This window comes from Streptomyces ruber, from assembly GCF_014648075.1.
Lineage (GTDB): Bacteria > Actinomycetota > Actinomycetes > Streptomycetales > Streptomycetaceae > Streptomyces > Streptomyces ruber.
In genome coordinates, this window is sequence record NZ_BMQK01000021.1 from 57,363 (window position 1) to 109,053 (window position 51,691).

Annotated in this window: 46 protein-coding genes and 8 pseudogenes (1 of these 54 running past the window's edge); 34 read left to right on the forward strand and 20 right to left on the reverse strand. The window is 69.8% G+C overall.

Translation table 11 applies throughout. The features are described 5' to 3' along the window. A protein-coding gene (locus IEZ04_RS30320) for an MFS transporter (protein WP_189220189.1) crosses the window boundary here: on the forward strand, positions 1-65 show its 3' portion. 1,168 nt of this gene lie to the left of the window's left edge; 65 of the gene's 1,233 nt are visible here — the last part of the coding sequence; the start codon falls outside the window, past its left edge; it ends in the stop codon at positions 63-65. Between the two features lie 444 nt (positions 66-509). Here the strand turns inward: IEZ04_RS30320 and IEZ04_RS30325 are convergent, their stop codons facing one another. Next, on the reverse strand, positions 510-2,393 hold the full coding sequence (locus tag IEZ04_RS30325; protein ID WP_373296381.1) for an aminotransferase class I/II-fold pyridoxal phosphate-dependent enzyme: 1,884 nt from the start codon (positions 2,391-2,393) through the stop codon (positions 510-512). A gap of 66 nt (positions 2,394-2,459) precedes the next feature. Here IEZ04_RS30325 and IEZ04_RS30335 point away from each other — a divergent pair, with 66 nt between their 5' ends. Genes IEZ04_RS30335 through IEZ04_RS30350 form a run of 4 tightly spaced genes read left to right on the forward strand, consistent with a single transcriptional unit; the run spans position 2,460 to position 6,479 of the window. Beyond that, on the forward strand, positions 2,460-3,773 hold the full coding sequence (locus IEZ04_RS30335) for a DegT/DnrJ/EryC1/StrS family aminotransferase (RefSeq protein WP_189220192.1): 1,314 nt from the start codon (positions 2,460-2,462) through the stop codon (positions 3,771-3,773). A gap of 53 nt (positions 3,774-3,826) precedes the next feature. Continuing rightward, on the forward strand, positions 3,827-4,843 hold the full coding sequence (locus tag IEZ04_RS30340) for an Ldh family oxidoreductase (RefSeq protein WP_189220193.1): 1,017 nt from the start codon (positions 3,827-3,829) through the stop codon (positions 4,841-4,843). Beyond that, a complete protein-coding gene (locus IEZ04_RS30345) occupies positions 4,840-6,060 on the forward strand; it encodes a Gfo/Idh/MocA family protein (protein ID WP_189220194.1) in 1,221 nt (406 codons plus the stop codon). Before IEZ04_RS30340 ends, IEZ04_RS30345 begins: the two co-directional genes overlap by 4 nt. Next, entirely contained in the window at positions 6,057-6,479 is a 423-nt protein-coding gene (locus IEZ04_RS30350) for a nucleotidyltransferase domain-containing protein (protein WP_189220195.1), read from the forward strand. The genes IEZ04_RS30345 and IEZ04_RS30350 overlap by 4 nt, the downstream gene beginning before the upstream one ends. Here IEZ04_RS30350 and IEZ04_RS35875 read toward each other — a convergent pair. After that, positions 6,476-6,658 (reverse strand): annotated as a pseudogene (locus IEZ04_RS35875) (IS630 family transposase); the annotation flags it as partial. The gene IEZ04_RS30350 and the pseudogene IEZ04_RS35875 overlap by 4 nt on opposite strands. A 105-nt stretch (positions 6,659-6,763) precedes the next feature. Between IEZ04_RS35875 and IEZ04_RS36090 the strand changes: the two are divergent. Next, positions 6,764-7,237 carry a transposase gene (locus IEZ04_RS36090; protein WP_373296383.1) on the forward strand — a complete coding sequence of 158 codons (474 nt, stop codon included), beginning with the start codon at positions 6,764-6,766 and terminating at the stop codon, positions 7,235-7,237. Here IEZ04_RS36090 and IEZ04_RS30355 read toward each other — a convergent pair. Beyond that, positions 7,191-8,633: an amidase gene (locus IEZ04_RS30355; RefSeq protein ID WP_189220228.1), complete on the reverse strand. Its 1,443-nt coding sequence runs from the start codon at positions 8,631-8,633 to the stop codon at positions 7,191-7,193. The genes IEZ04_RS36090 and IEZ04_RS30355 overlap by 47 nt on opposite strands. A 90-nt stretch (positions 8,634-8,723) precedes the next feature. Here IEZ04_RS30355 and IEZ04_RS30360 point away from each other — a divergent pair, with 90 nt between their 5' ends. Further along, entirely contained in the window at positions 8,724-9,359 is a 636-nt protein-coding gene (locus IEZ04_RS30360; protein ID WP_189220196.1) for a TetR/AcrR family transcriptional regulator, read from the forward strand. A 333-nt stretch (positions 9,360-9,692) separates the two neighbouring features. On the opposite strand, the gene IEZ04_RS30365 is transcribed toward IEZ04_RS30360, so the two are convergent. Next, positions 9,693-10,874, reverse strand: coding sequence for an MFS transporter (locus tag IEZ04_RS30365; protein ID WP_189220197.1), 1,182 nt, complete (start codon positions 10,872-10,874; stop codon positions 9,693-9,695). 88 nt (positions 10,875-10,962) lie between these two features. On the opposite strand from IEZ04_RS30365, the gene IEZ04_RS30370 reads away from it, so the two are divergent. Both IEZ04_RS30370 and IEZ04_RS36095 read left to right on the forward strand, forming a co-directional pair. After that, on the forward strand, positions 10,963-11,724 hold the full coding sequence (locus IEZ04_RS30370) for a DeoR/GlpR family DNA-binding transcription regulator (protein WP_189220198.1): 762 nt from the start codon (positions 10,963-10,965) through the stop codon (positions 11,722-11,724). Further along, positions 11,725-12,063 (forward strand): carboxymuconolactone decarboxylase family protein, encoded by a 339-nt coding sequence (locus IEZ04_RS36095; protein WP_373296384.1) that lies wholly within the window; start codon positions 11,725-11,727, stop codon positions 12,061-12,063. 90 nt (positions 12,064-12,153) lie between these two features. Here IEZ04_RS36095 and IEZ04_RS30380 read toward each other — a convergent pair. Then, a pseudogene (locus IEZ04_RS30380) lies at positions 12,154-12,864 on the reverse strand (transposase family protein); the annotation flags it as partial. A 149-nt stretch (positions 12,865-13,013) separates the two neighbouring features. On the opposite strand from IEZ04_RS30380, the gene IEZ04_RS30385 reads away from it, so the two are divergent. Next, on the forward strand, positions 13,014-15,452 hold the full coding sequence (locus IEZ04_RS30385) for a Tn3 family transposase (RefSeq protein ID WP_229821386.1): 2,439 nt from the start codon (positions 13,014-13,016) through the stop codon (positions 15,450-15,452). A gap of 441 nt (positions 15,453-15,893) precedes the next feature. Here IEZ04_RS30385 and IEZ04_RS30390 read toward each other — a convergent pair whose 3' ends face one another. After that, positions 15,894-16,820 (reverse strand): alpha/beta hydrolase, encoded by a 927-nt coding sequence (locus tag IEZ04_RS30390; protein ID WP_189220199.1) that lies wholly within the window; start codon positions 16,818-16,820, stop codon positions 15,894-15,896. 130 nt (positions 16,821-16,950) lie between these two features. On the opposite strand from IEZ04_RS30390, the gene IEZ04_RS30395 reads away from it, so the two are divergent. The 3 genes from IEZ04_RS30395 to IEZ04_RS35705 all read left to right on the forward strand — a co-directional run bounded on the left by IEZ04_RS30395 (position 16,951) and on the right by IEZ04_RS35705 (position 19,006). Then, positions 16,951-17,829: a helix-turn-helix domain-containing protein gene (locus IEZ04_RS30395; RefSeq protein ID WP_189220200.1), complete on the forward strand. Its 879-nt coding sequence runs from the start codon at positions 16,951-16,953 to the stop codon at positions 17,827-17,829. A 207-nt stretch (positions 17,830-18,036) separates the two neighbouring features. Further along, positions 18,037-18,567 (forward strand): zinc finger domain-containing protein, encoded by a 531-nt coding sequence (locus tag IEZ04_RS35700; RefSeq protein ID WP_268245707.1) that lies wholly within the window; start codon positions 18,037-18,039, stop codon positions 18,565-18,567. Continuing rightward, positions 18,500-19,006: a recombinase family protein gene (locus tag IEZ04_RS35705; RefSeq protein ID WP_268245704.1), complete on the forward strand. Its 507-nt coding sequence runs from the start codon at positions 18,500-18,502 to the stop codon at positions 19,004-19,006. The genes IEZ04_RS35700 and IEZ04_RS35705 overlap by 68 nt, the downstream gene beginning before the upstream one ends. An 884-nt stretch (positions 19,007-19,890) precedes the next feature. On the opposite strand, the gene IEZ04_RS30410 is transcribed toward IEZ04_RS35705, so the two are convergent. After that, the gene (locus IEZ04_RS30410; protein ID WP_189220201.1) at positions 19,891-20,301 is read right to left on the reverse strand and encodes an Imm10 family immunity protein; all 411 of its coding nucleotides are present in this window, start codon (positions 20,299-20,301) and stop codon (positions 19,891-19,893) included. A 357-nt stretch (positions 20,302-20,658) separates the two neighbouring features. On the opposite strand from IEZ04_RS30410, the pseudogene IEZ04_RS30420 reads away from it, so the two are divergent. Beyond that, positions 20,659-21,353 (forward strand): annotated as a pseudogene (locus IEZ04_RS30420) (transposase); the annotation flags it as partial. A 512-nt stretch (positions 21,354-21,865) separates the two neighbouring features. On the opposite strand, the pseudogene IEZ04_RS35365 reads toward IEZ04_RS30420, so the two are convergent. Both IEZ04_RS35365 and IEZ04_RS30430 read right to left on the reverse strand, forming a co-directional pair. After that, positions 21,866-22,180: pseudogene (locus IEZ04_RS35365) on the reverse strand (RHS repeat-associated core domain-containing protein); the annotation flags it as partial. Next, entirely contained in the window at positions 22,072-23,385 is a 1,314-nt protein-coding gene (locus IEZ04_RS30430; RefSeq protein ID WP_229821387.1) for a HEAT repeat domain-containing protein, read from the reverse strand. The pseudogene IEZ04_RS35365 and the gene IEZ04_RS30430, both read right to left, overlap by 109 nt. Positions 23,386-23,995: 610 nt before the next feature. Between IEZ04_RS30430 and IEZ04_RS30435 the strand changes: the two genes are divergently transcribed. The 3 genes from IEZ04_RS30435 (at position 23,996) to IEZ04_RS30445 (ending at position 27,107) form a co-directional block, all read left to right on the forward strand. Further along, positions 23,996-24,568, forward strand: a complete 573-nt coding sequence (locus tag IEZ04_RS30435; protein WP_189220202.1) for a TetR/AcrR family transcriptional regulator — start codon at positions 23,996-23,998, stop codon at positions 24,566-24,568. Between the two features lie 155 nt (positions 24,569-24,723). Further along, a complete protein-coding gene (locus tag IEZ04_RS30440) occupies positions 24,724-25,620 on the forward strand; it encodes an SDR family NAD(P)-dependent oxidoreductase (RefSeq protein ID WP_189220203.1) in 897 nt (298 codons plus the stop codon). 561 nt (positions 25,621-26,181) lie between these two features. After that, a protein-coding gene (locus tag IEZ04_RS30445) for an IS5 family transposase (RefSeq protein ID WP_428838059.1) occupies positions 26,182-27,107 on the forward strand; the annotation gives its coding sequence in 2 pieces (ribosomal slippage) (positions 26,182-26,575 and positions 26,575-27,107; 927 coding nt in all). A 14-nt stretch (positions 27,108-27,121) separates the two neighbouring features. Here the strand turns inward: IEZ04_RS30445 and IEZ04_RS30450 are convergent. Then, positions 27,122-27,322 carry a hypothetical protein gene (locus IEZ04_RS30450; RefSeq protein ID WP_229821388.1) on the reverse strand — a complete coding sequence of 67 codons (201 nt, stop codon included), beginning with the start codon at positions 27,320-27,322 and terminating at the stop codon, positions 27,122-27,124. A gap of 297 nt (positions 27,323-27,619) precedes the next feature. Here IEZ04_RS30450 and IEZ04_RS30455 point away from each other — a divergent pair. Further along, positions 27,620-28,844 (forward strand): annotated as a pseudogene (locus IEZ04_RS30455) (IS110 family RNA-guided transposase). A gap of 35 nt (positions 28,845-28,879) precedes the next feature. Here IEZ04_RS30455 and IEZ04_RS30460 read toward each other — a convergent pair. From IEZ04_RS30460 to IEZ04_RS30475, 4 genes are all read right to left on the reverse strand, one after another. Further along, on the reverse strand, positions 28,880-29,494 hold the full coding sequence (locus IEZ04_RS30460; RefSeq protein ID WP_229821389.1) for a GrpB family protein: 615 nt from the start codon (positions 29,492-29,494) through the stop codon (positions 28,880-28,882). A 659-nt stretch (positions 29,495-30,153) separates the two neighbouring features. After that, positions 30,154-30,876: a hypothetical protein gene (locus tag IEZ04_RS30465; protein WP_189220205.1), complete on the reverse strand. Its 723-nt coding sequence runs from the start codon at positions 30,874-30,876 to the stop codon at positions 30,154-30,156. A gap of 78 nt (positions 30,877-30,954) precedes the next feature. Beyond that, entirely contained in the window at positions 30,955-31,143 is a 189-nt protein-coding gene (locus IEZ04_RS35375; RefSeq protein ID WP_229821390.1) for a helix-turn-helix domain-containing protein, read from the reverse strand. Positions 31,144-31,580: 437 nt separating this feature from the next. Continuing rightward, positions 31,581-32,594 (reverse strand): AraC family transcriptional regulator, encoded by a 1,014-nt coding sequence (locus IEZ04_RS30475; RefSeq protein WP_189220206.1) that lies wholly within the window; start codon positions 32,592-32,594, stop codon positions 31,581-31,583. Between the two features lie 90 nt (positions 32,595-32,684). Between IEZ04_RS30475 and IEZ04_RS30480 the strand changes: the two genes are divergently transcribed. The 5 genes and pseudogenes from IEZ04_RS30480 to IEZ04_RS30500 all read left to right on the forward strand — a co-directional run bounded on the left by IEZ04_RS30480 (position 32,685) and on the right by IEZ04_RS30500 (position 37,554). Continuing rightward, positions 32,685-33,521: an NAD(P)H-binding protein gene (locus IEZ04_RS30480; RefSeq protein ID WP_189220207.1), complete on the forward strand. Its 837-nt coding sequence runs from the start codon at positions 32,685-32,687 to the stop codon at positions 33,519-33,521. A gap of 123 nt (positions 33,522-33,644) precedes the next feature. Continuing rightward, positions 33,645-34,244 carry an NAD(P)H-dependent oxidoreductase gene (locus IEZ04_RS30485; RefSeq protein ID WP_189220208.1) on the forward strand — a complete coding sequence of 200 codons (600 nt, stop codon included), beginning with the start codon at positions 33,645-33,647 and terminating at the stop codon, positions 34,242-34,244. Between the two features lie 608 nt (positions 34,245-34,852). Then, positions 34,853-36,054, forward strand: a pseudogene (locus tag IEZ04_RS36100) (DUF4158 domain-containing protein); the annotation flags it as partial. Continuing rightward, positions 36,000-36,593, forward strand: coding sequence for a Tn3 family transposase (locus IEZ04_RS36105; RefSeq protein ID WP_189220209.1), 594 nt, complete (start codon positions 36,000-36,002; stop codon positions 36,591-36,593). The pseudogene IEZ04_RS36100 and the gene IEZ04_RS36105, both read left to right, overlap by 55 nt. Positions 36,594-37,212: 619 nt before the next feature. After that, complete coding sequence (locus IEZ04_RS30500) at positions 37,213-37,554, forward strand: hypothetical protein (protein ID WP_189220210.1); 342 nt, start codon at positions 37,213-37,215, stop codon at positions 37,552-37,554. Positions 37,555-38,183: 629 nt separating this feature from the next. Here IEZ04_RS30500 and IEZ04_RS30505 read toward each other — a convergent pair. Together IEZ04_RS30505 and IEZ04_RS30510 are read right to left on the reverse strand one after the other, a co-directional pair. Further along, positions 38,184-39,184: pseudogene (locus IEZ04_RS30505) on the reverse strand (IS5 family transposase). Positions 39,185-39,288: 104 nt separating this feature from the next. Beyond that, complete coding sequence (locus tag IEZ04_RS30510; protein ID WP_159027877.1) at positions 39,289-40,323, reverse strand: helix-turn-helix transcriptional regulator; 1,035 nt, start codon at positions 40,321-40,323, stop codon at positions 39,289-39,291. A 108-nt stretch (positions 40,324-40,431) separates the two neighbouring features. Between IEZ04_RS30510 and IEZ04_RS30515 the strand changes: the two genes are divergently transcribed. The 6 genes and pseudogenes from IEZ04_RS30515 (at position 40,432) to IEZ04_RS30540 (ending at position 43,626) form a co-directional block, all read left to right on the forward strand. Continuing rightward, the gene (locus IEZ04_RS30515) at positions 40,432-40,824 is read left to right on the forward strand and encodes a hypothetical protein (protein WP_153182573.1); all 393 of its coding nucleotides are present in this window, start codon (positions 40,432-40,434) and stop codon (positions 40,822-40,824) included. Between the two features lie 53 nt (positions 40,825-40,877). Then, positions 40,878-41,651 (forward strand): glucose 1-dehydrogenase, encoded by a 774-nt coding sequence (locus IEZ04_RS30520; RefSeq protein WP_055512680.1) that lies wholly within the window; start codon positions 40,878-40,880, stop codon positions 41,649-41,651. Positions 41,652-41,657: 6 nt separating this feature from the next. Further along, positions 41,658-41,813, forward strand: a pseudogene (locus IEZ04_RS30525) (IS5/IS1182 family transposase); the annotation flags it as partial. Positions 41,814-42,144: 331 nt separating this feature from the next. Next, on the forward strand, positions 42,145-42,501 hold the full coding sequence (locus tag IEZ04_RS30530) for an STAS domain-containing protein (RefSeq protein ID WP_189220211.1): 357 nt from the start codon (positions 42,145-42,147) through the stop codon (positions 42,499-42,501). Continuing rightward, the gene (locus IEZ04_RS30535; protein WP_189220212.1) at positions 42,498-43,430 is read left to right on the forward strand and encodes an anti-sigma factor RsbA family regulatory protein; all 933 of its coding nucleotides are present in this window, start codon (positions 42,498-42,500) and stop codon (positions 43,428-43,430) included. Before IEZ04_RS30530 ends, IEZ04_RS30535 begins: the two co-directional genes overlap by 4 nt. 10 nt (positions 43,431-43,440) lie before the next feature. Next, positions 43,441-43,626 carry a hypothetical protein gene (locus IEZ04_RS30540; RefSeq protein WP_189220213.1) on the forward strand — a complete coding sequence of 62 codons (186 nt, stop codon included), beginning with the start codon at positions 43,441-43,443 and terminating at the stop codon, positions 43,624-43,626. A 768-nt stretch (positions 43,627-44,394) separates the two neighbouring features. Here the strand turns inward: IEZ04_RS30540 and IEZ04_RS30545 are convergent. Continuing rightward, positions 44,395-44,616: a hypothetical protein gene (locus IEZ04_RS30545; protein ID WP_189220214.1), complete on the reverse strand. Its 222-nt coding sequence runs from the start codon at positions 44,614-44,616 to the stop codon at positions 44,395-44,397. 25 nt (positions 44,617-44,641) lie between these two features. On the opposite strand from IEZ04_RS30545, the gene IEZ04_RS30550 reads away from it, so the two are divergent. Next, positions 44,642-45,220, forward strand: coding sequence for a hypothetical protein (locus IEZ04_RS30550; protein WP_189220215.1), 579 nt, complete (start codon positions 44,642-44,644; stop codon positions 45,218-45,220). Between the two features lie 306 nt (positions 45,221-45,526). Here the strand turns inward: IEZ04_RS30550 and IEZ04_RS30555 are convergent, their stop codons facing one another. Beyond that, positions 45,527-45,892, reverse strand: a complete 366-nt coding sequence (locus IEZ04_RS30555) for a SemiSWEET family sugar transporter (protein ID WP_189220216.1) — start codon at positions 45,890-45,892, stop codon at positions 45,527-45,529. 280 nt (positions 45,893-46,172) lie between these two features. Between IEZ04_RS30555 and IEZ04_RS30560 the strand changes: the two genes are divergently transcribed. Continuing rightward, complete coding sequence (locus IEZ04_RS30560; protein ID WP_189220217.1) at positions 46,173-46,919, forward strand: GntR family transcriptional regulator; 747 nt, start codon at positions 46,173-46,175, stop codon at positions 46,917-46,919. Between the two features lie 23 nt (positions 46,920-46,942). Further along, entirely contained in the window at positions 46,943-47,785 is an 843-nt protein-coding gene (locus tag IEZ04_RS30565; RefSeq protein WP_189220218.1) for a hypothetical protein, read from the forward strand. 140 nt (positions 47,786-47,925) lie between these two features. On the opposite strand, the gene IEZ04_RS30570 is transcribed toward IEZ04_RS30565, so the two are convergent. Next, on the reverse strand, positions 47,926-48,648 hold the full coding sequence (locus tag IEZ04_RS30570) for a transposase family protein (RefSeq protein WP_229821393.1): 723 nt from the start codon (positions 48,646-48,648) through the stop codon (positions 47,926-47,928). On the opposite strand from IEZ04_RS30570, the gene IEZ04_RS30575 reads away from it, so the two are divergent. Beyond that, entirely contained in the window at positions 48,623-49,294 is a 672-nt protein-coding gene (locus IEZ04_RS30575) for an LLM class flavin-dependent oxidoreductase (RefSeq protein WP_189220220.1), read from the forward strand. The genes IEZ04_RS30570 and IEZ04_RS30575 overlap by 26 nt on opposite strands. A 45-nt stretch (positions 49,295-49,339) precedes the next feature. Next, complete coding sequence (locus IEZ04_RS35710; protein WP_268245705.1) at positions 49,340-49,597, forward strand: hypothetical protein; 258 nt, start codon at positions 49,340-49,342, stop codon at positions 49,595-49,597. Positions 49,598-50,037: 440 nt separating this feature from the next. On the opposite strand, the gene IEZ04_RS30585 is transcribed toward IEZ04_RS35710, so the two are convergent. Further along, complete coding sequence (locus IEZ04_RS30585; protein WP_189220221.1) at positions 50,038-50,799, reverse strand: ZIP family metal transporter; 762 nt, start codon at positions 50,797-50,799, stop codon at positions 50,038-50,040. Positions 50,800-51,691 lie beyond the last annotated feature (892 nt).

Sequence of the window (51,691 nt, forward strand, 5' to 3'; positions counted from 1 at the left end):
CGGCGCAGTTCGCCCTGGTGCTCGCGTTGTGGCACGGCACCCGACGGCAGGCCGGAACGACTTAGCTGTACCCTCCGGTTCCTTCGGCCGCACAGATGCCCGATATCGGCCTCGGTGGTCCGGCTGTGCTGGATGCCGGGGCGCAGGGACGGCGGCCGGTGCGGACGAACACTCCGGCCGGCTTTCGACCGCCGTGTCGCTCAAAGCTTCGCCAGCCTCAGGAGGCATCGCACATTGCCGCGCCGTCCGGTTCCTGGCGATCCGCGGTCCTCCGACGACCGGCCTCGACGGAGTTCTCTCGGCCGCCTGCGCCGCGCGGTCGCACGGAGATACGGGCAGAGCGTCCGTGGAGGCCGACGCGGGCACACCCGCCCGCTGACAACTTGGAGTGGAACATGCGACACGTCCTTGTCCGGCTTCGACTCGCAGACAGCGCACGGCGGGCAGTCGAAGCACCCCGGCTTCTGCTCGCCGCACGGGATTCGCCGACGGGGCCGGGGCGGCCTGCTTCAGCAGCCCCCCGACTGCTCCTCCAGCCAGGTGAGCCCCTGGTGGCAAGTGAACATGCAGCGGACCAGGTTCTGGACCGGCGGCGAGAAGGACAGCCGGACCCGTCGGTGGCCGCTCCCCGGCAAGGTCATCATTTCGTCGGGCACCACTCGGACGCCCAGGAGGTAGGAGAGCACGGCGAACAGATGGAACGTCCGCCGTATGCCGACCGGCCCGATCCGCCCCCGGCCCAGCACCGCGTCGCAGTGCACCACCAGGAAGAAGCCGCACTCCGGCTCGTACTCGACCGCGAACCAGCGACTGAGCCCCTCGGTCAGGAACCGCACGGCCAGGTCCCGGTGGAAGTCCAGGATGGCGGGATCCAGTTTGTCGTAGCAGGGGGTGTCGACCGGGCGGTCCTCGAAGCCGGGAGGGCAGATGACGACACCCTGGTCGAACTTCCACCGCAGGAGCCGGTCCACCTCGTCGAGCACCACGGACCGCACCCGGGCGCGCTGCACATCAGGGATTCGCTCCGACCCGGCACCCTCCACCATCGCCACCATCAGGTGACGACGGAACTCGTAGCTGTTCTCCGTACGCCAGGACTCCTCGGCCAGATAGGTGCGGATCGCGTCGGCCCCGGTCCCCAGCGCCCGCGCCAGAGCATTCTGGAACCCGGTGTACACGAACCCGACGGTGCCTTCGAGTGCTCGGCGTACGGACTCCGCCTTGACGGACGCAGCCCAGAGCAGACCGATCCGCAGGTTGGCCAGTGCGAAGGGTTTGGAGATGCCGAACAGCACGTAGGTATCCGCGTAGTACTCAAGCAGGGTGCCGCAGTCCTCCGGAGCGCTGCGGATCGAGTGGTACGACATGTCCTCGATGGCCGCCACCCGGTACCGGCCGAGCACCTCGCCCAGCCGTGCGAGGTGGGAGGGAGTGGCCATCCGGCCGGTGACACCCGGGTTGATGTGCAGGTAGCAGACGACCCGAGGGGGCCGGAGCACCTGCGCCGGCCGACGGTGAAGCGGTTGCGCGTCCCGCAGTACGGGCCAGCGGGAGATCGCCCTGGTGAGCAGCGTCCGGGCGGCTGCCAGGGTATCGAGCTCCTCCAGGCCGGAGGTGATCTCCTCCGCGTCCTCGAACCGGGGTGGAGTGTCCAGCAGCCCTCTTCCGTAAAGGTCCCGCAGGGTGCGCCATACCAGGGCGGACCGCTGCGGCAGCCATTCGGCGTACAGGCGGGTGTTCTGCTCGGCCACCACACGGTCCAGGGCGTCGATGTCCACGGTGCCGTCCGGCGCCATGGGAACGGTTGCCACGCCACCGCCGACCCGGTAGGGCTGAGGAAGGAAGAAGCCATAGGACACCTCGGGATGCAGAACCACGTCACCCGGGACCGTGACGCGGGTACGGCACAGCGCGTCATACAGGCTGATGGTCCCGACACCGACGACCGGTTCGATCCGATCGAGGTGCCGGGCGAGGGGGAAGCCCAGGCCGCCGACCACCTCCCGGACCGCCGTGTCTAATTCCTCCGTACACTCCGGGCCGAAATACCGTTGAAAATCACTCCCATTGCTTACCTCAAGAGACAAATGGTGCACGAAGTGTGGGAGCGGGGCGGAGGAGGCGTCACCGGTGTCCAAATTTCGTTCCCCGGGGATGCAGTCGACCGGGCTCCCGGTGCGGCCGTCGATTTCCCGGTTCTGGCTGGTGAGGATCTGGTAAGCCCAGCGGCATAGAAACGGAAACCGCGAGGGCTCGTCGCCGGCAACGCTCACGTATTGCGCGTCAAATTCGGCCAGCAGGCGCCTGAGCTCATCAAGCACTGACTTATTGAGGGCGGGTGAAATGGTGGGGCGAAAAACGTGGACGTCAGGCTGTTGACATGTATAGGTCACGTTGTTAGCCTAGCCGGGCCCTGATGGCAGATCAAGTAATTATCCCGCAGATGATGGGTTGGTGAAATGGGCCAGTTAGCCGTACTCGGCGGCGATCCCGCAGTGATCACCCCCCGGGAGGAACTCTTCGAGTGGCCAATTCTCGGTGCCGAAGAAGAGGCCGCGGTGTTGACGACAATGCGAAAGCCGAGCTATCTCGACTTCGAGACCGTTCCGGCCTTCGAGTCCGAGTTGAAGGACTGGCTCGGCACCGAATACGTGATCACTGAAAGTTCCGGAACCCATGCGGTCCTCGGAGCCATGTTCGCCTGCGGCGTCGGCCAGGGCGACGAGGTCATCGTCCCGGCGTCGACATACTGGGCCTCCTGCGTGCAGGCATTCACGCTGCGGGCCAGTGTCGTGTTCGCGGACATCGACCCGCTGACGATGAACCTCGACCCCGCCGACGTCGAGCGAAAGATCACCGACCGTACCAAGGCGATCGTCGTCGTCCACCTGCTTGGCTACCCGGTCGACATGGACGCCATCAGCGCGATCGCCCGCCGCCATGGCATCAAGGTCATCGAGGACGCGTCCCATGCCCATGGCAGCCTGTACCGCCACCGCCGAGTTGGCACACTCGGCGACATCGCGGCGTTTTCCATGTGCGGGAAACCCCTTGCCATCGGTGAGGGCGGAATGATCGCCACCAATGACCCGGAGCTCCACGACCGGGCGCTCGCCTGGGGGCACAACTTCCGCTTCCACTCCGGTGAGGTCAAGTCTCCGGAACTGCTGCGGTACGCTGGCCTGCCCCTCGGCGGCGTGACCTCCCGGATGCACAACCTCAGCGCCGCGATCGGTCGAGTCCAGTTGCGCCGCTTCGAGGAGCGCATCAAGGAGATCGACAAGGCGATGAACTACTTCTGGGACCTGCTCGCCGACATCCCCGGCCTAGTCGCCCATCGCCCACCGAAGGACAGCGGCTCGACCATGGGCGGCTGGTACAACCCGCACGGCGTCTATCTACAGGAGCGGTTCGAAGGCCTGTCCGTCGCACGGTTCGTCGAAGCCATCAGGGCCGAGGGCTTCCACTCCTGGACACGCATCTGCATCCGTGAGCCGCTGCACACCCATGAGCTGTTCAGGAGCGCGGACATCTACAACGAGGGCGCGCCTACGAACTTCGTGCATACCGGCGGCCAGCCCCAGGGGCTCGGTGACCTGCCCGTGACCGAGTCGGTAAGGGCCTTGACTGTCCCGCCGTTCAGACGCTTCGATCAGGACGCCATCGAGATGTACGCGGCCGCCTTCCGCAAGGTGGCGGAGAACTACAAGGAACTCATTCCCGGAGACCGAGGGGACGACAGCGTAGTCCTCGACGAGCGAGGCAATGGGTGACGGCGGGGGCCGACACACCATCGCAGACGTCCCGGATACCCGCGTGTGCGGCCATGGAGTGGGCGGCCCGCGTCTTCGGCGCTCTCGGCGCCGATGACACGGCCGCCCAGGACGCGGCCTTCGCGCTGGTGGCCGCGGACCTCGCTGGACACTCGAGCCACGGCATCCGCCTCGTTGCCACCTACGCCCACCAGGCCGAGGTGGGCGAACTCGTGCCGGGTGTGCGCCCCGCCGTCGTGCGGCGGGGCGCACGGTCCACCGTGATCGAGGGTCGGCGATGCCTGGGGGCCACAGCCATGCGGCTGGCGGTACGGAGGGCCGCCGAGGAAGCCAGGCGGAACGGGGCGGCCACCGTCCTCGTCACCGGACACGGCCACCTCGGGCGTCTGGGGTTGTACGTCGCCCAGCTCTCGGCCTTGGGCCTGGTCGGCGTGCTGACCACCGGCCACGCCCTGCTGCCCGAGGAGACCATCGTGGCGCCGATGGGGGGCATCGACCGTGTCTTCGACACCAACCCGTGGGCCTTCGGCTTCCCCGCCGAGGGCGGCGACGTCATCATCGACATGTCATCCGCCGCCATCTCGTACAACGCGGTCAAAGCACTGGAACATGCCGGCGAGCGGATCCCCGAACACCTGGCCCAGGACAGCCATGGGCAGCCATGCACCGACCCGGGCAGCGTGCTGGAGTCTGGCAGCCTGCTGCCGGCCGGCGGCGCCGTCGGATACGGCCTGGCCTTGGCCGCCTGTGGGTTCGCGGCCCTGGCCGGGGGGCCTCCGGTCACCGCACCACCAGAAGGAATCGCCGGAACCTTCCTCCTGGCCCTCGACGTAGCCCGCTACCGGCCGCTGGACCAGTACCGCCGACATCTCGGCGCGGCCACGGCGTCCATCCGGAGAAGCACACCCGTGAAACCGGAGGAACCCGTTCATATACCAGGACGCCGCGGCGTCCTGGTGCGGTCCCCCGGCGAGGTGCGCGGAACGATCGAGTTGCATGGAACCACCCGTCGAGAACTGGAGGACACATGCCACCACATGCGACTGCCCGCGTTCCCGGGGAGCTGGTGAACCCGGGCCGGCCCGTCGGTATCGCCTTCACCGGCTGCGGATACGCAGCCGACTTCTACGGCGCAACACTGCCCAACTATCCATGGCTGGACGTCCGAGGCGCCTACGACATCCGGGCAGACCGCGCCCAGTCCTTCGTCCACGAGTACGGCGGCCGCGTGTACGGCAGCTTCGACGAACTCCTCGCCGATCCGACCGTGGCCATCGTGGTCAACCTCACCCCAGTGACCCTGCACCACAGCGTCAGTAAGGCCGCGCTGCTCGCTGGCAAGCACGTCTACTCGGAGAAGCCGCTGGCCACCAGGCTGGACGAAGCCTCCGAGCTGGTGCGATTGGCTGGGCAGCGTAGCTTACTCCTGTCCAGTGCGCCGTCGACGGTGTTCAGCCAGTCCGCGCAGACCCTGATGCAGGCTGTGGACGACGGGCTCGTCGGTCGGCCGCGTCTGGTCCACGCCGCGCTGGACATGGGCGCGCTGGCGTTCATGGCATACACCGACTGGCACAGCAAACGGGGCGTGCCCTGGCCCTTCGAGGACGAGGTGCGCAACGGCTGCGTGATGGAGCATGCTGGCTACCAGCTCAGCTGGCTGGTGGCTATGTTCGGGCCCGTCGTACGAATGGCGGCCCACACCGCCTCCTTGCTGGTCGATGAGTGGACCACGCTCGACGCTCGTGAGGTGGCCCCCGATCACTCCCTGGGATTCCTCGAGTTCGCGGACGGCACCGTCGGGAGGATCAGTATCGGATGGGTTGCTCCGACCGACCAGACACTCACCGTCATCGGCGACAAGGGCACCCTCTCGGTGGGTGACGTGTGGCAGGCGTCCGAGCCGGTCATGCTGCGCCGCCGGGTGGACACCAACGGGAAGGACCACGCTTATCTCGCCCCGCCCGAGCAGCTTCCGTTCGTCGTCCCGGCGGCCGGCTACCGCTACACCGACACGCACGACCTGACCGTGGGCGCAGGCGTGGCCGACTTGGCCTGGGCCGCGGCGGAGAACCGGCAGCCGTTCCTGAGCTCCGACTTTTGCCTGCATCTGTTGGACGTGAGCCTGCGGCTCGCCAAGGGCACTGGAGTGGCGGAGTCGGTCGCGGTGCCGCCCTCGGCGGATGAGAAACTCTCCGACAGTTACACCAGACACCTCGTGACAGCCGGTCAGCGCCATACACGCCGATCGGCAACCGCTGACCTGGCAGGGGGGAAGAGGAGAACTTGAGCGCTCACCGGCACCAGGAAGTCGCCGCACTGCTGGAATGGGCCAAGCAGTGGGTCGGTGGCCGTACCGATGTCGCCGGCCTGCTGCTCGTCGGCTCGTGGGCCAGGGACGCGGCACGCGACGACTCGGACGTGGACCTGGTCCTCCTCAGCGACGACCCCTCGCTGTACGACGTTGAGTCCCTGGCGGACCAGTCGGCACTCGGAACGTTCGTCACCACCCGCAGCTGGGGACCCATCACCGAGTGGCGGTTCGTCAGAGAGTCCGGGCTGGAGATCGAGCTGTGTGTCGGAACCCCGGACTGGGCCAGCACCTCACCGGTGGACGCGGGTACCCGCCGGGTGGTCTCCGACGGAGCACGCTCTCTGTACGACCCCCGCGGACTGATCGCCGAAATCATCGACGAGTGCGCAGGCTAAGCGCCATTCCAGAAGTTCTGTCGGTAACTGGTCGGGAACCAGGGGCTGGTCCAGGGGGCGGCGGTGGCCAGGAGCTGGTCGGGCGAGCGGGTGCGGAAGTAGGCGTGCACCTGTCGTCGGCGGCCGGGCCAGGTGGTGGCGGTGTTGGCGAGGAACGCCTTGAGGGCGGCCCAGATCCGCGGCGCAATCCGCTCACGGTCGCGCCGTCACCACCTTGCTGACAAGTCGCCAAGCAGACCTGCCTGGGATCACATGCCCGTCTGCGTATCTGCTGGCCCGGCGTCATCGTCGACAGCAGGCTCACCCCGGCCAACACCGCCGAGCAAGCGGTGGCTCCCGACATGATGCGCGGCGCCGAGGGCTGGGTCCCGGCCGACAGCGCTCACGGGGCTCCGCGCCTGGTCACGGAACTCCGCGCACGCAACGCGGACCTGGTGGCGCCGCCCCACGGCAAACCACGGTCAGCCGCGCCACTGCCAGGGATGCTGACTCGCAGACGCCCACGCGTGGAAACCGTCATCGGTCAGCTCGTCGACCGCTGCCACCTCGAACGCGTCCGGGCCCGCGACACCTGGCACCTGTGGTCACGCTGGCAGCGCAAGTTGCTCAGCCACACCATTGCCGTCCCGCTGTGTCAGCGCACCGGCCTGGCACGCACTGCGTTTCGCGCAGCTCATCGCCGACCGAACGCGCACACCGGGTCAGCTACGCTCAGCGTGCGGCAGCCGGGACTTCGGGGCGAGGGTCGATCGGCGTGAGCACGCCGAGGCGGTCCTCGATCTCCTGGGCAGCGGTCAGGCACAGGTCTTCCCGGAACGCGCGCCCGATGACCTGCACGCCGGACGGCAGTCCGTCGCCGACTCCGGTCGGCACGGCGACCGCGGGAACACCCACGAAGCTGGTCACCGTGCACAGGCGCATGCCCTCGGCGACGCGTTTCCGTCCCGCTTCGTCGCGTGATTCCAGTCCCGGCTCGACGGGCGGCTCGGTGAACACCGGTCCGAGCAGCAGCGGGTACTCGTCGAGGAACTCCGCCCAGGAGCGGCGGATACCGAGCCAGGTCCCCATCAGCTTCGTGAGCTCCGCGGCGTCCGCAGGCGGAGTCTTCTCCATGGCCATCTGGATGTAACGGTCACCGCCTTCTCCGAGCAGTGTCCGCACCACCGGCCAGGTCGGCGCGAACTCGGTCACGGTGATGCGGCCGTATGCCTCGAGTGCCTCGTCCAGCCGCGGAACATCCGTTACTTCCCGCACGTCGTACCCGGCGTCGCGCAACGCGTCGGCCGCGGCCGTGACAGCCGCGCGGACCGCGGGATGAACGCCGTGCCCGCCGGGGTCGGCCACGACCGCGACCTTGATCGGCCCCGGCAGCGGTTCGCCGTACAGGGGCACGGGCAGGGCCCGCGGGTCCCGCGGGTCGGTCCCGGCCAGCGCCTCGTAGGCCAGCCGCAGGTCGGCGACCGTGCGGGCCAGCGGCCCGTCAGTGACCAGCATCTGCGAGGCCGGCCCCGGGTCGTCCGGGCCAAGGACGCGGTGATCGGCGGGGAACCGCCCGGTGGTCGGCTTCAACCCCGTCACGCCGCAGAACGAGGCCGGGATCCGTACCGATCCGCCGGAATCGTTGCCGAGCCCGAGCGCGGCCATGCCGGTGGCGACGGCCACTGCGTCACCGCCGCTGCTGCCGCCCGGGGTCCGGCTCCGGTCCCACGGGTTGAGGGTGTCGCCGAACAACTCGCTGCGGGTGTGCATCCCGGCCAGGACCAGGGTGGGCATGTTGCTGTGACCGATCGGTATGGCTCCCGCCGCGCGGAGCCGGGCCACCGGGGGTGCATCGGCCGGAGCCACCAAGTCGCGGAAACGCGCCGTCCCGAGCGTGGTCGGCACACCTTCGACAGCGGTGGTCTCCTTCACCGTGAACGGCACGCCGGCCAGCGGCCCGAGTTCTTCGCCCGCTGCCCGCCGCCGGTCCGTGTCTGCCGCGGCCTCGCGGGCTTGCTCGGCCACCAGCTGCGTGACCGCGTTGACCTGCGGGTTGACCCCGGCGATGCGTTCCAGGTGACTGTCCACCAACTCAACCGCCGATATCTCTCCGCCTCGCACCGCCTCCGCCTGGGCGGCGGCCGTCATGGCCCACAGGGCTTCCTGCCTGATCATCGCGCTTCCCATCCACACGCCGAAGTGCTCGTGCCCGAACCATAACCCGGAAGCGATACGATCGTATTGGAATAAGGAGGCCGACCGAGCATGCCCAAACAGGTGGACTACGAAAGCCGACGCCGCCGGATCGCCGAGGCCGTCTGCCTTCTCGCCGACGAACACGGACCGGAGGGCGTGAGCATGCGGGACGTCGCCGCCCGTGCGCAGGTCTCCCTCGGCGCCGTTCAGCGCTGCTTCCGCAGCAAGGAGGAGATGCTCCTCTTCGCCGTCGACCACGTCGGCGGCCGCATCACCCAACGGGTAAGGAACCGCGTGGCGGCAAGCCCGGCCCAGTCGGCCGCCACCGCTCTGGGCCACGCGGCCGACGAGATTGCTCTGCTCCGCGAGGAGCACCGCGCCGAAGCACGGATCTGGCTCGCGTTCGTCGCACAGGCCGCTGTCAGCGAGCCACTCACCGGCCCCCTGAGAACCAGCTACGCGGCCCTCCAAGACCTCCTCACCCGTCTTATCGCGGAGGCCACCGAAAGCGTCCCTGCCGACGAAGACGCTGCGCCGCTCGACCCGCAGCGCGAGGCCCGCGCCCTGCTCGCCCTCGCCGACGGCCTTACCACCCACGTACTGGTGGGCCACTTGACCGCAGAGGGAGCCGAGGAGGTCCTGCACGCGCATCTGGTCGGCCTCTGGGAACGCCTCGGCACTGCCCGCCCCGGGAAGGCCGTCTGACACTCAGGGCACTCATCGTCTCGCGCATGCCGTATCGGCTATGCCGAATCACCAGGACCGGGGAGCTGCCACGGGCACCAGATCGAACCACTTGTCTGGGGGCTTGTCACCTGGTTCGCCGCTCGTGAACGGAACCCTGGACCGGACGACCTCGACGGCTCCGGCCAGCCGCAGATCACTGGTCTGTTCAGCAGTTCGTTCGCAGCTTCTGAGCGGGTTCCGCGGGGCAGGCCGGATCCGCCCGATGCGCGATGCGCGATAGGTACGGCGCTGATGGTGCGTCCGAGGCGGCAAGCCTGCGCGGCGCGTGGTCAGGCCGCGCCGCGCAGGCGGTCAGGGGGCCGGCGCGACCACGCGCGGCCGGTCCGGGGAGGGGCGCAGGATACCGGCCGCCGCGGCGACGGTCGCGCAGAACAGGGCGGGGAGCAGGAAGGTGTGGTTGAGGGCCATGACATGGGTCATCCAGCCGATGACGGCGGGGCCCGCGAGCATGCCGATGTAGCCCAGTCCGGCGACCCGGGAGACGTTGGTGCCGGCGGCCGCGGGGTCGGCGTGTCCGGCGGCGCTGAACAGTTGTGGAACGCAGCCGGACAGGCCCAGACCGAACAGCGCCCAGCCCGCGAGTGCCGCCCAGATCCAGGGCGAGAGGGCCACGAGCGTGATGCCGGCGGCGGCGAGGGCTGCGCCGTACCGCAGGACGGCAACCGGCCCCAACCGCGCGGAGATACGGTCCGCCAGGAGTCTGCCGATGGTCATGGTCGCCGCGAAGGCCCCGTAGGCGAAGGCGGCGGTGCTCTCCGACGCGCCCAGGACGGTCTTGAGGTGCAGGACGCTCCAGTCGTTGGCCGCTCCCTCGCACAGCATGACCAGCAGGGCCAGGACGGCCAGGAGCCAGATCCTCGGGGGAACGGGGCGCTTACGCCCCTTGGGCCCGGCATCGGCCTCGGGGCCGTTCGACACGGCGGGCAGGAGGCCGCGGGCCGACGACAGGGCGACGACGACGCCGAGGCCGGCGGCGGCGGCCAGGGTCGTGGCCGGGCCCCAGCCGATGTCGATGGCCGCGGCGCCGAGAAGCGCGGCCAGGACGCCGCCGACGGAGAACGTGGCATGGAAGGCCGACATGACAGGCCGCTGGTACGCCTTCTCCACCTGCACGGCGTGCGCGTTCATGCTGACGTCGAGGGTGCCGTTGCCGAACCCGAAGAGCAGCAGGGCCGCTCCGAGGGCCCACGGCTCCCGGGCGAGGCCGGGCAGCACCAGGGTCGCGCTGCACAGCACGCCGGCCAGGGGGACGACGACGCGAGCGCCGAGCCGGTCGGACAGCCGCCCGCCGACCTGCATCCCGGCGAAGGCCCCGGCCCCCAGAAGCACGAGGAACCCGCCCAGCGCCGCGTGCCCGATGCCCACGCGTTCCTCGATGGCCGGGATCTGCACGACCCACATGCCCAGCAAGGTGCCGTTGAGGATGAAGTAAACGAATGTCACAACGCGAGAGGCGCGCAGCGCTCTTTCCATGCGGACACCCTAACGAACAATTCTTCTGTGCGGAAACCCATACTGCGAACGTCTGAAATGTTCACTGGAAGTGGTGTTGAATCGCGGCATGAGCACCGTCGAGCGTCACCGCCTGATCGCCCAGGCCGTCCAGGAGGCAGGGACGGCCACCGTCACCGAACTCGCCGAACTGGCGGGCACCTCGGAAATGACCATCCGTCGCGATCTGGACCACTTGGCCGCACAAGGCGTCCTCGAACGGTTCCGCGGCGGCGCGCGCACCCTCCTCCTGCGAGGAGACGAACCGCCCTTCGCGCTGCGCACCCACGAGGCCGTCGACGCCAAGCGCCGCATCGCGGCCGAGGTGGCCTCACTCATCACCGACGGCGAGACCGTCCTGCTCGACAGCGGCACGACCTGCCTGGAGGTCGCCCGCCTGCTCAGCGGACGGCGGGTCACCGTGATGCCCCTGTCCCTGCAGGCGATCGACGTCCTCAGCGACGCCCCCGAACCGACCGCACTCCTGGTCCCCGGCGGCCGGCCCCGCACCGGTGAGGGGGCCCTCATCGGTCCCCTCACCCTCGCCTCCCTGTCGGCGCTGCGCTTCGACACCGCCGTCCTGGGCTGCTGCGGCCTGACCGCCGCCGATGGCATGACCGCCTACGACCTCGACGAAGCGGTGGTGAAAAAGGCGGCCGTCGCCTCGGCGCGCCGCGTCATCGCCGCCGCCGACGGCACCAAACTCGGCCGCACCGCCCACGCCCACGTCGGGCCCTCCACCTTGGTGGACGTCCTCGTCACCGACACCACCGCACCCGCCGACGAGACCAGCGCCCTCGAGAACAGCGGCATCACGCTCAAGAGAGTCTGAGTGGCGGCTACCGGATTCCGGCGCGCGCCAGACCCTGGGTCAGGGACGGACGTTCGCACGGACCGCCTCTTCGATTTCCTGTCCCACGCGGTCAACTCCTATGCCGTCGGCGAGCTCTTCGCCCGCGACGTCCTCGATGTCCTCGACGTCCTCGACGTCCGCACCCGCCGGCTCGCGCTCGTCGCCGCCTTCGCCGCCCTCGGCCTCGATGACTTCATCAAGATCCACGGGGGCTACGCCCTCAACGCCGGCGCCACCGAGGAGGAACTGAAGGAGATCGTCTGCCCCACCACCATCCCTGGCGGCTTCCCCGCGCCGTCCAGGCCTCCCAGGCGGTGACAGAACTCCTCGCCTCCCGCCGGACGGAGTGACGAGCCGATGCGTGAAGCGGGCGGGACGTGCCAGGTCCCGCGGGCACCGGCCTCGGGCGGCGACGGTGCGGTCGAGGACGAGGCCGGCGATGGCGCGGCAGGTGTCGGGCAGCCGGTCGCGGCGGTGCGTCCAGCGGATGCGTTGTTCCCGGCGTTCGTGGTCGGCCAGGCCGTGTTCGACGGTGATGCGGTCGGACGAGTGGCCGTGCCGGTCACGTTCCCCCTGTGCGAACCTGCCGGGCAGCGCTCCGGGACGGGGCTTCCTCGGCGGCGGAAGGGCCTGGTCCGGGGGGCGCGGCCCAGGCCCAGGTAGCCGTCGTCGAGGAGGACCTCGACCTGCTCGAGGTGGTCGGAGCAGCCGGTGACGCCCGCCGCGCGGGCGGCGGTGGCATCGTGCGTCCGCCCCGGCCGCAGCGCGTCGGTCCACAGGGTGCGCCCCTTGTGGTCGGCGATGACGGTGGCCTTCATCGTGTTCTGTTTCTTCTTGCCCGACACGAACGCCCGCCCGCCCCGCGACCGGCCGCCGGCCGACGGACCTGCACCTCGATGGCGGTCCAGTCTGAGCTCGCCGCCCTCGGCCCGGGCGTAGGCGAACACGTCCGCCGGCGTCCGCAGCCGCAGGCCCGGGCCGCTCGGGGACAGCACACCCCCGCTCGGCCAACGGCCCGCACATCTCTTCGACGGCTCGCATGACGGCCGAGCGGTCGACGCCGCACAGCACCGCCAGGGCTCCGTGCGGCGGCAGATCGTGCCGCAGATGAATCAACGACGACATGAAGAGGGTGCGGAACAAGTCCGGGGCGACCCGGTTGGGCTTCGCGTTGTTGCTCTAGTTTTTTGAGGTAGAGGCCCGGTTCCCGGAGTCCGCCAAGGAGATGCCCGCAGTGGCGGTGGACTACGTGGCCCAGCAGGGGCGCGGTGTCGGGCGGCGGGCGGTCGCACTTCGCCGAGCTGAAGGCCGACCCGGGGGCGCCGGGCTTGGAGTGCCTGCTGGCGGAGGTGAACAAGCTGGAGCGGGTGCGGCGGCTGGATCTACCTGCGGACCTGTTCGCGGACGTGTCGGAGAAGCTGGTGGACGTGTGGCGGGCGCGGGCGTCGAAGGAGTACCCGGCGAACCTGGAGCGGATGAAGGCGCCAAGGCGTCTGACCCTGTTGGCCGCCCTGTGCCATGTGCGGCAGACGGAGATCACTGACTCGCTGGTGGACCTGTTCATCCAGCTGGTGCTGAAGATCAACACGCGGGCGGAGCGGAACGTCGACAAGGAGCTGACCGCCGAGCTGAAGAAGGTCCGGGGCAAGGAGGGCATGCTGCTGCGGGTCGCGGAGGCCGCTTTGTCCGAGCCGTCCGGCACGGTGCGGCGGGTGATCTACCCCGTGGTCGGCGGGGAGAAGGCGCTGGCGGCGGAGGCCGCGGCGAACGAGGCCCGCTACAAGGCGAGGGTCCGCATGGTGTTGCGGTCGTCGTATTCGGCGCACTGGCGCCGGATGCTGTCGCCGCTGCTGGGCGCCCTGGAGCTGAAGTGCAACAACACCGCCTACCGGCCGGTGATGGACGCGATCGACCTGCTCCGGCGCTACCTGGACCAGCCGTTGAAGGAGGGCGCCTACTTCGATCCGGCGGAGAGTGTGCCGCTTGCGGGGGTGGTGCCCGAGCACTGGCGGACGGCGGTGGTCGACGACAAGGGCCGGGTCGAGCGCATCCCGTATGAGCTGTGCGTGCTGGTCGCGCTTCGGGATGCGGTGCGGCGCCGGGAGATCTGGGTGGTGGGGGCGAACCGGTGGCGAAACCCGGAGGACGACCTGCCGGCGGACTTCGAGGACAACCGCGACGTGCACTACGCCGCGCTGGGCAAGCCGCAGGACGCCGGCAAGGTCCTCGCCGCCCTCCGGGGCAAGCTGCGGACCTCGCTGGACCGCTTCGAGCAGGCGCTGGCGGAGGGCACGACGGGCGGGGTGGCGATCGTCAAGAAGCACGGCGAGCCGTGGATCAGGGTCTCCCCGCGCGGCAAGCAGGAGGAGCCGGAGAGCCTGGTGGCGATCAAGGGCGAGATCGAGCGGCGCTGGGGGACCATCGACCTGCTGGACATCCTGAAGTACGCCGAGTTCGACACGGACTTCATCGCCGAGTTCACCTCGGTGGCCACCAGAGAAATGCTGTCGAAGGATGTGCTGCGGCGCCGGCTACTGCTGGTCCTGTTTGGCCTGGGCACGAACATGGGGATCAAACGGGTCGCGGTGACCGGCAAGCACGGCGAGAGCGAAGCGACGCTGCGCAGGGTGCGGCACCTGTTCGTCAACCGTGCCAACATGCGCGCGGCCCTGCGGAAGCTGGTGAACGCCACCTTCGCCGTCCGCGATGAGATGTGGTGGGGCACCGGCACCGCGTGCGCCTCCGACAGCCGCAAGTTCGGCGCCTGGTCCTCCAACCTGATGACCGAGTGGCACCAGCGCTACCGGGGCCCCGGGGTGATGATCTACTGGCACGTCGAGCGGAAATCTGTCTGCTTCTACTCGCAGCTGAAGTCCTGTTCGGCCTCCGAGGTCGCCTCGATGACCGAGGGCGTGCTGCGGCACTGCACCGACATGGAGGTGGACCGGCAGTACACGGACACGCACGGCGCCTCCATCGTCGGGTTCGCCTTCGGGCACATGCTCGACTTCAAGCTCATGCCGAGGCTGAAGAACATCGGCTCGGCGAAACTGTACCGGCCTGCGGCCGGGGAAGACGACCAGTGGCCGAACCTAGGCCCGGTGCTCTCCACCAAGACGATCGACTGGGACCTGATCGCCCAGCAGTACGACCAGATCGTGAAGTACACCACCGCCCTGAGACTGGGCACCGCCGAGGCCGAGCAGGTCCTGCGCCGCTTCACCCGGGGTGGGCCCAAGCATCCGACGTACCGGGCGATCGAGGAACTGGGCCGGGCGGTGCGGACCTCGTTCGTCTGCGACTACCTCGCCGACGTCGAGATGCGCCAGGAGATCCACGAGGGCTTGCAGGTGGTGGAGAACTGGAACTCCGCCAACAAGGACCTCTTCTACGGCAAGGACGGCGATCTGGCCGGGCAGGACAAGGAGTCCCAGGAGGTCAGCATGCTCGCGCTGCACCTGCTCCAGTCCGCGCTGGTGCACGTCAACACGCTGCTGATGCAGGAGGTCCTGGCCGATCCGAAGTGGGCGGACAAGCTCACCGACGCGGACCGCCGAGCGCTGTCGCCGCTGTTCTGGACCCATGTGAATCCGTGTGGCCGGTTCGAGCTGGACATGAACAGTCGCCTCGATCTGGATCTGTCCATCCGAGGGACGGTGCCCGGCCCGCGAAGCACGCAGGGAGAGACAGCCGCAGCGCTGGCGTGACATCCGGGGGCTCAGAGACCGACCCGAACCCCCGGGTAGAGGACGGCGCCCATTTTCTTTGCGGTCGACTCGCTGAGCTTGTCCTACCTTCCAAGCGTGGGTCTGAGCCGGTCATTCGTAAGATCGGCGGACCCCGGGGTTTCTGGGTATGGCTGTGAGCTTGTCGCCGTTGGCACGTCTGAGATCAGCTCCAGCAGGGCCGTCTCATCGTTGAGGACTCGGCGCGAGAGCAGTCGCTCGCCCCGTCCGTCCAGCACCACGCAGTGGTGCTGTTCCTTGTGCCCCAGCCCCAGCGGGCTGCCCCGAAGCCCGGAACGGCCGAGCGTGATGTAGGAGTCCAAGGAGCTCAAGATTTTTCCCTTGCATGGCAAACGGGAGCGGTTGCGTGGCCGCGAATATCGCCCGGGCCACGCGACCGCTTCCGCCGGGAAGGTGGGGGTGTCAGACCGTCGCGTGCGCGGTCTGCGCCGCGAGGTTCTGGGTGAAGAACGGGAGGAGTTCGGTGGTGACCTGGGGTACGTAGCGGTCGTAGAGGTCGACGTGACTGGCTCCTTCGATCCAGTGCAGCCGCTTGGGCTCGTTCGCCTTCTTGACCGCTTCCTCGGACATCCAGGCGGTGGCCGCTTCGCTGCCGGCGACCATCAGAAGCGGTCGCGGGGCGAGCAGACCGATGAGGTGGAAGGCGTCGAAGTTCACGATCTTGTCGACGCTGGAGAAGGTGAACTCGTCGGCCTGGCGCGGGTGCCGGCCGCGGTCGGTGCTGTAGTACTCCCAGGCTTCGTAGGAGTAGCGGCCGCCGGCGCGTGCCTCTTCCTCAGTTGGGAGCACGGACATCGTCGGGAGCGGCTCGCCGGCCGCCTCGGTGGTGCGTGCCGCGGCCGCCGCGTCGAGCAGCGCCTGGAGGACGGCGGGGTCCTGGGTGCCGTCGGGGCCGACTCGGAAGTACAGTCCGAGGTCGACGGCACTGACCGTCGCGACCGCGCGGATACGGTGGTCGGTGACCGCGGCGGGAATGACGTAGCCGCCGGAGGCACAGATGCCCAGGGCGCCGATCCGGTCGGAGTCGATCTCCGGGCGGGTGGTGAGATAGGAGACGGCGTTCTTGATGTCCTCGACACGCTGGGCGGGGTCCTCGGTGCCGCGGGGGGCGCCGCCGCTCTCGCCCTGGTAGGCGGCGTCGTAGGTGAGCGCGACGAATCCGGCGTCGGCAAGTCGCTGGGCGTAGGCGCCGGCGGTCTGCTCCTTGACGCCGCCGCCGGGGTGAGCGACGACCACGGCGGCGAGCGGGCCGTCGGCAGCGGTGTCGGGGGTGTGCAGGTGGCCGGCGAGGGTGATCCCGGCGCTGGTGAAGGTCACATCGGTTCGCATGACCCCACCGTGCCCGCTGTGCCCCGTGTGCGGGAGAGCTAGGTTCCTGCCTGGGGAAAGGCGTGCCGGGGAAGATTCTTTCCCCCCTTGATGGCCCGAGTCCGCGGCACGGTGGAAGCATAGTGGTGTCATGTCCGATTCGCGTTCATCCCGATCCGAGTTCGGTGCGTTCCTCAAGGCTCGCCGGGCCGAGCTGACGCCCGCGCAGGTGGGTCTCGCCGATGACGGGACCCTGCGGCGTGTCCCGGGGCTGCGCCGCGACGAGGTCGCCCGCCTTGCCACGATGAGTACCGATTACTACACCCGCATCGAGCAGGGGCGCGTGCGGGCCTCCGCGACCGTCCTTGCCTCCCTGGTACGGGCGCTGCGGCTCGACGAGGCACAGCAGGCTTACCTGTACGAGCTGGCGGGCAAGGCCCCCGCCCCGCGCCGCCGCGCCGGGCATCGGGTGCGGCCGTCGGTGCAGTGGACGCTCGACGCCCTCGGCCACTTGCCGGCGATGGTGCTGGGCCGCTACAACGACATCCTCGCCTGGAACACGGCCGCAGCGGCCCTCTACCAGGACTTCGGCAAACTGACGCCATCCGAGCGCAACTACACCAGACTGCTGTTCCTCGACCCGGCCATGCGCAGCCTCTTCACCGACTGGGAGGACATGGGCCGGCTCAGCGCGGCACTGCTGCGGATGGAGACCGCCAGCAACCCCGACGACCCGCGCCTGGCCACACTGGTCGGCGAACTGTCGGTACGCAGCCCCGAATTCCGCGAGTGGTGGAACGGACGGATCGTCTCCGACACCACCTACGGCCCCAAACGCTTCCGGCACCCCCTCGCCGGCCCCCTCACCCTCGACTGCGACACCTGGACCAGTCCGAACGACCCCGACGTCATGTTCATGGTCCTCACCGCCGAACCTGGCACCCCTGAGGACCACGCACTGCGGATCCTCAGCTCCTGGCAGACCGCCCCCGCCCCGACTGCACATCCGGCCGACACCCACCACGACTGATCCGGCGGTCCGACGCGTCCGGACCCGCCACCCCATCGCCTTGGCGCTCAGGCACGCGGGACGGGTGTTCCCAAAAACGACCCTTTCCCGGAGCAAGATCAAGAACAGTCGGCGGGGGCGGTCCGGATCGCGGATTCACTGTCACAATCCGTTCTCACAGTGGAACCAGGCATGTTCTGGGAAATGTTCGTGACAGCATCCAGGGGCATGACGGAACCTCAGACCGCACTTACGTCCGAAGCGGACGACGTCGAGCGCCACCCATGCCCACGCTGTAACGCATCGCCAGGCTCGCCCTGTCGCTCACGCTCCGGCGCGGTCGCCGGCACCTACCACACCGGCTGCTTCACCAAGGTGCCCCGGCTCGCGAGACTCCTGCGCGTTCCCACCCCCGCCGACCGCGGCCCCGGCCAGCCGTGGCGACCAGGCATCCCGGCACCTGCGCCCGTCGACCCGGACACCCCGACGGCAGACATCCGCATCGGATACGCCCGCTGCCCGACCCTCACCCAGGAACTTCAGACGCAGCTCGACGCGTTGGTCGCCCAGCGCATCCCCCGGGACAAGATCTTCTCGGAGAAGATTAGTACCCGGGTGCGAGTCCGCCCTCAGTTCGAGGCCGCGCTCGCCGCCGCTCGGGAGATCAAGGCTCACGCCCCGCACTGCCGGGGTGGTCTTCACCGTGTACGAGATGAAGCGCCTGGGGCGCGATGCCGCAGAGCTGACAGCCCTGGCTGACCATCTCACCGCCCACGGCCTGGTCCTGGAAATGCTTGCCGGACCTCTTCAGGGGATGTACGACCCCAGCGGTCCCGGACGCCTCCTGTTCGGGTTCTTCGCCGCGATGGCCGAGACCGAGCGAGAGAGCAACCGTGAGGCCACCCTCGAAGGACTCGACACCGCGGCCCGCAAGGGCAACCACGGCGGCCGGCCCCCGGTCATCACCGACGACATGCTGCACACCGTGCTCCGCCGCCGCGCGAACGGCGAGACCGTCGAGGACATCCAGCCCGACCTGCTCATCCCCACCGGCCGCCGCAAGGGACAGAGCCCCAGCCTCTCCAGCATCTACCGGGCGCTCGCTGAATATGAGAAGGCCCGGGCGTACCCGGGGGCCGTCGAGACCGCGCACGCCGACTACGCCGCCCTCCAGCAGCGTGACCGCAGCCCCGAGTAGTTACTCAGCGCTACACGCCACCTGGCGGCAGCTATACGAGAACAGGGCCAACACAGCCGGCACCGGGCATCAGCACCCGGCGCGCGTTGCCTCACACCGCCTCGCTCGCGAAAGCCCCTCTCCTCCACCGCGGCTGACCACGGCCCGGCCAACTCCTCAACCAACGACGCCAGATGCGCCACCGAAACGCCCGTGGATCACAGATGCCAAGCACTGCCCGATCGACCACGCCCCTCACGACACCAGGATGCCCACCCGCTGTCACGCACCGACTCGTTGGCTCGTGTGCTGCCCGAAGCCTTCGGGTGGCCACCGCACGGAGCTGCTTCCACTCGCTCACGCACCGCTCGACCGCGTTGCGGCGCCGGTACCGGGTCCTGTCGAAGGCCGGTGGGCTGCCGCCGCCCCGGCCGCGTCGTCGGCGCTTGTCCCGTTGGTCATCCCGCTCGGCGACGGTCGCCTTGATGCCGCGGCGCCGCAGGTGGCCGTGGTCGTCCCGGCTGGAGTGACCCGTGTCGCCGCGCAGGCGGTCCGGGCAGCGACGTGGCCGGCCCGAAACCCAGCCGCCGGACGTGCAGGTTCTTCAGCACAGGCACCGGCATGGGCTGTCGCCCGCTGGCCCGGAGGTGAGCCGGGGCAGCGGGCAGGCACGGTGGTCGCCACCCAGCCCTCCACGCACGGCGGCGCACTCCGTCGGAATGCCCGCCCCGACCACCGAGCCCGGATCCATACGCATGCGGACAGGGGCGCAGTCCCACACGATCCGCCTGGCTCCCACCCCCCCTGGTCCGGCCCTGCCGACAGTCACGTGAAGCCCCACCGGGTCAGACCGCTCGGTGGCGCGTGTGCCCGGCGACGCCGGACCGCCCGATTCTGCGGTTGGGTCAGACGGCCAGGCGAGTGGGCACAGCGTCCGCACGTCCGTATCCGAGCACCTGGGCGAGGACCTCTCGGAACACGACGACGTCTTCGGCCGGTGCTGCAATGACGGCCTCGATCTCGCTGTCGCTCAGCCGCAAGTCGTGCAGAGCTGCAGGATCGAGCGAGACACGGAGGACATCGCCCGTCAGGACGGCTTCACGCACACAGCCATACGCAGTCCCTTGTCCAGCTGTGACCAGGCAGTGCGTGTCCATCCCCAAGGCAACCTCCTGCTCATCGGGAACTTCCTCCCCCGCCATGAACATCAAGATGAAGCCACTGCCGTCCTCCGCCTCCGCGAGGGAGGCTTCCGTGAAGTAGCCGTCAGGATCTGTCTCTGTTCTGGCGGCGCGGGCGATGAATCGATACGTCATGACGGGGTTCTATCAGCGCGTCCAACCAGTCATGAGGCAGGGGCGGGCCGCTGTTCCAGCTCCATAGTCCTGGCCGCACCTGCTCTGACGGGACATCACGTCTGTGGAGTTCTGACACTTCCCAATGACGGCGTCAAGCTGGTGCGGAAGCTGAGACTGTGGGGTCGTAGCACCTGTGGTCGCGGATCATCGCCCAGAGGACATTGAGCCGACGGCGGGCGAGGGCCAGCACGGCCTGGACATGGCTCTTGCCCTCAGCTCGTTTGCACCGGTAGAAGCGCTGCGAGGCAGGGCACGAGCGCAAGCTGAGCACGGCGGCCAGATAGCAGGCCCGCAGCAGGCCGCGGTGGTAGCGACGGCGAGCGTGATCCGAAGGCGCTGTCCGAGCTGGCCGCGCCGAACGTGCGGACCCCGCAGGAGATGCTGGCCTAGGCGCTGACCGGCTACTTCACCGACCAGCACGCGTTCCTGGCGCGGACCGTGCTGAACCGGATCGACGGGGCAACCGTCATGGAACAGCGCCTCAATGCCCGCATCGAGGAGCACGTCCGTCCCTTTCACCGGCAGGTCGAACTGCTGGCCACCGTCCCCGGGGTGAGCGCTCACACCGCCGAGGTGATCCTCGCTGAGATCGGCGCCGATCTCTCCCGCTTCCCCTCGGCCGCCGCCTTGCCTCCTGGGCAGGAATCTGTCCGGGCAACTACGAGTCGGCGGGCAAGAACCCCTCCGGTCGCACCCGGCCCGGTGACCCATGGCTGGAGGGGGTGCCGGGCCAGGCTGCGATCCCCGCCTGCCGGACCAAGGACACCCACCTCGCCGCCCGTTACAAACGGCTGGTCGCCCGCCGCGGGCGTCGTCGGGCGCTGGTCGCCCTGCAGCACTCCATCCTCGTCTCGATCTGGCACATGTTCACCCGCGATCTCGAATACGCCGACCTGGGCGGCGACTACTTCCTCGAACGCGACGGCAAGACCCGGGCCACCCGCCGATTGGTCAGCCAACTCAACCGCCTCGGCTATCAGGTCAACCTCCAGCCTGTGCTCACCACATGAACGACTCTGACCTGCATAGACGGGGTTTGTCGTATCAGCGGTCGAGACCGTCACGGGACTGCGGGCGACCAAGTGTCAGGAGCCATAATGCGGCGACAGTTACTCAGGCCATACCCGAGCTCTGAGCCCCTCTGCGCCTACGAACGACCAGAGCGGGTCCGAGCCAAGACGGTAGGACAGCTACTGAGAGCGCTTCTCGTCGATCTGTCGCCAACTTGTCGTTGGCGACAGATCGACGAGAATCCGACAGATCCGCAGCGGCCCTACAGAGGTCCACGGCCGTTGGTCGGCGTGTCTACGCCCTTCCTCCTCGCCCGGCGCCCGACTTCCGGCGGGCGACAGCGATGCTGCCTGACACGAGGCCGGCCGCAGCGAACAGCACGGCAGACTGCCGAACCGCCCAGTCGAACAGGCCTGCTACGGTCGCGAGAACACCCACGAGGCAGGTGACCGCAGTACAGCTCAACACCAGAAGCGCGTTGTTCGGACTCTTGCGTGCCACAGAGTTCTCCTCAGAAGAAGGCTCCGGCTGCTCCACCGAGCAGGCCACCCCAGAATCCGTTCTCTCGCTCCGTCTGCGTACCTCCGGCAATGGTGGCTCCTGCAGCGCCGCCTCCTGCGCCCCAGAACGCACCCGTGACAACTGCGGCACCGACACACGCGGCTTCGGCCGTACCTACGCATGCCGCTCCCACTGCCGCCGCGCCGAGCCCGCCAGCTACGGTGCCAGCGACAACGCCGACAGCGTCGGCAATTGAGAACAAGCCGGTCGGATCACTGTTGTTGATGGGATCGCCCGCGGCGTAGAGGTAGGGATTGGTTTCCTGGCCGCTCGGGTCGGGTTGGGTGAAGCGGCCGAGGTGCGGGTCGTAGGAGCGGGCCCCCTCTTGTGCAGCCCTGTGGGGTCGGCGTACGCCCCGGCGTAGCGGTACGGCTGGGGGACGACCTCGGTGGGGTGGTGCGGGGCAGGCCGGTGGGGCCGTAGGCGTAGGTGTGGGTGCGCTTGCCGGACACTGTCGACCAGGCCGAGGACGTTGCCGGTGGCGTCGGTGAGGTAGGAGTAGGACTTCCCCCCAAAGGTCATGGAGTGCAGTGTGCCCCCGGGTTCCCGGATGAATCCGGTGTCCACGAGGTCCAGCGCCCGCAGCCCTGCCACCGCCCGTGCTCGCACTCCGGCCGCCGGGTGTGCCAGCAGCGGCCACAGCAGACCGGCGTCCGCGCGGTTTCCGCACTCGGCCAGCCCGATGACCGCACCGGGCGGCAGCCCGGGATCATCCGGTGCCGCACACCGCTTCCGGTACCAGGGCGCCGGATCGCCTCCGTGCTGCCGCACCACGTACCGGGCACAGGCACGTACCAGGGCGGAGCGGTCGGCGAGGAACGGCTCCGCCTGCTTCGGCCGTCCCGCCCGCCGCAGCGCGGTGACGCCCGCCGAACGGGTGCGCGGACCGCGCGCGCTCAGCAGTGGTGCGAGCACTTCGTCCCAGGCGCCCTCCTCGTCCCGCAGGGATGTGAGTGCCGCGGTGGCGCACAGGTCCTGGACCACCGTGTCCTGGTCCCGGGCGGCCGCCCGGGCCAGCTCGGCGGGGCGAAGAAGCCGGCGCTCGACGGCCAGCCTGTATCCGAACCGCCGCACGGTGCGGTCCGGGTGGGCGAGAAAAGCGGCGAGCCGCCCGCGGGGTGCCCGGCCCAGCACCTCCTCGAGCAGCTCGGTACCGAAGATGCCGCGGTCGCGGCGGCCGACGAGCAGGATCAGCGGCGCCAGGTCGACGGCGGTGCCCGCGTCCAGGGCCTCGCGCAGCCGCTTGCGGGCGCGCTCGCGCACTGGTTCGGCCCAGTCGGCGCAGCGGATCACGATCAGCGGCAGCAGACCGGGATAGCGCGCCGACCGGCGCACCGCCGCCTCGCGGATCCGCCCGTCCCGGTGGCACAGGGCGAGCGCGAGCCGGGACTCATCCAGCTGTGTCAGGTCGGCAGGCAGCGGGTCAGTGTGCTCCCACTCCGGCAGGAGCTGCGACCGGTACCAGGCCACCTCCCGCACCCCCCGCGTCCAGCACAAGCCAGTCACCGGGGCCGACGACAGCCAACGCCTCCCGCAGCGGCGCACCTCCCGCCAGGCGCACCGCCACCGCTGCCCCGTCCTCAAGGTCCTCGCCCATCCCCGCCCCCGTTCATCCGGCCGTACCGGGGAATCGTAGGGCGCGGGGGGTGCACGCAGGTCGCGTGAGATACCGCTGCTGAACGTGGCGCAGTACGCCTGGCCGTTCCAGGGACTTGTCGTCTCCCCCGCCCGCCGGCTCCCGGTGTTCCGATGACGGCGGGTGGACTTCAGGCGTGGTTACCTCCTCTCACAGCTCCGCTCCTGGACCTCGCACCACTTGAGATCCAACGCCGATCATCAGCTCCAGATACCCGACTCGCCTGCGCGATCTACTGTGCGAGAGCGAGTGGTGCGGACTCAGATGATCAGGGCGATCGGATCCGGGAAGACCCTCATGGCCGTGCGCAGCGCGAAAGGGCCTCAGGCGGGCCGGGTGCTGTGTTGGTGCCGCAGCCGGACTCGCTGGTGCAGATCCGGGCTGCTTGGGGTGCAGAGCCCTCTTGCCGTCGGACCGGCCCGGCCTGCTGCTTATGCTGGGGCCGTGACACCGAGGGCGGGGCAGGAGACAGAGCTGCGGGCAGATGCGGTGCGCAATCGCGCCCGGATCCTACGGATCGCCCGCGAGCAACTGGCCGCTGGTGACACGTCACTGCAGCTGAACGCCATCGCCCGGCTTGCCGGGGTGGGTGTCGGGACGGTCTACCGGCATTTCCCCAACCGTCATGCGCTGGTTGAGGCGCTCTCGGCGGAACGCTTTCGGGAGCTGATCGCAGAGGCGCGGGCGGCGGTCGCCGCCGAGGACCCGCTCGCGGGCCTGCACCGTCTGCTGCGCTTCGCGCTCGACCGCATGCTCGACGACCCGGACTTCGCGGCCGTGCTGGAGTCTGCGGCCGACGTCAGGTCACAGACCTCGGACATGAGGGCCGAGCTCGACCAGGCGGTCACCGGCCTGCTGGACCGCGCCCGTCTGGCCGGCGCGATCAGAGACGGTGTCGATGCCGAGGACGTGCGCCGCTTGCTGTGCGGTGTGCAACATGCGGTGCGCTCCGGGGGCGGTGCACGCCGGGACCTCTACCTGGGCATTCTGCTCGAGGGTCTGCGCCCGCCGCGCTGACGGCGGCACACTTCGTCTCCCGCCCGTGTCGGTCCGGCGGTCCGTCGGGCTGTTCACCTTCCCCGCACTAACCGGATAGCTATCCGATTGTGTTAGCGTGCACCCATCGAAACGGATAACTATCCACTTGGTGTGCGGCAGTGAGGGGCGGGGTCATGAGCGAGCGGGCAGTGGTGACGGCGGGTACCGGGGGCATCGGTCTGGAGACCGCGAAGGGACTCGCGCGGCAGGGGTTCGCCGTGACGGTGGTCGGCCGCAACGCCGAGCGCGGCACGAGCGCCATCGAGGAGGTCGCGGCGGTCGCGACCGGAGCCGCACCGCGATTCGTGGCCACCGACCTCGCATCGCTCGACCAGGTGCGGGCGCTGGCCGCGCACCTGGCAGCCGAAGGTCCGCTGAAGGTGCTGGTCAACAACGTCGGTGCGATGTTCCCGCAATGCCGGCAGACCGTCGACGGCATCGAGGCGTCCTTCGCCGTCAACCACCTCTCGCCGTATCTGCTGACCGAGCTGCTGCTCGACCGGCTCCAGGCAGCCGCACCGAGCCGGATCGTCAACGTCACCTCCGCCGCCGTCAAGGCCGCCAAGCGCACCTTTGACGCTGTGGAACCGCCGGGCGGTTACTACGGCTTCCACTGGTACGGCCGAGCCAAGCTCGCCAACCTCGCCTACACCCTTCACCTGGCTGAACGCCTCCGCGGCACCGGGGTCACCGTCTTCGCGGCCGACCCCGGCGGCGCCGCCACCAGCATGACCGACGGCACCATGACCTCACCGAAGATCGTCTCCCCGCCACTGCGCCTGCTGTGGCCGCTGGTGCGCCGGACCTTCACACGCGCCACCTCCGGCCCCGCGTCGGTGGCCGCCTCGCCGTCCGTCTTCGCGGCCACCGATGCCTCACTCGACGGGCAGACCGGCGTACTCATCGGGCCCGAGGCCCGTCCGGCCCCCGTTTTCCGTGGCGCCGACGACCCCCGGACCATCGAGAAGGTCCTCGAGCTCAGCCGGCGGCTGGCGCCCCTGGACGGCGGTCACGGCGTGCAGCACAAGTGACGTCCGACCGCCGCCCCGCCCTGGACGACGTCCAGGACTCCGGTCTGCGGCAGATCCGCCGCAGACCGGAACGAAGAGGGTGCTGCCGCTTCTCGTGAACATCGAACACCGCATCATGGGAGCGCCTCCGGGGCGGTGAACATCCGCTGTCGACACCCGTGAACAATGCCAGCCGCTGCAGTGTCCTGACGGCGTCGGCGTGCGCGCTGGCCAGGCGGCCTAATCCGTTGTTGAGAGCGGCAGGCAGGACGAGAAGTCCGGCAGATCGTTCGAGTGGCGGTGGCCGTACGGGGTGCCGGGTAGATGCATACGGTTCGGCCTGGCCCATGAGGCCTTGGGACAGACGGGGCACCTCTTGGTTCCCGCCGGCCATCGCCGCGGCGTGCACCTTGGCTTTCATTGGTGCCGAGCAACGCCTGGCATGGCTGGTTGGAAGGCTCGAATCGATCGGCGCCGTCCAGCGCCGTCAGGCGTCAACACCCGGACCCTGGAGACCTGTTGGTGTTAGGACTTGTCCGGTCGATCATGTGACTGCTGAATGGCCGGGCCGTTGGTATGGGCATGGGACGGGGTGATCTGACGGACGCGGAGTGGGAACGGCTCGAGCCGTTCCTGCCGGTCAGCAACGGCCGTTGTGGCCGGTGGCGGGATCACCGGCAGGTGATCGACGGCATTCTGCACCGGGTGCGGACCGGGGTGCAGTGGCGTGGCCTTCCCGACCGGTTCGGCCCGTGGAAGACCGTCTATGAACGCCACCGGTTGTGGTCGGCCGACGGCACCTGGGAACGACTGCTGCAGCGGGTGCAGGCTGCGGCCGACGCGGCCGGTGAGATCGACTGGGACATCGCGGTGGACTCCACGATCGTGCGGGCACATCAGCACGCGGCCGGCGCCCGCACGGATCCGCCGCCGACGTCAAAGGGGGCCGAAGCGGCGGAACACCAGCCCGAACCGCCATGGCAGAGCCTCGTGGCCCGGCTGGTGGAGGTGGTGCGGGAGGTGAGGGCCTGGGCCGCTCGCGCGGCGGGTTCACGAGCAAGCTCCACCTGAGCGCCGACGGGCGCTGCCGCCCGCTGTCCCTGGTCGTCACTGGCGGGCAGCGGGCGGACTGTACCCAGTGCGAGCCGGTGCTGGAGAAGATCTGTGTGCCTCGCCCGGGGCCGGGGCGGCCGCGCAGCAGGCCGGACGGTCTGGCCGCGGACAAGGCCTACAGCAACGGCCCGTGCCGCCGATACCTGCGCCGCCGGAACATCCGGCACACCATCCCGGAGAAGAGCGACAGCCAGGCCGCCCGCCGGCGCAAGGGCTCACGCGGCGGACGGCCGCCGGGCTTCGACGAGGAGCGGTACAAGAAACGCAACACCGTCGAGCGAGCGATCAACAAGCTCAAGCAGGCCCGTGCGGTGGCCACTCGCTACGACAAACGCCGTTACGTCTACCTCGGCACCGCCACCGTCGCGGCCCTGGTCATCTGGCTCCGCACGTAATGGGTTCGGGCATGTCAGTAATCCATCGCCATCACAACGTAAAGACATGCGCAAACCGTGACTACGCAGATAACGACCATGGCGACCAACGCACAGCCAAGTGCCCCTGCGGTCCCCGCAATCGCTGCCCAGCCGAACCGTGTAGCACGCTCGGCCTGCTGCACCGCGTCGAGGTACTTTCTGTCGTCGTACCAGCCATCATCAATCGTGATCACCCCCTGCTGGACCCTACAACCAGCCATTCCGCCTGGGCACGACGGACGCTGGCCTACACGGCGATGGAGTGATCGCCCGGACAGCTCCTAGTGGGGCGAGCTCACTTCACGGTGACCTCTCAATAGGCCTGAGCCGTCTGAGCTCCTGCATAGACCGAGGCCCGTGGGGCGGGCTGGTGCCATGAACAGCTACTGAGGTGGCGGACCGGTCGTGAGGGCTGAGTCCTGGGATTAGGTCGCTGCGTGGCCCGCGTGAGCTCGTGGACAGTAAGGACTGAGCACGGCGGAGGGAAGATCTTGATCTACTGCGGCATCGACTGGGCCAAGCGCTTCCATGACGTCGCCCTGGTCGACGACAGCGGCCAACTCCTCGCCAAGCGGCACATCACCGACGACGCTGCTGGCTATCGGATCCTGGATCTACTCGCCGAGTACGGCGACACCGAGGACGATCCGATCCCCGTCGCGATCGAAACCTCCCGCGGCCTTCTGGTCGCGGTGCTGCGCACGGGCAAGCGCAAAATGTTTGCGATCAACCCGATGGCCGCCGCCCGCTACCGCGACCGGCACTCCGTCTCCCGCAAGAAGTGCGACCGCGGCGACGCCCTGGTCCTGGCGAACATCCTGCGCACCGACATGCACGCCCACCGGCCGCTGCCGCAGGACACTGAGCTGGCCCGAGCCGTCGCGGTTCTCGCTCGTGCCCAGCAGGATGCCGTCTGGAACCGCCAGCGGATTGTCAACCAGCTCCGCTCCCTGCTGCGGGAGTACTATCCCGCAGTTCTGACGGCTGTCGACTCGTGGAAAGGGCCTGTGCCGGCCCGAGGCCCGCGAACTTCTCTGCCTCGCTCCGACCCCGACGCGAGCCGCGAAGCTGACCCGCACGCAGCTCCAGGCCGCCCTCGAACGAGCTGGCCGGCAGCGCGGCATCACCGCAGAGGCGGACCGGCTCCGTAACCTCCTGCGAGGCGACTGGGCTCACCAACCTCAGCTGGTAGAAGACGCACTCGGCAAGCAGATGCTCGCCCTACTTCTCCAGCTGGGAGCCGCCTCCAAAGCCGCGGACGATCTCGAGAAGGCGGTTGAAGAAGCATTCCCTCAGCACCCGGACGCTGAGATCCTCCTCAGCTTCCCCGGCCTCGGCATCCAGCTCGGCGCCCGGGTCCTGGCCGAGATCGGCGACGACCGCCAGCGGTTCGCGGACCCCCGCGGGCTGAAGGCCCACGCGGGCGCCTCACCCATCACCCGCGCCTCAGGCAGGAAGTCGAGCGTCACCCGACGGTGGGTGAAGAACGACCGCCTCAACCACGTCGGCTACCTCTGGGCCTTCTCGGCCCCTAACGCCTCGCCCGGCGCCAGAACGCACTACCTCAGGCGTCGCAACGAGCACGGTGACTGGCACGCATCCGCCCAACGGAACCTTTTCAACCGTCTGCTCGGCCAGCTCTACCACTGCCTCCAACACCGCGAGCTGTTCGACGAACAAACCGCTTCCCCATCCGGCCTGACCGTCGCGGCCTGACAGCGAGGTCGGCTGGGAGCACACTGCGCGACGGCTCAGGTTCCCTGGCCGGCCCGCGCCAGGATCCGCTCGACCACCTCGGTCTTGGCGTCGGCGTAGTTCTGCAGGTACTCCCAGGTCTGCTCAGCCAGGGACCGCTTGGTCTCGGCGTACAACGTGCGGTCGGCGGCATCGCTGCGCAGCCGATCCCGGAACAGCAGCATCCGGTCCACCTCCGGGCAGCCGTCCGACAGCACGTGCAGATTGGCTGCGTCGGCGCTCGGGCCGAGGTCGTACTTGCGCAGCACACGGTGCTCGTACCAGCCGGGCTCACGGATGACGAGGTCAAAGCCGAGACCTTCTAGGACCGGCAGGTAGGCCGCTTCGTCGGCCGAGTCCGGGACGATCAGCAGCATGTCGACGACGGGCTTGGCGGGCAGGCCCTGCACGGACGTGGAGCCGACGTGCTCGATCCGGCAGCCAGGGCCACTGAGCCGGGCGCGGATCGCAGCAGCTTCCCGCTCGAAGATGCCGGGCCAGCGCGGGTCGTACTCGACGAGGGCAACCTGGCCGTCCAGCTTGGGTGCAGACCCCACATTCGCGGCCTGGATTTCCTCCGCGGTCATCGGCTCGCGCGAGAACTCCTGCTGTTGGCGGCCGGGTTCAGACATGACTGACTCCTGTCCTCGACTCGAACGCAGACCAGTGAACCACCCATGACGGCTTCGACTGGAGCATCCAGCAACTCGCTGCAACTTGACGAGGTAAATCCCTGAGGTGTCTGTCCCGGTGTCCTCGGCCAGGAGGGTGCCGGCGCCGGCCAGGTCGCGTACGAGACTGCGGATGCGGTGCGGTTCCAGGGCGCGGACGAAGGGGTCGGTCCGCTGCAGGCCATAGAGCATTTCGTGGCGCAGCAGGTCGGACAGGGGCAGGAGGGAGAACTGGTGTGCGGCCAGATAGGGGACTGCTGCACCGCCCAGTGCCCGGCGTCGACGGGATGCCGGCGGTTGTCCTTGTTCCATCGCCGGGCGCGGTGATTGCACAGGCCGCGGGAGTTGTAGGCGGGGCTGGGGCAGGCGGGGACCTGGCAGGAGAGGTCGTCGGTGCAGAGCTCGGCGCGGTCCCGCAGCCAGGCTTCCTCGGTGCCCCTGACGGCGTGGTGTTTCCAGGCGTTGTAGTGCGTGGCGCACATGCCCCTGCACTGGCGGGGGCGGACGCACTGCACGCCGTCGCGGGTGGTGGAGCACCGGACGGTGACATGGCCGGGAAAGCTGCGCCGGCGGGCCGGGCGGTAGGTCAGGGCGAAATCGTCCGGATCCTGGCCTGAGGGTTACAGCTGCTCGACGCGGGGAGAGCAGAAGATCCTCCTGGTGATGACGATGATGTCGCAGGCCCGCGTCCGGCAGGTGGCGGAAGAGGTGCGAGGGCTGGCCAGGTCACCGGTGAACAGCCGGTGCCGGCCATCCCACTCCCCCGGCCGCCAACTGCCGTTGAGGCGGTCCTGGAGCCAGGCGAGCCAGGCCCGGCTGTCCCAGCCGGTCCGGCCCGGCGCGACGGGAGGCGTGGACAGGCGCAGGATGCGGCTCACCGGTGTTCCCGCAGGGCCTGTACGCGCTCGACGGCCCGCCGGGTCTCGGCATCGGTGACGTGCCGGTAAGCGCTCCCGCTCCATGGACAGCGGGGAGAGATGCCCCCACAGACGCTGCACCACATCACGGTCCACACCGCCGCGCAGCGCCACGTAGTCGCCGATAGGACAGCACGGCCGGCGCGGGTGTCCCGGCTCGAGCCGGGACCGGACGAGGTGATCGGGGCCGGTCACCACCGGCGGGCGGGTGCGGGCGGCCTCCTCCTCGCGTCGGGCCCGCAGGTCGAGGTGGTCCTGCAGCAGCTGCCGCAGCAGCAGGCGGCCCTGGTGGTCGAGGAGTTCCTCCAGCTCGTGGTGGGCCAGCCGGCCAGTGCGCGGATCATTGAGTCCGGCGGCGAGCGCGGTGAAGACATTCGTCGAGGCCGCAAACGGGTCAGGCGTCGACGCGGGGTCGTAGCGTGCCATCGTGGGACTCTTTTCCTGAGCGGTACTGGGTTGGCACCTTCGACCGCAGGGAGGGGAGTCCCGTGGTCACCATCCCCTTCACGAGGTGGCGTCGCCGGTGGGCGGCAGGGCGAACACCCCGGGAGTGTCCTCGGTCAGCCAGCCGCGTCGCACCAGCCGCTTCAGTTTCGAGCGCACCCCTGCGACCTTGGACAGGTTGTCGCTGTCCAGCCCGATGCGCACGGCGATCTGCTTGGCCCGCAGCGGCCCGCCGGCATCGGCCAGCACCTCCCAGCACCTCCCAGCACCTCCTGACAGGCCGTGGGCAGCACCGACGTCTGCGCACCCGGCCGCCACGGCGGCACCGTCAGCACCCCGATCACCGCATCCGTGTCCGGCCCGTCATGACCCTCGGCCCCGTCGACATCGTCCGGCTCCGAGGCTGCCGGCGTACCGGACTCGGCAAGCACCTCCGCCACGGTCTCCCGCATGATGCGCAACCGCATCAGCCGTTCCTCCGCGGCCGGGAGCTGCCCGGTCAACTCTTCGATCCGCCCGCGCAGATCCTCCACCAGGGCACCAGCCGCGGCTTCCCACTGCTGCGGTTCCTCGATCAACGAGCTCATCGCCGCCTCCAAGGTCCTGCCGCAACACTAGGAGACGCCGATCCACCCGCCCAGACCGCTCGAACTGTCCCCGCGGAAGAGCTATACCCGTAGGAGTCGTCAGGCGGGTGAGCCGGCCCGAACCGGGATGGCGGGCCCGCCACCCGGGTGTGCCGGGAGGTTGCCGGCCGGCTGCTGGGACGGGGCTGTCGCGGCGTTGCGGTACGCGCTGGGGCTGACGCCGCGGACCCGTTTGAACGCCGCGCTGAACGCGAACGCGTCGGAGTAGCCCACCGTGCGGGCGATCTCCACGACAGTCGCCGTTTCGCGCTCGGTCAGCAGGTCCGCCGCGAGCGTCATCCGCCACCGGGCGAGGTAGGTCAGTGGCGGCTCGCCGACCAGGTCGGTGAACCGCTTGGCCAGCGTGGAGCGCGACACGCCAGTGCGCTCGGCCAGTTCGGCGACCGTCCACGGCGCCGCCGGCTCGCCGTGCAGCAGCCGCAGCGCGCCGCCGACCACCGGGTCCCGCCCGGCGGAGTACCAGCCCGGGGGATCGCCGTCGGGCCGGTCGAAGTACTCGCGCAGCGCGCACACCAGCATCCAGTCCAGCAGTCGGTCGAGGACCACCTGCTGGCCCGGCGTGTCGGTGGCGACCTCGGCGGCGAGGTGGTCCCACACGGGGTCGGGCCCGGCGTCGGACCCCGCGCGCAGTACGACGGGCAGCGCGTCCAGCAGCCTGCGGCTGATCTCGCCGCGCACCGGGTAGGCGCCGACGACCAGCGTCGTCGCGCCGTCGCCTCCGTCATGGGTTTCGTACCAGCCGAGCCGGTGCCGGGTCCCGCCCTGATCGGGCGTCGAGCAGAACGCGCCGCACGCGACGGGCTCCGCCCGGGTGCCCACCTCGTCGACGAAGAGGAACGGCGCCGGACCTCGCACGATCAGTGTCTCGCCGACGCGCAGGGGTTCGGGCGGGCGGTGCTCCGGCACGATCCAGCCGCCTCCGGAGAGGACGGTGCACAGCGTCAGTGGTGCACCGTCCACGAAGTGCAGCGCCCAGGGCGGGGTCAGGATCGAGCTGCCGAACAACGAGCCCTGAGCCCGCACCCCGCGTAGGAGGTCACCGAAAGCGTCCATCCCGCAAGACTAGACAAGCTGGACGATCGACCAGGTGATTCGGCTTATCACCTATGGATCTGTCCGAATACGTGTCGTTGAATCGCCGTCATGAGCAACGACACCACTCTGGTCCTCGGCGCGACAGGCAACACCGGCCGGCGGGTCGCCGCCCGGTTGCGGCTGCGCGACACGCACGTACGCGCCGCCTCCCGTTCCAGCCGGACCCCGTTCGACTGGTTCCGCCCCGACGGCTGGGACCAGGTCCTGCAGGGCGTCACCACCGCCTACGTGGTGCCTCCGACCGTGCCCGGTCCAGTGCACGAGTTCGTGGCGCGGGCCGAGGCCGCCGGCGTGCGGCGCCTGGTCCTGCTCTCCGGTCACGGCGCCGACGACTGGGGCGACTCCGAGTTCGGGCTGGACATGCGCTCGGCCGAGGACGCCGTGCGCGGTTCGGCGCTGGAGTGGACCGTTCTGCGCGCCGCGAACTTCGCCCAGAACTTTGTCGGGCCTCCCTTCCGCGCCCCGCTGGCCGCCGGCGAGCTGGCGCTTCCGGCGGGTACGGTGCCCGAGCCGTTCATCGACCTCGAGGACGTCGCCGACGTCGCGGCCGCGGTGCTGTCCGAGCCCGGCCGGCACGCCGGTCGGGTCTACGAGCTGACCGGGCCGCGCGGGCTGACCTGGGCGGAGGCGGTCGGGCTGATCTCCCGGGCGTCCGGGCTGCCCATCGCCTACCGGCAGATCTCCCCCGCCGAGTACACCGCGGCGTTGGTTCAGGAGGGCTGGAGCGAGGACGAGGCCCATATCCTCGCCGAGATGTTCGTGCTGTTGGAGCGCGGGGCGACCGCCTGGACGACGAACGACGTCGCCACCGTGCTGGGACGCGCGCCGCGGACCTTCGAGGACTTCGTCCTGCGGGCCGCGGCAGCGGGAGCCTGGCGGCGCTGAGGTCACGGCGGCCGCTCCGGCGTAGTGGACCCCCGAAGGAGCCCACGCGCAAAGGAGCCCACGCGCCGTCCCGCACATCCTTGTCTCTGTGAATGTCCGCTTCTCACGTGATGGGAACTATCGATGCACACCTTGCTGGTTGCCGCCAACCCGGACTCCCAGTCCCTGACGCATTTCGTGCTGGGCAGACTCGAAGCAGCGCTTCCTCCCGGTTCGGTCGAGATCGCCGACTTGTCCGGGGAGGGGTTCGACCCCCGGTTCACTTCAGCGGATCGTCGGGCGTACCAGGAGGGTGGCAGCTATCCGGCCGACGTCGTGGCTGAGCAGCGTCGTCTTGAGCGTGCCACCGATCTCGTGCTGGTCTTCCCCGTGTACTGGTGGTCGATGCCCGCACTGCTGAAGGGGTGGATCGATCGCGTCTTCGTCAACGGCTGGGCCTTCGAGTACTCCCCCGCTTCGGGCTTGCGGCCGAAACTGCAGAACCTCACCACGCATCTCGTACCCATCGCCGGCGGCGACTCCGGTGCGTACGAGCGCCACGGATACGAGAAGGCACTGCGGACGCAGATCGAGCACGGCATCATCGACTACTGCGGCAGCAGGCGCGGTTCCACAGCGTTCATCTATGAATCCGAACAGCTTTCCCCCCAGTCCACAGAGCAAGGTGTCGACCGTGCGGTGCGGACCGTCAGCGAGGCCATTCGTGCCCGCCTGAAGGAGTGATGCGTGTCATGTCATCGCACGGGTGGCCTGCTGTGGTGTTCAGCGCGCACGCTCGTCGGCGGCGTGCCACCGCATGATGGGGTCCGACGCTGCCCACCGTTCTGTCCGCTGGCCTAAGCTTGACGTGAGGTTTCCCCGTTGTTCGGGGGAACCTCAAGGCCACGCAGGTGCCGGGCGCGGTGCGGCGGCTGAACCGGCTGCAGCTGGCCGTGGGAGTGTGCGGGCGGCCCTGGAGGGATGGTGTCGGGATATCGCCATGGCAGCATGCGCCTATGGGTCTTGATCTTGTCCCACCCGTAGTGTCGGCCCTCTGCGGATCGGCATGCCGCGCGAGGCCGCGAACAGCGCACCCGGCTCACTGCGCGACGTAAGAGAGCCGTCCGCGGCCGGTCAGGCGGGACAGTGCGTCGAGTGCCTTGCCGCTGTTGCGGTTCACCGGCACGCATTACACCGGCCTCGGGGAACATCGGTACAGCGGTTGGCGCTGAGATTGATCATGGCCCGCCAGCACACCGGCTGGGGGCTCCGTTGGGGGTTCGAGGAAAGATCGCCGGGCGGGTGCTGGGGCTGGGGCTGGGGCTGGGGCTGGGGCTGGCTACGGTCCGCTCGTGCCGGTGGAGTTTCTGACTGATGAGCAGGCCGAGGCGGACGGGAAGTTCGCCGAGGAGCCGACCCGCCCCGAGCTGGAGCGGTTCTTCTTCCTGGACGACGTCGACCGCGATCTGATCACCCGGCGACGCTCCACGCACCACCGGCTCGGCTTCGCGCCCCAGATGTGCACGGTGCGCTACATCGGCCGGTCCCTCCCGGACGACCCGCTGGACGCGCCGTGGCCGGTGGTCGAGCACCTGGCCGCGCAGCTCGGCATCGAGGACCCGTCGGTGGTGAAGCGGTACACCGAGCGGCCGAAGACGGCGTACGAGCACGCGTGGGAGATCCGGGACGCCTACGAGTACCGCGAGTACGACGACGCAGGGTGGTCCCGGCGGTTCCGCACCTTCCTGCACGGCCGGGCCTGGACGCACGCCGAGGACCCGAAGGCGCTGTTCGACCACGCGGTGGGCTGGCTGCGCCGTCACCGAGTGCTGCTGCAGGGAGTGAGCGTGCCGGCCCGGCAGGTGTCGGAGGCGCGGAAGGTCGCGGAGAAGCGGCTGCACGCCACGGTCGCGAGGGCCGCTCGGCGGGCGGACCCGGCGCTGCCCGGGACCTGGTGGCGACGCTTAAGACGCCGGAGGGGTTCCGGTTCTCGGAGCTGGAGCGGCTGCGCCGGCCGCCGACACGGACGACGGGTACCGGGTTCGCCCACGCGCTGGAGCGGGTGGACGAGATCGGCGCGTACCGGCTCGGTCGGCTGAGGCTGTCGCAGATTCCCCCCGAACCGGATGGCGGCGCCGGCCCGGTACGCGCTGGGGTCGAAGGCGCCGCTGCTGGAACGGGCGGCGGAGCCCAAGCGCACGGCGATGCTCACCGCGGTGATGCGGCACCTGGAGGCGAAGGCGATCGATGAGGCCCTGGACCTGTTTCAGGTCCTGATGGCCACCCGGCTGTTGAACACGGCGAAGCGGAGGACGGCGAAGCGGAAGACGGAGAAACGGCGAAGCGGAAGACGGAGAAGCGGAAGACGGAGAAGGATCGGCTGTCCACGCTGCCGCAGCTGGAGAAGGCGTCACGGGTGCTCGCGCGGGCGGCGAAGGTGCTGTTCGGGGAACTGGAGCTGGTCGAGGAACACGGCACGGACCTGGACGTGGCCGCGCTGTGGGCGGCGGTGGAGGAAGTCGCCCCGCGCGCCGCCTTGATGACCGCGGCGGCCGCCCGACCCCGCTGGGCACCGCGTTCGCGGAGTACGGGCGGATCGCCAAGACCGAGCATCTGGTGCGCGTGGTCGACCCGGTCGATGACATCTATCGCCGGCAGATGAATCGGCAGCTCACCGTGCAGGAGTCCCGCCACAAGCTGGCCCGGGACGTGTGCCACGGCAAGCGCTGCACCATCCGCCAGGCGTACCGCGACGGCATGGAGGACCAGCTCGGCGCGCTCGGTCTGGTCCTCAACGCCATCGTCCTCTGGACGACGAGTACATCGACGCCGCCGTCGCCCAGCGCCAGGCCGAAGGCCACGAGCTCCGGGAGGAGGACACCGTCCGGCTCTCCCCGCTCAAGCACCCACGCCTTGATCAGGCGCTCGGCCTCGACGGCGGCCTCCGACTCCGGCAGGCCGCGATGGGTGGGCTGGAACTCCATGGCAGGTCTCCGATCAAGAGGGGGGACGGCTGTGCCCTCCCGGCCAGAGGGCGGCGGGGAGGGCACAGCAGGGAGGGGAAGGCGACTAGCGGGAAGCTCGGGGCGGTGATGGGGCAACTTGTTGTACCCGATCACAGCCGCTGACGGCACACCTGTGCCCTTCGGCGGCCGCGACCATGGGTGGTGTTGGTGTTCGCACGTACGGACACAGGACGGGAATCCTTCTGCCGGACAGAACGCCGCGGCAATACCCCCAGAGAGTGAGTGCGGCCGTCCGTGCATTGACGCTCGGGACCGCCGCGCCACCCGAAGCGCGCGTGCAGACGAGCGACTTGTTCGTGACCGCGGTCAGCCGATGGTGCCGGGATCGATGCCCTGCGCCCTTGCGAGGGCAAACAGCACGCGCTCGATCGCATCCAGGCGCTGTGTGATGGTGTGCTCGCCGCCGCACCGGGCGAGGCGGGCCAGCCGCTGCCTTGGAGGGCTGTCCGTGCCGGGAGTTCGGGCGTACGCTGCGACTAGTCCGTGAACTGCTGGTCGTCCGTTGCTACGGCGCCACGGTCCGACGATCACTCGGGGCCCAAGGGGCGCTCCTACGTCAGCGGCTGTCTCCTGCGGGATCCGTAGCCCGCGTCTTCGGCATCGTTCGAGGAACCGCCGCGGCCCAGCCCATCGCCCGGTCGCCCCCCGCTTCCCCGGCAGTGCATGGTATTTGGGGAATTGCGGTCATGTCCGACCACTTCATCGACGACCTCATGTTCATCACGCCCCTGGGGCACGCACCGGGCATCAGGCTCTTCGGCCAGATCACAGCAGCCCACAAAAGCCCGGTGACCCTGGCTCTGCTGCACTGCCAAGGACAGCACCAGGACACCACCGACGTCACCGTCGACCTCACCGGCGTCCAGTACCTCTCCCAGGACGCGCTGAAGGCCCTGCTCGACGTCGCCCGCGCCCTGCCGCCACCCCTCCGCCTGACTCTGCGCGCACGCCCCGAACTCGGCCTCCCGCAACGGCTCACCACCCACGGCTGGCACGAAAGCGACAACCTTCGAGTCAACGAAGCCTGAACACGCGCCCCACGGTCGCGGTCGCCGGAGGCCGAGACGAGAATCGCCCTCACCCGCCTCGCCCACACCGCCAGCCAAATGCTCCGAGAAGCGCTTCCCGGGCCGCACCGGCGTACCCGCCGAGCCCCGACCGGCAGCACAAGCACCGACCCGGTGGACAAGGGGCAACGCACAGGACTGCGCGACAGGCGTGACACGGCGGAGCTGACGGAGCGGTGTCCTGGAGCAGCGCGGTGGACGACCGACGGGCTGTAGTACATACGACTCCGGACGCCGCCCCGGCAGGCGCGAGGCCGCGCCTGCCGTCCACGACGCTGCGGTCGCGACCGGCCGCGGCACCCGGAGGGCGGTCCGTCTTCTCTTCCCGCTTGTCGCTTCGAGGTCTGCATTCCTGCCCGCGCGGGGCAATGCACGCCGTTCGGCGGTCCTGCCCCCAACGGCCCGGGCTCTCGACCCGGCGGAACGAGGGCTGTATGTGGCCGACAGCCTCTAGGAGTGTCCTGAAGATCTTGAAACTGCGCCCGACTTACACCAGTTGATACCGATTGACTTTTCCGGGCAATCCGGTGCGAACCAGGCGGCCGGAGCAAGATCTTCAGCGGTCTTCTAGGGACCGTATTGAGTTCCGATCAATGGGTGGCTCGGGTGAGGCCCTTGAGCCAGATCATCGAGGCGCGTAGGTGGAGGCCGGCGAGGTAGCTGTCGGGAGACTTGTCGTACCTGGTGGCGATGCCACGCCAGGCCTTCATCTTGTTGATCAGCCGCTCGACGGTGTTCCTCACCTTGTAGAGCTCGGCGTCGAAGTCGACGGGCCTACCGCCCTGGGAGCCCTTCTTCTTGCGGTTGGCCAGCTGGTCCTTCTTCTCCGGGATGACCGCACGGATGCGGCGTCTGCGCAGGTGGGCGCGGTTGGCACGGGAGGAATAGGCCTTGTCGCCCGCCACGGCGTCCGGCCGGGTGCGCGGACGGCCCACGGGCAGACGGACGCGCATCTGGTTCAGGACGGGGATGAACTGAGGGCTGTCGGCGGCCTGCCCGGCGGTCAGGAGCAGCACCAGCGGGCGGCACCTGCGGTCGCCGGCGAGGTGGATCTTGCTGGTCTGCCCGCCCCGGGAGCGGCCCAGCGAAGCGGCCTTCAGCCGCAGCCGGTGCCGGCGCCGGACGCGGCGCCGCTCCTGCCGTCCGGGGTCGGTGTCGATGCCCTGTCCGGTTCGTCCGTTGTTGTCGCCCCCTTTGACCTGGCTTTTTCTTCGGCCGCGGCCTTCTCCAGCGCGGTGAGGACGTCTGGGCTCAGGTGCATGCCGGCCGCGTCCTGGTGGGCGCGCACGGTGGTGGAGTCGATACTGACCAGGGACAGGTCCACCTCGTCCCGCCGGGCCGCCTCCGCGATCAGCCCCTCCAGCAGGGCCTGGAAGACGCCCGCGTCGCGCCACTGGCTAAAGCGGTTGTGCACGGTGGGCCAGGCACCGAACTCAGCCGGCATCTCCCGCCACTGCCCACCGGTCCTGAACCGCCAGATCACCCCCTCGAACTGCTGCCGCAACCGCTCGGGATACGGACCGAACCGGCCGATCGGCAGACAGGACTCGATGAACTCCCATTCAGCGTCGCTCAGTTGCACCTGCGTCATGACACCAGGTCTGCCGGCTCACGCCGTGCCGCGAGGTCGAATCCCGCAGATTGATCACAACTGGATACGGTCCCTAACGAAAAACTCAGTAATCACTCGTCCGGTCACAGGCCCAGGACCGTCGCCACCAGTTCGCTGCGGCTGCGGACACCGGTCTTCGCGAACACACTCTTCAGATGGTCCTGCACGGTCGCCGCGGTGATGTGCAGTTCCACGGCGATGGTCCGCGACGGCAGACCGGCGACGACTCGCGCCAGCACGTCCCGCTCGCGCGGTGTAAGCCCGTACGCGAGCAGCAGTATCTCGGCCACGTCGGCGGCCGGCGCCGGATGTACCGTCACGGCGATGGCCGCCGGGTGCGGGCCACCACTCAGCGGCGAGGCCTGGACGGAGAGCCACCGGCCCGAGCGGCCGCGGATGCGTCCGTACGCCGGCAGCTCAGCGCCTCTTCCCCGTGCGGCCACCTCCAGGATCGCGGACGGCAGTTCCGCCTGCGACGGACCCAGCTCGTCCCGCCAGAGTTTCGCGGCCAGGTTCTCCGAAAACAGCCGCAAGTCCTGGTCGAGCAGGAGCACTCCGGCCTCGGACGGGCCCGCAGCGGTGTCGTCGGGTGCCCGGTGGGCGGCCCGGCGCAGGGCCGCACCGACCGGGGCGGACAGCCGCCGCAGGACGCCGACGTCGGCCGGGGTGAAGTCGGGCCGCCGGCCGCCGCGGAAGAGGGCGACGACGCCCCAGCAGCGGCCGTCCACCACGAAGCCCGCCCGCAGCTCGTGCCGTGCGTCGATCATCGGCAGCACGGTCCGGTAGCGGTGGCTGGATTCCGGATCACCGCCGGTGGCCGCACCGAGCGTGCCCGCGGACACCTCGGAGCGGGCCAGCGCCGCGAACTTCAGGACGTCGTCCACCAGGTACTCGTTGTGCGCGGCGGCCGCGGCCGCCTCCGGCACGAGCCCGGCGCTGACTTGGTCGGCGGTCAGCAGCGTCATCGGGTCGATCGTGCTGAAGCAGTAGGAGTCGGCCGGGATGAGGCGTGTCAGCCGGTCGGCGATCCGGCGGCGCAGTATTCGGGAGTCGAGGTCGAGACGGCAGATCGCCTCGATGTCGCGCACGGTCTCGCGCCGGACCATCGGGGAACTCACCCTTGCCACGGTATCCCAGAAATGTGGGAGGGCCGCCCGACCTCCAGGCGCCTACCGTGGGTCCGAGAAACCCCAGGTCACCGGAGGTACACCGACATGTCCCCGTCCATGCTCAACGTCGGACTGGATCCAGCGCTGGTGGACGACGCGCCCTCGTCACGGGCGGCGTTCCCTGAAATCGACGCCGAGGCGGTCCGGGCCGGAATGGCCGCGGGCCGGGCTCGGCTCGAGGAGCTCGGCCTCAGTGTCGATGTCTGCCTGCTCGACTACGGCCGCACGGCCGAGGCGGTCTTTCGCGCCGCGTTGACCGCCAAGGACTACGACATCGTGCTGATCGGCGCCGGCGTCCGGCTGGACCCGGAGCTGACCCCGCTGTTGGAGGTGCTGGTCAACACCACCCACGAGCTGGCACCCGGCGCGAAGCTCTGCTTCAACGTCAGCCCGACGACGGCTGTCGAAGCCGTCCAGCGGTGGTGGCCCGAACACAAGCCGCTGGTCTAGGCGCTCCATAGCACTCAAGAGACGATTCGATGAACGGGAGGCGGTCTTCCGCCATGTCTGCAAGAGCACTCGAGGACAAGGTCGCACTGGTCACCGGCGGCAGCCGGGGCATCGGCCGGGCGATCGCGGAGCGGCTCGCCCAGGACGGCGCCGCCGTCGGCGTCACCTACGCCCGCGACGAGACGGCGGCGAGCGAGACCGTCGAAAACATCCGCAAGAACGGAGGACGGGCCTTCGCACTCCAGGCGGGGCTGGGCGAACGCGGCGACGCGGCCCGCCTCTGGGCCGCCTTCGACGCCGCGGGCACGGAGCACGTGCCCGACGGGAAGCTCGACATCATCGTCAACAACGTCGGCATCGGGGATTTCGCATCCCTGGAGTCGTTGACCGAGGACGCCTTCGACAAGGTCTTCGCCGTGAACGTGCGTGCACCGTTCTTCGTCACGCAGCAGGGACTGCCGCGCCTGCGCGACGGGGGCCGGATCATCAACATCTCCAGCTCCGTGGCCCGCCTGGCCACGCCGGGAATGATCGCCTACGGCGCCACCAAGGGAGCCCTGGACAACTTCAGTCTCGCCCTCGCCAAGGAGCTGGGCCCCCGGGGCATCACGGTCAACTCGGTGGCCCCCGGAACCGTCCTCACCGATGCCAGCGCGGCCACCCTGCTGGGCGATCCGCATGCCGAGGCGCAAGCGGCGTCTCTTGCCGCCCTCGGCCGGATCGGGCGGCCGGAAGACATGGCCGACATCGTGGCCTTCCTCGCCTCCGACGACGCACGCTGGGTAACCGGCCAGGTCATCGACGCAACGGGAGGCATGGCCCTCTGACGTGCTAAGGAGAGGAACACCGTCGAGCGGCTGATCAACAAGATGAAGGCCTGGCGTGGCATCGCCACCCGGTACGACAAGTCTCCCGACAGCTACCTCGCCGGCCTCCACCTACGCGCCTCGATGATCTGGCTCAAGGACCTCACCCGAGCCACCCATTGATCGGAACTCAATACGGTCCCTAGGGCACCACCCGGGCCGTGCCCGTCTCCGGCAGGCGGCCACCGCCTGGCTGACCGATGACGCCCCTGCACCCCACACCGCCGCCACCGCTCTGCCTTCGCGCCAGTGGACTGTGCTGCCACCACGACGCCGTTTGGGTCATCAATTCGTCCAAGACATCCTGCTGTGCATCTCTGTCACCGCTGCCAAGACGCATCACTCTGCGTGAGGCCGCGCAGCGGTAGGCTGGCCGGTTGGAAGAGACCTCCATCTGTCGGGGTTGGGCTGAGGCAGTCGGCAGGCGGGTAACGGACGGTGAAGGAGTCCGCACATGGATTCCCGACATGTGGTGGGCGGGGCCGGTCCGGTGGTGCCCGGAAGGGCTGCGTTGGAGGTGAGCCCGTTGCCCAGCCGTTGCGGGATACGTGCCCGTGGTGAGATCAGTGAGATCACCCGCCCCTCCTGGGAGCGGGCCCTGACGGAGCTGTCCCGGCACCACGAGGGTGTGTCCTGTGTGGAACTGTCCGAGGTGGCCTTCGTCGACGTGGCCGGGGTGACGGCACTGGCGGTCACCGCCATGAACCTGCCCGGCGGCAAGGTCGTGGTCAAGTATCCCCCGCCGCAGCTGCCGCGGGTGCTGGAGATGTTCTGGCCGGGCCTGGAGCGGATCGAGGTGACGCCGCGATGACCACAGTGTCCACCCACGAGGCGTTCGTACATCCCGCCCTGTTCTACCGCAGCGAGCAGGAGTACACCCGGCAGACGGTGTCCTTCCTGAGAGAGGGCCTGGCCCACGACGAGCCGATGGCCGTCGCGGTGCCCGGCCCCAACCTGGAGGTGATCAGGGCCGGGCTGGGCGCGGACACCGAAGGCATCCTGTTCCTGGACATGACCGAGGCCGGGCGCAACCCCGGACGGATCATCCCTCATGTGCTGCGGGGCTTCGCCGACGCCCACCCGGAGAGGCGGGTGCGGATCATCGGCGAGCCGATCTGGGCGGGCCGGTCCGACGTGGAGTATCCGGCGTGCGCGCAGCACGAGGCGCTGATCAATGCTGCGTTCGAGGGCCGGGCAGCAACGATTCTGTGCCCGTATGACGAGACGCGGCTGCACCCGGAGGTGATCACGGACGCGCGGGTCACCCATCCCGCCGTCATCCACGGTGACGGCCGCCGGGAGGTCAGCGGCGTCTACGACTGGCAGGCCGTGGTCGCCCGCTACAACCAGCCGCTGGCGCCCGCCCCGGACGCCGCCGTCTTCCCCTACGGTGGCGAAGACCTCCCCGCGGCCCGCCAGTTCGCCGTCTCCCAGGCGGCACGGCTGGGCCTGGCCGGGGAGCGGCTGACGGACGCGGAGCTGGCGGTCGCGGAGCTGACGACGAACAGTGTCGTCCACGGCGGGGGACGCGGGACGCTGGCGGTCTGGGCCGAGCAGGGGCAGCTCGTGTGCGAGGTCCGCGACGCTGGCCGGCTGTCCGATCCGCTGGCGGGCCGCCGCCCGCCCGAGCTGGGGCAACTCGGCGGCCGGGGCCTGATCCTGGTGCACTACGTGGCTGACCTGGTCCGCCTGCACACCACGGGCGACGGCACGACCGTGCGGTTCTACCTCAGCCTGTGAAACCTGTGGGGTGACCACCGACCGGGCGGCCGCCCGCATCGGCGCGGTCACCTCCCGGCCCGTCATCACCTCGCACCACCACCTGATCGGCATGGCCTCCGTCCACCACCAGCCCAGCCGATGGCCCGCCGGACAACGCCGCCGCCCGCACGCCCTCGCCCACGCCACCGGCCGACTCGCTCACAACCCAGCCTGACCGACCGCGCCGGCGTCCACCCTGCGGCCACTGTGGTGCAGTGGTTCACCTCGGCGCAGCGGCCCGCGTGCCCCGACCCCCCGCCCGGGGCATGTAGACGGCTTCCGGCGCGTGCCTGTGTCGGTGCGCTCGTAGCAGTGCGGCTCCAGCGCGCCTTTCGCACCGTCGGTGAGGGTGACACCGTCGGTGAGGGTGACCAGGACGTCACTGCGCCGACTGCGGGCAGCAGCGGCAGATCAGGGCCGCCTGGCCGCTCGGGCCGGTTCGTGCGACGTGCTACAGCCGCCGCACCCGCCATCCGGCCCCGGGTTCGGAATGCCGGACCCTGCGGGTGCTGGTCGGCCGGTCCGAGCGGGGAGACCTCTGCGGGCCGTGCTCGGGGACGGACATCGACTTCGCCTGCCGCCGCTGCCACTTCCCCGGGAACGTCTACGCCGACGGGCTGTGTGTCCGCTGCGTGGTGAGCGACTGCGTGAATGACCTGCTCAGCGACGCGGACGACACGGACGGCACGCTCGTGCCGCAGCCGCAGCCGCGTCCGCTGGCCGAGCAGCTCGCCCAGGCTTCACAGCCTCACTCGATACGTCTCTGGTTACGGCGGAGCGCATCCGCCCGGCTCCTCGCCAGCTCGCCGCGCAGAGGGCCGAAATCACCCACGAGGCGCTGGTCGGTCTGCCCCAGGACCGCAGCTGCCGCCATGTCCGCGAACTTCCGGTCACCACCGGGGTACTGTCCCGCCGCGAGGAGCACTTCGCCCGCTTGCAGCTCCTATTCGATGCGATCCTCGCGCAGCTGCCGCCGGACCAGGCCCGGATCATCCGACCGTTCGCCGAATGGAGCGTCCTGCGCGACGCCCGCCGCCGGTCCGGACGCGGCCGCTACACCATTCACGCATCGCACGCCGACCGGGCGGACATCCGAGTCGCCGTCCAGTTCCTCGACTGGCTGCAGACCCACCGGCTCAGCCTCGACACCCTGGCACACGACCATCTCGACCAGTGGCTGACCTCCCGCTATGCCCGCCCCCCTCGAATCGTTCATCCGGTGGACCGTCGCCCGCCGACTCACCGGCAAGCTCGTTGTCCACCGCACCCGCAGCGGTTTCCCGTCCCAGTTCCTCACCGAGGACGCACGCGATCAGCAGCTCAGGCGCTGCCTCAATGACGACTCCCTCCCCCGCGAAGCCCGCATCGCCGGGGCACCGACCCGGCTCCATGCCCTCCCCACATCCAGGATCGTCCAGCTCACCACCGACCGCTTCCACCGCGACGCGGACGGTGCCTACCTCACGATCGACAAGAACGCGGTGCTCCTGCCGCCCAGGCTGGCCCGCCTGGTCGAGGAACGGATCGCCCGCCCATCCGACGGCCTCTCGATCCTCCGACAGCCCTCGAGCGACCAGCCCAGGTTCCTGCTGCCCGGGCGCCCGCCCAGCCGGCCGCGGTCAGCCTCCTGGATCCAGACCCTGCTGAAGAAGCACGGCCTGCCGGTCATCCACGCACGCAACACCGCGATGACCGAGGCGGTCACCGGCCTTCCCCCGACCGTGGTCGGCGACCTGTTCGGCGTCCCTCCAGGAACCGCACACCTCTGAGCCCAGTACGCACAGGACAGCTGGACGGAGTACCTCACAGCCCTCGAGCACGACCCGCCTCCCCGACAAGGCAAGCCAGTCCCGCTACCCGTCCCCCGATCTGCGGCCGATCCCGCTTGGCGGCAGTGGCCGACGGCCCCCGCACACCGTTGAGCTGGCAACAACTGCCGGGGCGCCGCCCGTCTCATACCGGCTGGGCGCCCGCGCAGCCCGTCCCTGGCGCATGCCGCAGAAAGCCTGTGACGGCCCGTCGGACACCGCCCGCCTGCCTGCGCGTACTCGCGATGATCCGAGCGCCGGAACCGATCAGAGCTCCACAGCGCCGGTCCTTCCGTTACGGACTTCTTCCGCGTCAGCCGGAAGCGTGCTCGGGCGCAGAGAGCGGCTGGCTGAGGTTTCGGTACGCGACCGGCCGCGGGAAGTCAGGATGTCGAGCCGGACTTTCAACCCGACCACTCCGAGAGCCAGGGCCAGGGTCAGGGTGTTGGTCATAGCGATGGCGATGTCGCGCTTCAGGAGTCCGTAGATCATCCAGAGGGTGACACCGGTGCCGAAGACCGCGAGGTAGAGCCAGGAGAAGTCCGCCGTCGAGCGTGTGCGCCACGACTTGAGCAACTGCGGCAGCCAGCAGCACGTGGTCAGGGTGCCCGCGACGAGTCCTAGAACGATCATGTTGTCCCTTCTGGGGCGTGCAGCGACTGTTGCAGTTCGGACGGGCAGTTCGTCGCCTGTGAGACGCCCGGCCACGGTATCGGGATGGTTGTATATACAGTCAAGGGTCGTTCCAGCTCGGCGTCAAGCCAGGATGCACCGCTGTTCAGGCACCATCTCGTTCAGTCGACACAGGGATCCAACACGGTGGACCATGGCGCCGGTGGCGCAGGAACACCTATAGGTGGGCGGATCAGGCGACTACTGGCCGACGTCTCGACTAGCTGTATAGACTGCTTGCGTGACCCATCATGCTCACCCTGATTTCGCGCCCCGCTACTACACGATCGAGCAGGCTCTGAGGGCCCGGATCGCCGGTCTCCAGCCGCACGATGCCCTGCCCTCAGAGTCCGAGCTCGCGAAGGAGTTCGGGGTCAGCCGCATGACAGCGCGTGCAGCGGTCGTGCGGCTGGTCGCCGACGGCCTCGTCTACCGTGAGACCGGCCGGGGCACCTTCGTGGCCACGCCGCCCACCCGAAGGCGCGCCGACAGCCTGGTCAGGTTCAGCCAGGAGATGCGGGCACAAGGCAAGCGCCCCACCTCCCGCATCGTCAGCAGCCAGACGCGGGCGGCCAGGCAGACCGAGCTCGCCCGGCTCAGACTCGAGCAGGGATCCCAGGTCGTGGCCATCACGCGGGTACGGCTGGCCGACGCCGTGCCCATCGCCCTGGAGCGCTCCGCCTTCCCCACCACCGCCGCAGGGCTGCTGGACTGCGACCTGGTCAACGAATCGCTCCATGAGGCGCTGGCCGACCTGGGATTCGTGCCCACCATCGGACACGCCTCGCTGTCCGCCGGCAACGCCGCCGATCTGGAAGCCGAGCTGCTCCAGATCGAGCCGGGGGTGGCCCTGCTCGTCGAGCAACGCCTCATCCTCGACCAGAACGGCGACCCGCTCGAGTTCACGGAGTCCAGGTACATCGGCGACCGGTATGCGCTCGATGTGACGTTCGACGTACAGCACGACCAAGGACCGACGCAGCCCTGAAGCAACCGACAAGGGACCAGACCATGCGCGTGACATTCGCCTCCCACGCGGGCTCGGCGCACAAGCCCAACGAAGACTTCCTCGCCGCCGGCCCGCAGGTCGCACTCGTCCTGGACGGACTGACCTCGCCGCCCGAACTCGGATCCGGCTGCATCCACGGCACACCCTGGTTCGTCAGCCAGCTGGGCACGCATCTGCTGCGTGAAGCAACATGCCGGCCGAAAGATCCGCTGGCCGACTGCGTAGCCGAGGCCATCACCCGCGTCGCCGACCTCCACCACGACACCTGCGACCTGACCCACCCGGGAACGCCCTCGTGCTCCGTGGCACTGCTGCGCGAAGGACCGGACACCGTCGACCACCTGTCCCTCTTCGACTCCGTCATCCTGCTCGACGGACCCGGCGGGCTGAAGACCTTCTCCGACCTGCGCGCCGACGGCTACGCCCAGCACGAGCACAAGGAGACCACCCGCCACCGCATCGGAACCGCCGCACACCGACACGCCGTCAGCCGCCTCGTCGCGGCCCAGCGCCCCCACCGCAACGTCCCCGCCGGCTACTGGGTGGCCGCGACCGACCCCGCGGCGGCCCACAACGCCGTGACAGGCTCGGTACCGCGGTCGGAGGTCACCCGCGCAGCCATCCTGAGCGACGGAGCCTCCTGCCTCGTCGAGGACTACAAACTCACCGACTGGGCCGGCTTGCTGGACCTGCTGGAGACCCAGGGACCCGACGCCGTCATCGCACGCGTCCGGCAAGCAGAAACATCCGATCCGCGCGGAGAACGCTGGCCCCGCTACAAGGCCAGCGACGACTCAACCGCCGTCCTCTGCCTGCTCGACAGCCCCGTACCAGCCAGCCGATGAACCCCGCCCGCGGTGACCACCACCAGCACCAGATCCTCGTCACGTGGAGGGCCGCGTCCCTCACCAGCACTGATCATCTGCAGCGAAGACGAGACGCAGCTCATGCATGGCGCGGGGTCAGGAAACTGCCTCGTCACCAGTCAAGGGCGCCCCAGGGACCGGCCGCGTAGCGCGACCGGTCCCGCGCCGCGGACGCCGGGATGCTCACGCAGCCAGGCGGTCACCGTCACCGCCAGGCGGTCGGGCAGCACGTCGATACGCTCGCCGTTGTCCGCGTTCGTGATGACCGTGGCATAGCGGTGGCTCTTGAGCAGGGCGAACTCGTCGATCCCGGCCACCACGGGCGTGGGCCGGCCGGGCAGCGGCATGCGCATCAGACAGTTCAGCACCGACGCCGCGGACAGCGTCTGATGCAGCACCACGAGCAGCCGGGCACCGGCCGAGCCCGCCAGCACCACCGCGACCGCCTCGACGATCCGCCGCAGCGCCGGCGTCCTGCGCTGGTATCGCTCCGTCAGCCCGTCGACCTGCTCGACGAACGTTGCCCTCGGGCAGGCCGAGTTCTCGCAGTACAGCCGCCGCACCGAAAGATCGATCACCACGGGCCGCCCGCCGACCGACTCGTCCGCGACGTGACGCACATACCGCGAGTGCACCCAGTCCGACTCCTGACGACACCCTGGGCACGCACGGCGCGCATCTTCCCTGGTGAACGCGGTGATCCTCACGGCCTCCGGGTCGGTGCTCACCCGCTCAACGCGTAACCCCGCCAGCCGGGGCAGCAGTTCGTCAATGGTGACGTCACACACCGCCAGCCTGGCACCGGCAGTCCGAGTCATGCGGCCAATCGTCAGAACAATCAACGCCTACGAGAATCTTCGAAGAGCCGCTCGTTCTGACAGACCCCGTCCACGCCGTGCCCGGCCCCGCCCAGGACCGCAGAACGAGGTCCCGCGCAGGACCGGACGGCCCGACGTGTGGCTGCTGGGCTCCTCCGGCTACTCCGCCCGGCTCGCCGCCGCCCTCGGCCTGCCCCTGTCCTTCGCCGCCCACCTCGCCCCGGAGAACGCCGTCCCCGCCGTCGAGCTGTACCGGGAGCAGTTCCGACCCTCGCCCGTCCTCGCCGAGCCGTACGTCATGGTCAGCGTCGGCGTCCTCGCCGACGACGGCGAGAGCGAGGCCCGCGTCCGGGCCCACGCCCTCTCCCACGCCATGCTGCGCATGTTCACCGGTCGGCCCTTTCTCATCCCCACGCCGAAGCAGGCGGACACCCTGTACGCCTCGGCCAGCAGCGCCGAACGCGAGGCCGTGGACGCCTGGACGTCCCGCATCGTGTACGGCACCGCCGACCGCGTCGTCGAGGGCGTCAACCATGTACAGGCGACCACCGGTGCCGACGAGATCATCCTCGTGCCCGAGGCCCACTCCCCCGATGCCCTGCCCCGCTCCACGGCACTCATCGCCGACGCCTACGGCATCCCCGATACGGCTGCGGACAAGGCCGCCTGACCTCTGCGTCCGCGACGCGAACGCTGGATGGCGCACCAGAGCACGATGCGCCATCGGGGAGCGCGCCGCGCTCTCGCCGGCCGGCCTGCTCCTCGCGCCGCCGCCTCGTTCAGCACACTGCCCTTGCCGTGCGGGTGGCCACCGCAGGGGCTGGCCGACGTCGGCGTCGCGGTCGCCGGTGCCACCGGCGGCCTGGCCTCCGGCATGGTCGTCGCCGCCGGATACCCCGTCCTGGCCCTGGCCGGAGGCGCCTTCGCCCTCGCCGCGCTGCCCGCCGTCATCGCCACCGCCCGCACACGCTGACCGCATACTCGGCCGCCGCACCGTGGGGACCAGTGCTTGGCCGAGCCGCTGCGCACCGCGCAGCACAAGGCCCCGATCGGCGCCTGCAGGGCCTCGTGGGCACGAGCAGGTCACGGCGGCAGGCGTGCTCGTGGTCAGCCCGGCCCCGCGGCCCCGGGACAGCCCGTTCGGGACGACGTTCACCTGCCTCGGCCCCCAGCGCGCGCACCGTGGGAGGCGCACCGCGGGACCCGGACGCCCCTTCTCCAGAGCCGGACGCCCCTTCTCCAGAGCCGTCCGGCAGCCGGGCTCCGTTGCGCCGGGCCGGATCTCCCAGGCTGCCGGAGGCCGGTGCGCGGCGCCGCCACAGGTGCGGCGGGACCGGGTGGACGACGAATGGAACGCGCCGGCCGGACGCGGCTGCCCGGCCGCGAGGACGACTGGCGGGCAGGGGTGGCCGGTCAGGTGTGGGACAGGGCGAAGGAGACCAGGAAGCCGCTGACGGTGACCAGCCCGATCGCCAGGTGGGCGTCCTCGAACGCCTCGGGGATCATCGTGTCGGCGATCATGGCCAGGATGGCGCCCGCCGCCACGGCCGTCACCGCGGCGACCACCGCCGGCGAGAAGCCGCCGACCACGGTGTAGCCGAGCACCGCGGAGAGCGCGCTCGCGCCGGCGATCGCTCCCCAGACGCCGAAGACGTAGCCCTTGCCGCGCCCGGCCTTCTTCATCCCGGCCGAGCTGGACAGGCCCTCCGGAATGTTGCTGATGAACACCGCGGCCACGGTGACGGCGCTGACCGTGCCGCCGTCGAGCAGGCTGACTCCGATCACCGCGGATTCGGGTACGCCGTCCAGCAGCGCGCCCAGCGCCAGGGCCAGGCCCGAGCCGCCGTGTTGCTGCTCGGAGGGTTGCGCCTGGGTCGCGTGGTGGCCGGATCGCTTGCGGTGGCGGGCGCCGCGGCGGGCCAGCCACACATTGCCGGCCGTGTAGGCCACCGCCCCGGCCAGTGTGCCGACGGCCGCCGGACCGAACCCGCCCTGCTCATAGGCCTCGCCGACCAGCTCGAAGGAGACGGCCGAGAGCAGTACGCCGGCGCCGAAGGCCATCACCAGCGCGATGACCTTCTGCGGCACACGCAGCCCGTAGCCGAGCGCGGCGCCCAGCAGCAGGGCGGAGCCCGCCAGCAACCCCCAGCCACCTGCCTGCATCACTTCTGACATGCTGCCCCGACTACCCCACGCGAGCCGTGTCCACCACTGCCCGCACCTCGCAGCACGCGTCGTGCACCCCCGGACCGAGGTGGCCCTCTTCCCAGGCGGCCGCCCGGGAGCGCGGTTGTCTGCGTGCAGACCTGTCCCGGCCTGCACGGACACCCTGCTCCGCTACGCTGACCGGGCCGGAGGCCGACCGGATGCCGGTCCTCGGTGCCGACGAGTCCGCCCCGGCGCGTGAGGGCTGCGCCTCCGTTGCGGTCGGCATGACCGCCCATCGTCGCGTCGACGTTCTCGCCGATCAGCCGGTCGAAGAGCCACACCGTTCGCGGCATGGCTTCGCGATCACCCGGAGGTGCGGGCGGTCTGCCGCCACCGGGCCGGCGCCGTCCGTGATGACGCTGCTTGCGGAGCTTCACAGGCCGGGCGGTGAGCGGCGACGAAGCGGGTGCCGCCGCTGGAGCCGTGAAGGTTGCCCCGTCCGCTGAGATCCGCCACCGCCGGCAGGGACAGTGCTGCGCCCCCGAACCGGAGGTCTACGCGCGCCACAGGTCGTTGACGACGCGGTCGGGTCCGCCCTGCACGGTCAGACGCCGATGCCCTCGACCATGCGGTACCCGACACAGGGCCGGTCTCGCCGGAGCCCGTGCTGGATGCGGGTCAGTGTCTCCTCGGCTGGGCTCAAGCTTGTCCCGGATCAGGGCGCGGCCTCTTCACCCCGCCGCCCGGCCGGCTCGCCCGGGCGGCCGCACCGGACAGCACCCGTGCGGCGTGCAGGGCAGTGAATGGGGTACTGGCGCGCGGGGGGGGTGCCTCTATGTCTTTGGTCAAGCGGGGCGTGGGGTTCTGGGTTCGTAGAAGGTGCCGTCGCGGAGCATCGCGAACAGCACGTTGATCCGTT

Coding starts and splice junctions, on each gene's coding strand:
- IEZ04_RS30335 (WP_189220192.1), top strand. CDS start 2,460: ATGGGCCAGTTAGCCGTACTCGGCGGCGATCCCGCAGTGATCACCCCC.
- IEZ04_RS30340 (WP_189220193.1), top strand. CDS start 3,827: ATGGAGTGGGCGGCCCGCGTCTTCGGCGCTCTCGGCGCCGATGACACG.
- IEZ04_RS30355 (WP_189220228.1), bottom strand. CDS start 8,633: ATGATCAGGCAGGAAGCCCTGTGGGCCATGACGGCCGCCGCCCAGGCG.
- IEZ04_RS30360 (WP_189220196.1), top strand. CDS start 8,724: ATGCCCAAACAGGTGGACTACGAAAGCCGACGCCGCCGGATCGCCGAG.
- IEZ04_RS30365 (WP_189220197.1), bottom strand. CDS start 10,874: ATGGAAAGAGCGCTGCGCGCCTCTCGCGTTGTGACATTCGTTTACTTC.
- IEZ04_RS30370 (WP_189220198.1), top strand. CDS start 10,963: ATGAGCACCGTCGAGCGTCACCGCCTGATCGCCCAGGCCGTCCAGGAG.
- IEZ04_RS30390 (WP_189220199.1), bottom strand. CDS start 16,820: ATGCGAACCGATGTGACCTTCACCAGCGCCGGGATCACCCTCGCCGGC.
- IEZ04_RS30395 (WP_189220200.1), top strand. CDS start 16,951: ATGTCCGATTCGCGTTCATCCCGATCCGAGTTCGGTGCGTTCCTCAAG.
- IEZ04_RS35700 (WP_268245707.1), top strand. CDS start 18,037: ATGACGGAACCTCAGACCGCACTTACGTCCGAAGCGGACGACGTCGAG.
- IEZ04_RS30410 (WP_189220201.1), bottom strand. CDS start 20,301: ATGACGTATCGATTCATCGCCCGCGCCGCCAGAACAGAGACAGATCCT.
- IEZ04_RS30440 (WP_189220203.1), top strand. CDS start 24,724: ATGAGCGAGCGGGCAGTGGTGACGGCGGGTACCGGGGGCATCGGTCTG.
- IEZ04_RS30460 (WP_229821389.1), bottom strand. CDS start 29,494: ATGTCTGAACCCGGCCGCCAACAGCAGGAGTTCTCGCGCGAGCCGATG.
- IEZ04_RS30465 (WP_189220205.1), bottom strand. CDS start 30,876: ATGGCACGCTACGACCCCGCGTCGACGCCTGACCCGTTTGCGGCCTCG.
- IEZ04_RS30475 (WP_189220206.1), bottom strand. CDS start 32,594: ATGGACGCTTTCGGTGACCTCCTACGCGGGGTGCGGGCTCAGGGCTCG.
- IEZ04_RS30480 (WP_189220207.1), top strand. CDS start 32,685: ATGAGCAACGACACCACTCTGGTCCTCGGCGCGACAGGCAACACCGGC.
- IEZ04_RS30485 (WP_189220208.1), top strand. CDS start 33,645: ATGCACACCTTGCTGGTTGCCGCCAACCCGGACTCCCAGTCCCTGACG.
- IEZ04_RS30500 (WP_189220210.1), top strand. CDS start 37,213: ATGTCCGACCACTTCATCGACGACCTCATGTTCATCACGCCCCTGGGG.
- IEZ04_RS30515 (WP_153182573.1), top strand. CDS start 40,432: ATGCTCAACGTCGGACTGGATCCAGCGCTGGTGGACGACGCGCCCTCG.
- IEZ04_RS30520 (WP_055512680.1), top strand. CDS start 40,878: ATGTCTGCAAGAGCACTCGAGGACAAGGTCGCACTGGTCACCGGCGGC.
- IEZ04_RS30530 (WP_189220211.1), top strand. CDS start 42,145: ATGGATTCCCGACATGTGGTGGGCGGGGCCGGTCCGGTGGTGCCCGGA.
- IEZ04_RS30535 (WP_189220212.1), top strand. CDS start 42,498: ATGACCACAGTGTCCACCCACGAGGCGTTCGTACATCCCGCCCTGTTC.
- IEZ04_RS30545 (WP_189220214.1), bottom strand. CDS start 44,616: ATGGTCGTGTGCCAGGGTGTCGAGGCTGAGCCGGTGGGTCTGCAGCCA.
- IEZ04_RS30550 (WP_189220215.1), top strand. CDS start 44,642: ATGCCCGCCCCCCTCGAATCGTTCATCCGGTGGACCGTCGCCCGCCGA.
- IEZ04_RS30555 (WP_189220216.1), bottom strand. CDS start 45,892: ATGATCGTTCTAGGACTCGTCGCGGGCACCCTGACCACGTGCTGCTGG.
- IEZ04_RS30565 (WP_189220218.1), top strand. CDS start 46,943: ATGCGCGTGACATTCGCCTCCCACGCGGGCTCGGCGCACAAGCCCAAC.
- IEZ04_RS30575 (WP_189220220.1), top strand. CDS start 48,623: ATGCGGCCAATCGTCAGAACAATCAACGCCTACGAGAATCTTCGAAGA.
- IEZ04_RS35710 (WP_268245705.1), top strand. CDS start 49,340: ATGCGCCATCGGGGAGCGCGCCGCGCTCTCGCCGGCCGGCCTGCTCCT.
- IEZ04_RS30585 (WP_189220221.1), bottom strand. CDS start 50,799: ATGTCAGAAGTGATGCAGGCAGGTGGCTGGGGGTTGCTGGCGGGCTCC.